The sequence below is a fragment of the Providencia sp. JUb39 genome (genome assembly GCF_012272845.1).
Classification (GTDB): domain Bacteria; phylum Pseudomonadota; class Gammaproteobacteria; order Enterobacterales; family Enterobacteriaceae; genus Providencia; species Providencia lanzhouensis.
Genome location: NZ_JAAWXD020000001.1, coordinates 3,744,099 through 3,801,769 on the forward strand (window position 1 = coordinate 3,744,099; position 57,671 = coordinate 3,801,769).

Below are 57,671 nucleotides of genomic sequence, written 5' to 3' on the forward strand. Positions count from 1 at the left end.
GGGTTTCAGCCAATTTTTCCATTCCGCGATGCACGTAGAACATACGGTAATCCGCATCTACAATGCGTTCGCCATCCACAAACAGGCGGAAGTGCCCCGGTTCATCGGAAGTGATATGCAGCGGACCAATTGGTACGATGCGGCTTTGAGTTTTGCTGTCGTTGATAAACTCGTAGGTTTCTGTGTCGGTGGTTGGCGCAGGGCGCTGACGGTAATCCATGGTGTCTTTGCGCAGCGGATACAGGTCTTCCGGCCAATCATCCGGCAGCACTAAACGACGCTCATCCGGCAAGCCCACGGGGCGTAAGCCGTACATATCACGAATTTCACGTTCTCCCCACACCGCCGCAGGCACCCGCGGCGTAACCGATGGGAACTCTTGAGTGATTGGGCTGACATAGGCTTTCACCGTCACCCAACATTTTTCCCCCTCTTCCATCGACAGTGCGTAATAAACCGCAAACTGCCCATTTAGAGGACGCTCATCGTTCCCCCACAACACCGGCAACCAACCGCCGCAGCCGTAATAGAGGAATTCCACCACTTCTGGCAGCATCTCGGTTTTGACGGTAATGGTGACTTGGTTGGCAGTTTGCCACTCCTCTTCCAGCATGGCATGAGGAAATTTCTCGCGCACTTTTGCCAGATAGCCCGCGCCTTTGCGAACGCCCTGAAGGGTATCTGTATAATTCTGATAGCTCACGTTATTTCTCCTGCGATGAAGGTTCGGAGGTGCTTGCACCCCACGGCCATTGGTAATTTAAGGTGGTAATTTGGTGGTCAACTGTCGCGCTGTCTTTGAGCACGATCGTCGCGGCATTTTCCAGTAAGCGACTGACAGGCTGAGGAATATACGTCCCCATCACCAGCATCAGTACAATCAAAATCGCCATCGGTAATGTGGTTAAAATGCCCAGTTCACCACGCGCTACGCACTCTGGTTGTTCGCCAAATAGGGTTTTGGAGATCATGCGGATCAACCCGCCCAGCACCACCGTAATTAAGATCAGCACCAGCAAGGTTAGCCAGAAATGGTTAGCGACCAGCCCCGCCACCACAATCATAAATTCACTTAAAAAGACGTTGAATGGCGGCATACCGCCCAGTGCTAATGCACCACCCGCAAACACCACCGCGGTAAATGGCATAGTGCGCAGTAACCCTTTCACCACCGTAATATCGCGAGTGCCATATTTCAGTAAAACGTTACCGGAGCCGCAGAACAGCAAGGTTTTACCCAAACTGTGGTTTAAGGTATGCAGCAACGCAGCCAGTACACCCAAAGGTCCACCGATACCTAATGCCACCGCGATCAATCCCATGTTTTCCACACTGGAGTACGCCAGCAAACGTTTCATATCTTTTTGTACCAAGATAAAGAACGCCGCCACCGCCACGGACATTAATCCAAATACCAGCAGTAAGGTTTGCGTAAATTCGCCACCAATTGATGAGGTCACAATGATGTAGTAACGGATGATAATCAGCAGTGCGCAATTCAGTAGCACCGCAGACAGCAGCGCCGACGTTGGGCTTGGTGCTTCACTGTGCGCATCCGGCAACCATGCGTGCATTGGGAACAGACCCGTTTTGGTACCAAAACCGATTAACACAAATACAAAGGCAAGGTGCATCAGGGTTGGATCGAGAAGGTCGGTATATTTCAGGACTTCCGTCCAGAAGATAGCCATTTCAGGATCCGGCATGACGTTCACCGCATTGGCATACACTAAAATGGTACCGAACAGACCGAACGCCACACCCACGCTACAGATAATGATGTATTTCCACGCGGCTTCCAGCGAAGAGCGCTGACCGTAAATGCCCACCAAAAATGCAGAGCTTAAGGTGGTCGCTTCTACCGCTGCCCACATTAAAATCAGGTTATTACTGGTGATCACCAACAGCATTGTGAACAGGAACAAGTGGAAGAAACCGTAATAGTTACATAAGGTTCCAACACTGATTTCCCCTTCATGCACTTCATGGTTCATATAACCGATAGAGTACAAGCCAGTCAGGAAACCGACGATCCCCAAGATAGCGAGGAATAACCCTGCGAGGCTATCAAGGTGGATCCAGTGACCTGCCATCAGCAAGTCACCGACTTTATCTATCGTACCAACCATCCAGAGCGATAACACAAGTAATACCGTGATCCCAATAGCATGGATCAAGGTGACGGGGATTTTTGCCCCGTTACCCATTAAGCGGCAGGCGAACGCCAACAGTGAAATCACCAGCGGAGTTGCCATCAATAAGGTTAATAACATTGTTTGACTCATCTCATCACCCCTTCAGCGCGGTCAGTTGATCCACGTTCAGTGTGTTGAGCGTGCGATAAATTTTACGAGCCAATACCGCCATAATGATCACCGCAAATATGGCGTCTGTGGCGATACCAATTTCCACCAGCTCAGGGGCTTTATACGCCAGTAACGCGAGGGTTAGGTGGGAGCCATTTTCCATGAGGCAGTAACCAAAGGCTTGCTTGAGAATATTGCGTTGAGTCACTATACACAGCAGCCCCAACATAAAATGCCCAAGAGAAACCGCTAATGCAGGTTTTAAATCCGCCGCCAACGGCAATTTAATTGGCTCGACCACAAACCAGCACAGCACCACAATCACCGCTGCTGCTAACATCAACCAAGCTGGGCTAATCACCCCGCCGTTCGCGGTTGGGTCAGACAATTTTCGGAAGGCGTAGCCCATAATCAGCGGAACCAAAACCACTTTGGTGGCAAACGCGGTACCTGCCCACATTGCCAATTCAGGTGCATTTAAGGTGTAAGAAAGCGTGCCGAAAATCGCCACTAACACCAGCGACTGCAACGCATAAAACCAACAAGAGACCACCGGCTTTTTCGCGCCGATCACCAGCAGAGACGTGATCATCATCAGCCCTGCTAAATTATTTACAATCATTGAACCAGTCATACTTTCTCTCCCTTAACCGAGCCAGATGACGGCAATAACACTAGAACAGAAGGACATCACGATCAGTAAGCCGATAACCCACTGCATTGCCCAAGGAACTGCGCTGCCGTTTGCCACTTCTTCGCTAGGTTCACCCGGAACCACTTTGCCGAACCAGTACAGTAACCATGCAAAGCTCGCGACAGATTCAATCAGTACCAACACCATAATTGGCGTTAATACCCAGAACTGTTCCGACAGCGCGAAGCCCGCTGCAAAGATAGGGAATTTACTGAAGAAGCCATTCAATGGTGGAACACCTGCGATGGCGAGTGCCGCCACACAGAAGCCCACACCGAGCAATGGATAGCGTTTTGCTAAACCACGTAAGCGCGGCAGCATACGGGTACCGCAGCTATAACTCAGCGCACCTGCCACTAAGAAGAACAGGCTTTTCGCAAAAGCGTGGTTGAAGATATACGCGATACCGCCATCGAAGGCTTCTTTGGAACCGAAAACGGATAAGGATAAAGCGAGGAAGATATACGCCAGCTGCGTGATGGTTGACCATGCCAGCAGACGTTTCATATCTTTCTGCGGCAGGTACATCATAAAGCCATACACCAACGTAATGACCGCCATCACGACACCCACCCAGCCAATGATTTCTGGCACATGGGTAGAAGACATCAAGCCACGGGCAAAGATATACACACCCACTTTCACCATGGAGGCGGCGTGTAAGTAAGCACTAACTGGGGTTGGGGCTTCCATCGCATCGGGTAGCCAGGCTTGCAGTGGTAACTGGGCTGATTTACCCCATGCTGCAAACAAAATACCGCCGAACACGATCAGGCTTTGAGATTCACTCAAACGGTCAATGGCGCTCAAGGCAAAGGTACCCGTACTGATAAACAGGGTTGCTGCCGCCATGTATAAGCCGAGTGAGCCCACATGGGTAATCAGCAAAGCTTTCATCGCTGAACGCTGGGATTTTTCAGTTTGGTAGTAACCAATGAGCGCCCAAGAACATCCACCGGTAATTTCGAAGAACACTAACTGCCCTAAGATAGTGGAAGAGAGCACAACCCCTGCCATCGCACCGATAAAGATCAGTAAGAAAGCGTAGTAGCGACGAGTGGGTCCATGAGCGTGCTCACGGTTTCCTTCAGTGAGATACCCCGTTGAGTAGAGGCAAATCAAGAAGCCGAGGAACACGACCGCAAACGCAATCAGCGTGCTCACTCCATCAACAGTAAAACCGAACAGCGCGACATCACCCGTCTGAATTAACTCCAGTGTGGTGGCGACCTTACCGCCGTCTAAATAGAGCCAGCCTAGTGCCGCTGTTCCCAAAGAGGCCAGCAACGCCACTAAGGTACTTAGCCACGGTGCTAGACGGGTGGGTAGCACACTGACCAGCAACGCCCCGATGAACGGGATTATCAAGGTTGCTAGTGCAATATTCTCTAACATGCTTCGTCGCTCCTTATAGACCGGTGAGGTAGAAGACGAATCCGAGTGCCGCAACACCGAATCCTAACCAAGTCACATGGTGCGTTAATAAGAAACGACCACGAGCCAGACTGTTTTCGACCAGCGACGCCAGCACGAAAATCACCAGTAATTTCACTAGCAGTAATCCCATCGCTAACAATACGCCGCCAACGGTAAAGACACTGGCATTGCCGAATGGGAAGAAAATCGACAGGAACAGAACCGCAACGACCACTTGTTTCAGACCAATGCCCAGTTTCACCATCGCGAATCCTGAACCGGAGTATTCGGTTAATGGACCTTCTTGCAATTCTTGCTCCGCTTCTGCCACGTCGAATGGGATTTTGCCCATCTCAATAAATGTCGCGAATCCGCAAGCGAGTAGCGCTAATAACGTGGCAGTTGGAGACACCCAGCCTTCACTCATCGTGGCGCTGATGGTGCCAATATTGGTAGAGCCAGCAATCAGAGCCACAACTAGCAAGCCGAGGAATAACGTCGGTTCCACTAGTACGCCAAGTGTCAGTTCACGGCTCGCACCGATACCCGCAAATGGGCTGCCGGTATCGAGACCGGAAAGTGAGAAGAAAAAGCGGAATAACGCGAAGATATACAGCACGATAATGATGTCGGCTGCGCCACTAAACAGTGACGTGTTCGTGACCACTGGCAATGCCATCGCTAGCAGCAACATGCTGCTCAGCAGCACATACGGCATGATGCGAAAGATAATGCCAGAGTCGCGCGGCGCCACAGATTGGCGAGTCATCAATTTGATGATGTCGCGGTAATCTTGCCAAATTCCGGGACCTTGGCGAGAGTGCATTTTGGCGCGAATTTGACGAGAGATCCCCGTGAACAGCGGCGTCAGCAGCAGTAAAACCACGGCTTGAACGACGGCGAAGATCCCTGTCATCAATGTGGGTGTTTCTTGAATCGACATGGTTTCTCTCCTTACGCCGCAATCACAACAAGCAGCACGATCAAGGCCGCGACCACATATAGGCAATAGAGCCTGAAGTCCCCGCCTTGTAGGCATTGCATGCGTTTTGCTATTCGGTTAATCACACGAACCAGCGGGTAGATAATTTTTTCATCCCAGAACGGTTCTACCTTCCCTGCCCCCTCTTTCGTCACTTCTAAGGTTTGCGCTAAACGCGCTGAAGGGTCGAGCTGAGTACGCAGGCGATACAGCGGCGCAAACATAGAACGCAGCGGCTGGGTAAAGCCCCCCGCTGATACCGACATCTCTTTTTCCCACGCATAACCACACGCCCATGCGTCCCCTTTACGGCGCGCGTCGAGCTGTTTGCCTTTAAATACCATGTAGATAATCAGTGGAATGATTGGCAGCGCTAGCAACAGGATCAAGGTCATGGCTGGTGAAATCATCGCTTGAGATGCGCTGTTTGGTACCAGCATCGCCCCTTGCGCCACAGTGATATCGGTGGCGTGTGTCAGGGACATTGCCACGTTGGCTAAGACCGGAGCGATATAGGTCGCGCCTACACCTAAAATCACACAGATAGCGGCTAAAATCAGCATCGCGGCGGTCATTGTCCATGGCACTTCGCGAGCATGAGTGGCTTGCTCACTGCGAGCACCACCGCAAAAACTGACGCCGTACACTTTCACAAAACACATTGCCGCCAATGCCCCGGTGATGGCTAACATCACAATGGCGATTGGACCGCTGATGCGCATAATAAAAGTGCCTTCGTGACTCATGGAGAATAGCGATTGGTAGGTGTACCACTCACTGACAAAGCCGTTGAGTGGTGGCAGCGCGGAAATCGCCATACAGCCGATTAAAAACGCGGTTGCGGTCAGTGGCATTAATTTGGCTAAGCCGCCCATTTTTTCCATATCGCGGGTATGAACACGGTAGATCACGGCGCCCGCACCAAGGAACAGTAAGCCTTTGAATACGGCGTGGTTAAGCAAGTGGTAAATCGCACCGAGCAAACCAATGGTCGCAAGCACTGGCATATTGTTTGCCATGCCGACCATCGCCACACCAACCCCCATCAAGATAATCCCGATATTTTCGACGGTGTGCCATGCGAGTAAGCGTTTGATGTCGTGCTCAGCCAGTGCGTACATAACCCCAAGAACCGAGGAGACTGCACCGAATGCTAGTACCACAATGCCCCACCAGCCTTGAGTGGCACCGAGTAAGTCGATACCTACTTTGATAATCCCGAAGATACCGATTTTTACCATTACACCAGACATTAATGCTGACGCATGAGACGGTGCTGCGGGGTGAGCTTGCGGTAACCAGCTGTGAAGTGGGAGCATCCCTGCTTTGGCGCCAAAGCCAAAAAATCCCAATAAGAAAACAATGGATGCCATCGCTGGTGAAAGTGAAAGCTGGCGGAAGGAATCAAAATCTAAGCTGCCACTTTCACGCCACATTAAGAAGAAGGCGATCATAATTAAAATCGAACCGGCGTGGGCAATAAAGAAGTACAGCAGACCCGCGCGGATGGATTTGTCATCTTGGTCGGCAATCACTAAGAACCAGGAAGCCAGTGACATCATTTCAAACAGGATGATGAAGTAAAAGGCGTTGTCCATCACCACCAAGGCCACCATCGAAGCGATAAACAGGTTCAGGAAGAACCCCATGCTCCACGCGCCGCGACCGCAATATTCCTGAACATAGTTTAAGGAATATAAGGCGCTGACGGTCACCAGCAGCGAAATCACCATCACCATAAAGGCGGCGAGGCTATCGAACCTCACGACAAAATTGGCGAACGGGAATGGGCCTTGGGACAGGTAAGTAAGCACTTCCCCGCTCATTAGCACCGGAATTGAGCTGCATAAGCCCAGCACGCCGCCGATCATGGCAGCAATTCCCGCGACATAAATGGCGAGCTTTTCTTGGCGTTTAAAGAGCAACGAAACAACGCCACCTACCGCGTAGAAAATCACCGACCATAAAAGTAACTGAAGAGGTGTCATTATGGGTTCTCCCGATCAGCAACAAAAATGTCGAACTCTGGCGGCATGGCATCGACAGATGCGCTGCGTCGTTTGGCACTTTCGTTTTCGAGTTGGTGTTCTTCCACCAGATGGAGGGCATCGGTTGGGCAGACTTTGACGCAAGCTGGCCCTTCGTCACTGAAATCACACAGGTCACATTTCACGGCGACATTGCGGATCCCTGCGTTCCACGCCAGGAAAGGGTTCATGGTTGGGAGGCTATCTGGCACATCTAATAGCATCTCTTTTGGGACATATTGTTCAAAGAAATCAGGTGCATCTACTGGTTTGCTGCCTGACGGTGTGATTGCCCCAAATGGGCATACCAAACCACACAGTTTGCAGCCAATGCACAGGCTTTCATTCAACACAATCATGTCATTTTCGTGGGTGATGGCATTGACCGGACACACACGCGCACACGGAGCATCGTCACATTGACGACAGAGCATCGGTGCGGTTAGCTCGCCAACTTTGACCACCTTCAGTCTCGGATATGTTTGTAATCCTTGGGTTTTATGCGTTTCTGAGCACGCCGCCATACAAGTGTTACATCCGATACACAGTTGTGGGTCTGCAATTACAAAGCGATTCATTCGCTTTCCCCTCCAATAAAATCAGTCGGATCTTAAGTTTGTTGCAGACACCTAAGCATTTTTTGTGCCAGAAATAATATTGTTGTTTATCAGTTGGTTGGGGTTTTCCGGGGGGGGGGTTCGACAGTAATGACGATGGAGGAAAGGTTCAACAGGTTCTTATTCAATAAAACAGAGAGGCAAGTATTTAAAGATAAATTTGGGGTTAGCCCGATGCAATGGAGAAAAGTATTCAGTAGCAATGAAAATATTTTATAAATCATAAAAGAATTTAGTTTTCATATAAAAATAATAATCAAGAAATTATTTTTCATATCTTTTTATTAATATTTAAACCTATCAAAAAAACCCATTAAAAAAAGAAATAATATATTTTCATTATCGTTAAAAAATAAAACTGGTAATACCAGAACGGATAAAAACAAATCACTTAATTAAAAAATCACGTAGATAAAACAAATCTTAATTAAGAATTATCTTAACGTAAATCAATGACAAAGAATCATTCTCACTCTTAACATTAGGATTAAAAAACCGTTTTAATTCCACTTTCAAAATTAAAAACCATTTATTTTATTAATTTAGATAAAAGGATCACGAGTGTTAATCCTTGAATAAAACACTTGGAAAATAATAACTAGCTTGATTATAGTTCTCGAAATTATAGTTCTAATACAAAATAAGTATTCTTTATACCTATTATAGTTATTCGAATTATAAATTAGACATACAGTTCCAAACGATAACATTGTCATTAACTTTCTCACTTAATCAGTCCAATTTAGACAACTTTATTAAAGGCTAAAAAATTCACCAATAAAATCAATGCTCATTAATTTAATTATAAGAGCTTAAAAATAATTTAAATATTCCCGTAACTGCATCAGTAGCCTAACAGCTCGCTGGGCATCATTACATTGCTAATAACTTGATTTAATTTATAAAAATTAAACGTCAAGGATGGTTTCACATGAAAAATAAAAAGCGTTATTACACAGCGAATTATCTGCTGCTACTTCTAATGGCCTCAACCAGTAATGCCACTACCATTACATATGGTGAAATCAAAGAGTTTGATGATAAAGATAAAGTTTTTGATCTTAATGATTTATATATAAGAAACGGAAAAATCATTCTTAAATCTGGAACACTAGAAACCAATAGCACAGTGATCACTGATTTTTTTGGGGAATCCGGGAGTGTGACAGTTTCAGGTAGCAATTCTATCTGGAATAACAAAAATACCTTGAACCTTGGTGTTATCAACCTTCATACCCGATACACAAAAACCCCCTCAAAGTCAGGTATTGATATTATTAATGGCGCTCAAGTTTATACCGATAAATTTTCTATGGGTAATTATCGGGGCACCAATCTAGACGAGGAAGGGCAATATACCTTAAATGTCGATGGCAAAGGCTCCATCTTAAAGGTCAATCAAGATTTAATAGCCTCCTCATTTGACAGTAATCGATTCCCAATCGGCGTTGTCACAATCAATATCGATAACGACGGTGTTATCGAAGCTGAAAATGTCGTCATGCATGATATGGACATAAACTATGACGAAGCATCACTAAAAACGGTTTTAAATATCAAAAATAACGGATTATTAAACGTTAAAGAAGACGTTTACTTTGCCAAAAACTTTGGAAATGCCGAGCCAGATACCCCCAGTGAATTGAATATTTTGTCTGGCGGTAAAATTAAAGCTAAAAACTTTCATGCCGGTGTACATAAAGTGTGGAGTGATAATTCCCCTGTCTCCTTATTAATTTCAGGTCAAGACTCATCGATTGATGTCGCTGAAAATTTTACGACAGGAGGAAATTTACGAAGCTTATTAACTGTCGAAGATGGCGCTGAAATAAACGCCAAAAATATCACTTTGGGTACGGGAGATTCCGCAACGGTTGACCCTTACGCCATCAACTCGCCGCATCCAACCGTAATCGTGACTGGTGAACAATCAAAAATCACCGCTCAAAACCACCTTATTTTAGGGGATAATGTCAACCATGAAATCACCATTGCAGACGGTGGCATGGTCTCTGCCGAAGAGATAACCCTTGGTAAAACAAAGCTTCTCCCAAGTATTTTAGGGAAAAGTACCCTCAATCTGCTGGCTGGCGGGAACGTCACCACCCGCAAGATCAACTTAAATAAAGACAGTAATTACTTTAATGCCGTTATTTATCATGGTGATGGTGGTCTAGCGGGTGAATTAAATACCGAGAGTATAGAAGGCTTTACCGGCAAAAATAACTACCAGTTTGATAGCGATAAACTCCCTATGCAGGCTGGATTAGTGTTCAATTATCAAAATAATAATGATTTTGCCCCGAATCTGATTAATACCATCAATGTGGTGAAGAACAATACCAATACCATCACGTTTGCGGGAGATAATAACCTGCATAGTGGGATTGTAGTTATCAACAATGGCGCATTAAAAGCGGGCAATCAAAACGCCTTTGGAAGCCGTGTCGATGTTAAAAACTTCAGCCAGTTTGACCTCAATGGATTTGGCCAAACAATTTCATCACTAGATAACCGTGGAGTCGTTAAGCTTTCTGGGGACAACCAAACACAAACGCATTTGAATATTCTTAATGGTTATAAGGCTGATAATGGTTCTCTCTATTTCAATACTGAACTGGGTGGCGATGATTCAAAAACAGATAAATTAATCATCAATGGTGATAGCACCGGTAATACCACGGTTTATGTTAATAATATTCATGGAAAAGGCGCACAAACTGAAAAAGGCATTGAACTGATTACCGTTGTAGGTCGCTCCCTTGGGGAGTTTAAGCAAAGCGGACGTATTGTTGCGGGCGCTTATGATTACACGCTACTGCGCGGTGGCTATGTTCTAGGTACGAATTATAAAAACTGGTATTTAACCAGTTTTTATGTGGAGCCGCCGGTTGACCCTATTGACCCTGTCGACCCTGTCGACCCTGTCGACCCTGTTGACCCTGTTGACCCTGTTGACCCTGTTGACCCTGTTGACCCTGTTGACCCTGTTGACCCTGTCGACCCCGTTGACCCTGTCGACCCTGTCGACCCTGTTGACCCTGTTGACCCTGTTGACCCCGTTGACCCTGTTGACCCTGTTGACCCTGTTGACCCTGTTGACCCTGTTGACCCTGTTGACCCTGTTGACCCTGTTGACCCTGTTGACCCTGTCGACCCCGTTGACCCTGTCGACCCTGTTGACCCTGTTGACCCTGTTGACCCTGTCGACCCTGTTGACCCTGTTGACCCTGTCGACCCCGTTGACCCTGTCGACCCTGTTGACCCTGTTGACCCTGTCGACCCTGTTGACCCTGTCGACCCCGTTGACCCCGTTGACCCCGTTGACCCGGTGAAACCTGTTGACCCCGTGAAACCTGTCAACCCTGTTAAACCGCCACCTCGACCAGAAGTGGGGACTTACATCAGTAATATGCAAGCTGCCAATACTCTGTTTGATCTGCGACTTCATGACCGTTTGGGGGAGACTCAGTATACAGATGCGTTAACGGGCGAAACCAAAGTGACCTCGATGTGGCTACGCAATGTAGGTGGCTTTAACCGTTCCCAAGTGGCGCAAGGATCGCTAAATACACGGGATAACCGTTACGTTATCCAATTGGGTGGTGATGTTGCCGATTGGTCGACCGATGGGCTTAATCGTTACCATGTGGGTGTGATGGCGGGATACGCTCACCAAAACAGCAAAACCAAAAATCACCGTAATGGCTATGATTCCAAAGGTAATACAAGTGGTTACAGCGTAGGGCTTTACGGTACTTGGTATACGAATGAAGCCGATAAATCTGGGTTATATGTCGATACTTGGGCGCTGTATAACTGGTTTGATCATGAGGTTAATGGTCATCAGCTTGCCACCGAAAAATATAAATCCCGAGGCATGACGGCTTCTGTAGAGTCCGGTTATACCTTCAAAATGGGGGAATACACCACCAATGAGATGGTCAATACTTTCTATCTGCAACCTAAAGCGCAAGTGACGTGGCAAGGTGTGAAAGCGAATGACCATACCGAAGCCAATGGCACCCTCGTCAGTAGCAGCGGAGAGAACAATATTCGTACGCGTCTGGGATTACGGGCTTACCTACATGGCCACAATGCCATTGATGAAGGTAAAGGTCGCAACTTTGAGCCTTTTGTCGAAACTAACTGGATTTATAACAGCAAACAGTATGGCGTGAAGATGAATGGCGAGCAGTTTAATATTGCCGGCACCCGCAATATTGGGGAAGTGAAAATCGGTATTGAAGGCCAGATTAACTCGAACTTGAACCTGTGGGGGAACGTTTCTCAGCAACTCGGCGATTCCGGCTACAGTGATACTCAAGCAATGTTTGGTATTAAGTATATGTATTAGTTTCGTATTTGGGATCGATAAAAAGCGGTTTGCATCAATAAGGTGCAAATCGCTTTGGTTTCTCTTCAGAAGAGTTGCTCAACAGTAATGACGATGGGGAAATTTTAAAAAAATTAAATAACTAACTTACCCCTATTTTTAAGAAGATAAATAGTGACTAAAACGCTATTTCACGATCACTTTTTGATTATTATTGGTTAAATAATATGTTGTTTTTTATGTGTGGGTATGACCATATTATTAATATGGATTTATTTTTTTTAACCTTTATAATTCGCTCCCATCATTTTATGTTGTAGTTCATTACATTGAGTTCTTATGATGCTCAGGTCTGTCTTGAATGATTGAAAAATGAAAACCCACTCTGGATAGGCTGTTTTTTTAACTGCCTAACCTTGGTATTTCTAATCAATTTACAAGGAGACGCTGATGCAAGTCAGTCGACGGTCTTTTTTTAAAATTTGTGCGGGTGGCATGGCTGGAACCTCTGCTGCACTACTCGGTTTTGCCCCTAATGTATCCTTTGCAAGCACTCGCCAATATAAACTATTACGCTCAATAGAAACCCGAAATAACTGCACTTACTGCTCAGTGGGCTGTGGCATCTTGATGTACAGCCTAGGTGACGGCGCCAAGAATGTAGATAAATCCATTTACCATATCGAAGGTGACCCAGACCATCCGGTTAGCCGAGGCTCTCTATGCCCAAAAGGTGCCGGTCTTATCGACTATATTCATAGTGAAAACCGCTTAAAATACCCTGAGTATCGCAAAGCAGGTTCCGATAAATGGGAGCGAATTTCATGGGATGAAGCGATAGATAAAATTGCGCGATTAATGAAAAAAGATCGCGACGATAACTTCGTGACTCACAATGAAAAAGGCCAAGAAGTTAACCGCTGGCTGACAACGGGTATGTTGTGTTCATCTGCGGCGAGTAATGAAACCGGTATCCTCGATAATAAATTTTCGCGGTCACTCGGTATGTTAGCCATCGATTGCCAAGCCAGACTTTGTCACGCACCGACTGTTTCGGCACTTGCCCCTACTTTTGGTCGTGGCGCCATGACCAATAACTGGGTCGACATTAAAAATGCCAACGTAGTTTTAATCATGGGTGGCAATCCCGCGGAAGCGCATCCAGTTGGTTTTAAGTGGGTTATCGAAGCCAAAATTAAAAATAATGCCAAAGTCATTGTGGTTGACCCACGTTTTAACCGTAGTGCCTCCGTCGCAGATTTGTACTCCCCTATTCGTGCAGGTTCTGATACCGCATTTTTATTAGGCGTTATCCGCTATCTCATTGAAAATGATAAAATCCAACATGAGTATGTGAAAGCCTATACCAACGCACCTTTAATCGTTCGTGAAGATTATCAGTTTAACGATGGTCTCTTTAGTGGCTTTGATAAAGATAACCAACAATACGATCGTAGTTCTTGGCACTATGAAACGGATGAAAATGGTCATGCTCTAAAAGATAAATCTCTTCAGCACCCACGCTGTGTCTGGAATTTATTGAAACAGCACGTAGCCCGCTATACGCCAGAAATGGTGACGACGTTATGTGGCACGCCAATTGAAGATTTTATTTATATTTGTGAGCAACTTGCATCAACCTCAGTCAACAACCGCACCGCCACGATTTTGTATGCACTCGGATGGACACACCATACTGGTGGCGCTCAAACTATCCGTACCGCAGGTATGATCCAACTGTTACTGGGTAATGTGGGAATGCCTGGTGGTGGCGTCAATGCGTTACGAGGACACTCAAATATTCAAGGTTATAGCGATTTAGGGTTGTTATCTTTAAATCTTCCGGGCTATATGCCTTTGCCGAATGAAAAACAAACTTCGCTACAAACCTATTTGTCACAAATCACCCCAAGCGCAATTGTGCCAGACCAAGTCAACTACTGGAAAAGGACACCCGACTTTTTTATTAGCTTAATGAAAAGTTTTTGGGGGGATAGTGCGACAGCAAGTAATGAGTGGGGCTATCACTGGCTACCGAAGTGGGATAAAAGCTACGATATTATGGCTCAAACCCAGATGATGATTGATGGGAAAATGAATGGCTATATTGTTCAAGGTTTTAACCCTTTAGCGGCTTTCCCTGATAAAAATAAAAGTAGTGCAGCGCTCGCCAAGCTCAAATATTTAGTCATCATCGACCCACTGGTGACTGAATCTTCTAACTTCTGGCAAAACCATGGCGAAATGAATGATGTCACTACCGCAGATATCCAAACTGAAGTTTTCCGCCTCCCTTCATCTTGCTTTGCTGAAGAAAACGGCTCGATAGCAAACTCTGGTCGTTGGTTACAATGGCACTGGGCGGGTGCCCGCCCACCAGCTCAAGCATGGCATGACGGTAAAATTCTTGGGCATTTATTAATGCGCTTACGCCAACTTTATCGTGAAGAAGGCGGCGTTTGTCCTGAACCGTTGATGAATCTCTCTTGGAACTATATTGACCCTTATGATCCTCAACCCGAAGAGGTCGCTAGAGAAGCGAATGGTCAAGCAATGCAAGATATCTTTGATGATTCCGGCAAATTATTACTGAAGAAAGGTCAACAGATTGATGGTTTTCATCAACTGAAATCTGACGGTTCTACTTCCAGCTTTTGTTGGGTTTATTCCGGTTGCTGGACAGAAAAAGGCAACCAAATGGCAAACCGCGATAACGCTGATCCATCCGGATTAGGTTGTACGCCGGGTTGGGCGTTTGCTTGGCCCCAAAATCGTCGAGTACTTTATAATCGCGCATCCGTTGATCCAAGTGGTAAACCGTGGGATGAAAATCGACAACTGATTAAATGGGATGGCACAAAATGGGGAGGATTTGATGTTCCCGATTTTAGTAACGCGCCACCAGACAGTGGTGTTGGTCCCTTTATTATGCAACCTGAAGGCGTTGGCCGCTTATTTGCCGTGGATAAAATGGCCGATGGCCCATTCCCCGAATTCTATGAACCCTTTGAATCACCAGTAGAACATAATTTATTGCACTCCGCGGTTTCTCGTAACCCCGTTGCTCGGCTGTATAGCTATGATGCTGACCATTTAGGTAACGCCAAAGATTTTCCGTATGTGGCAACAACCTATTCCATCACCGAGCTATTTCGCCACTGGACAAAACATTCTCTGATCAATGCCATCGCGCAGCCAGATCAGTTTATTGAGATTGGCGAACAGCTAGCCTTACAAAAAGGTATTCAACAAGGTGACGAAGTCCGAGTCAGCGCCAAACGCGGTTTTATTAAAGCCAAAGCGGTCGTCACCAAACGCATTCGACCGCTCACGATTAATGGAAAAGTCGTCGAAACCATTGGCATTCCGTGTCACTGGGGCTTTGAGGGGGCAACACAGAAAGGTTTCCTCGCTAACACATTGACGCCATCAGTTGGTGATGCAAATGCATTCACCCCTGAATATAAAGCGTTTTTAGTCAATGTTGAAAAAGCCTAAGGAGAAATTATGTCAATGCAATCTCAAAATATTATCCGTCGCTCTGCGACTAACTCCTTAACGCCTGCGCCTCAAGTTCGTGATTATCAGGAAGAAGTTGCAAAACTCATTGATGTGACAATCTGTATTGGTTGTAAAGCTTGCCAAGTTGCGTGTTCAGAGTGGAACGATATTCGGGACAAAGTCGGTACGAATATCGGTGTTTATGATAACCCTATTGATTTAACAGCAAAATCATGGACTGTTATGCGTTTTTCTGAAGTTGAAGAAAACGGCAAGCTAGAGTGGTTAATTCGTAAAGATGGCTGCATGCACTGTGCAGATCCCGGATGTTTAAAGGCCTGCCCAGCAGAAGGGGCTATTGTGCAATATGCGAATGGAATTGTTGATTTCCAATCTGAACATTGCATTGGCTGTGGTTATTGTATTGCAGGTTGCCCATTTGATGTGCCTCGCATCAATCAGGATGATAACCGCGCCTATAAGTGCACGTTATGCGTTGATCGTGTCGATGTTGGTCAAGAACCTGCTTGTGTAAAAACCTGTCCAACGGGTGCTATCCATTTTGGTAGCAAGCAGGATATGAAAAACCTCGCACAAGAGCGCGTTTCAGAATTGAATACCCGTGGCTATCAACATGCTGGGCTTTATGATCCACAAGGAGTTGGTGGAACTCACGTCATGTATGTTCTTCATCATGCAGATAAACCGAATTTGTATCATGGATTGCCTGAAAATCCTGAAATCAGTGAAACGGTTAAATTCTGGAAAGGAATCTGGAAACCGCTTGCTGCTGTTGGTTTTGCTGCAACGTTTGCGGGGGCGGTTTTCCATTACTTTGGTATTGGACCAAACCACACAACCAAAGAAGATGAAGAAGAAGCGCTTAAAGATATGGAAGCCGCTTCTAAAACGGAACAATCCGAACACAAAGAGGAGCAACCATGATGAAAAAGAACAGTGATGAAATCTTACGCCATACTCCGTCAGAACGTATTAATCACTGGCTAGTGGTCATTGCCTTTGTATTTACGGCATTCAGTGGTTTGGGATTCTTTTTCCCCTCATTGAATTGGTTTATGAATATTTTAGGTACTCCACAATTATCGCGGCTGTTACATCCCTTTGTTGGATGCCTCATGGCGTTCATGTTTATCTTCATGTTTTTCAGGTATTTGAAGCATAACTTTGTGGATAAACAAGATCTTATTTGGGCAAAGAATATTCATAAAGTACTGCGCAATGAAGAAGCTGGCGATATCGGTCATTATAATCTTGGTCAAAAAGGTATTTATTGGGCGCTTAGTCTCTGCCTCATTATCTTAACCGTCAGTGGCATTATTATCTGGCGACCTTATTTTGCCGATTATTTTTCTATTGGCGTGATCCGAATTGCGCTACTGGCTCATTCAATATCAGCGATAGTGTTGATCATTACCGTTATCGTTCATGCTTATGCGGCTTTTTGGGTCAAAGGCTCAATTCGTAGCATGGTGGAAGGCTGGGTAACGCGGGGGTGGGCAAGAAAACATCACCCACGCTGGTATCGTGAAGTCTTAGAACAAGAGAAATCAAAAGAAGATAATAACCCATCGCACTAAGTTAATTTGAGGTCATATCATGGTAGTTATTGTTCTACCATGATATTTCCCCACTTTAGCGTTTAACCAGAGACCTGATTAGCTTTTACAAGATTGTCCCGGTTTTTTCACGATTTCGCCAAAGTCATTCAATGCGCTTGGTTTGGTGATTTTACTCTGCGCATTATTGAGTACCGGTAATTCAGGATCCATTTGCCACGCATTCCAACCACCATCATAGATCTGGCTATTTTCCCATCCCGCCATTTGAGTCATAAACCATGAAACACTGGCTCTCCACCCTGTACCACAATAAAAAGCAACGTGGTCTGATGGCTCAATGCCTTGCGTTTTCCAAAGAGCAAATATCTCTTCTGGGTTACGTAACGTGCCGTCAGGATCATAATAGTCAGACATATCGTTCGCGTTTTTACCGCCAAATCCCCAGATAGCCCCAGCAGGCTCGCCTTTACGTGGAATATAATCATACCCCGTAATTTTCCCCGTATACTCATCCCAAGTACGATTACTGATTAGCTTTAATCCCGCTTGTTGTGCTTGTATCGCTTCCGCAGGCATAGAAATGTTAACCTGAGGATTTGCCGGAATAGAGGTACCAAAATCCGTAATCGGTACAGGTATATTCATCACGGTTTCTGTTGGTAATTCCGCATCAACCCAGACATTTAAGCCGCCATTAAGAAAGCGAACATCTTCCACACCCGCCCATTTTAATGCCCATAATACGCGTAATGCTGCCATCTGGTTTTCAGAATAAACCACCACTGGCGTATCCTTATGAATGCCATTTTTCAATAAATTATGTTCAATCACATTCGGTTCGGATAGGTTCCATACTGGCCCATTTTCAATCCAGTCAGTATTAAAATGGTAGGCACCCTTAATATGAGTAGAATATGATTTTGACTGCTCCGCATCCCCCCAAGAGACTTCAAAAATCACAGGTTTTTGGTCACTGGTATAGCTTTCTGGTTTTTCTCCCTTCAGCGCTGCATTAACCCAACTTGGTGAAACACTCATCCAATAATTGGGATATTTATCCATCGGATAATCTGCATTGGCATATTTAATGAACTCTTTAAATGCGAGTACCTTATAACCTTTAGCCGCAAATTCCGCGGTGACACGCTCTAAATCATCCAAATTGCTATCATAGAAAACCAGTGTTTTTTCTTTGGTAATTCCTTTTTCTTCCACAAAGTGAGTAAATTTATTTTCATCAATAAAGTCCAACCAGCCCGTCGTAAATTGCATAGCGCCTTGTATATGACCACCACGCGCAGCGTCTTTATCTTTAAAACCAAAAAATAGGCTATCTGGTCGGGTATCGATAATAAGATAATCTGGATTATTTAGATTCTTCGATAACTCATCAATGCTAATATCTTTTACTACGGTCTGATCACAGCCCGACAACCAAACTGATAATAATAAAATGGCTAATTTTGCCTTCATTTTTTTTCCTATATTCTGCACTGTGTCGGTCTGATGAAATAACTTGTGAGCCAAACACCCGCCATCACCATAAATGTTGAGATCCACCCCTGCCAAGAGAAATAGGCGGTTGCCACCAGTGAGTTAGTGACGGTGCATCCTCCCGCTAGTGTTGCCCCTATTCCCATCACAACTCCACCCATTAGGCGTTTTACAACCGTTTTCCCGTCAGGGGGCAATGTTAATGCAAACTCACCTCGGAGCTTGGCGCTGATCATGGAGCCTGACAAAATACCAATCACAAATAAGGTTCCCCAATTAAGGTAACGCTGCTGACCAGTGACGAGATATTGAACCACATTCGCAGAAGGCACTGAGATCCCAAAACCAAAATTACGTCCACTTTCCGCACTCAAATACCAAGCAATAATCCCGAGGATCCCAATAAATACCGCTGTTAAGTTAAGGGGCAATTGCTTATATTTTCCTAATGGCGGGGGTGAATAGCGCGGGTGGCGATGCTGATAAATCAGTAAGCCAATCGTGACGATAATTAATATCGCAACCAGATACCACGGAGAGATGTTCAATGTTTTATCGATGGTATCAATCTGTGCTGGGTGGGTTAATAACGGGTCAATCCAATGCTTTAAACTTCCTTTCCAAGCGGATGCCATCGTGACAATAAACGCAAATAATGCGAGCCATGTTCCTGTTAACCCTTCACCAGAGCGGAACCAAGCCCCGCTGCCGCAGCAACCTGCTAATACCATGCCTACACCAAATAAAAAGCCACCGATAATTGTGGCAGTAACAGGTAATGTGCCTTCTGGAATCGTTATCAACCCCATTGATTGCAAAGCAAAAAATCCAATCGCTTGAATAGAGATAGCAATCAATAGTGCCGTAAGAAAACGCGTATTTTTCTGATAAACAATATTTCTGAAGCCAGAAACAAAGCAAAATTGTCCTGACTGGAGTAGCGCACCAAAAAGCAGACCAATAAATAAGCCACTAATCATGAACTAGCCCCTGTGGTAACGTAATAAGCTGCATAGGTATTTCTCAATAGTTATTTTAAGTCAGAAGAATCAATAACGAGCTTGAGAGAGCACTCTTCGCGCGATATTTTAATACTTCACAGATTTTCCTATGATAGCGCTTAATGAATATGGTTGAAGCTTGTTAACTTGTTTTGCATCAATTTTAGAAGGGAAAAGTACAGATCGGTTATATTTCAGCCAACACGATTTCAATCAAGAAATTACGTGCTGCGGCCTCTACTTATAAACCGCAATTTATAAATAGAGTATTCACCTTAATTTAAACCCGATAATACAGTTACAATAACTTTTAAAGGAAAAAAGCTTTTCATATACCCAAAGTCGTTAAGATATTCTGCAAAATTAAACATACACATTATTCCAATGCTCAACCATCACCTGTAAAGTATAAAAGTTAATTGGGCTAGTAATTATTCAAGATTTGTTAATGCTGAATATGCTAAGAATGGAGTAAAGAATATTGTGTATAAATATAATGATCTAAAAATAGGCACAAAAATTAACAATGCAGAGCTCTGTGAAATATTTGGATGTAGCCCCCAAGGCGGTATGCGTCGTGCACACAAAACAAATACTTTAATTATTATCTCAAACCACATCAAATCTATCTACGATGACCGATGGTCCAACAATGTGCTTCATTATACCGGCATGGGTACTAAAGGTGATCAAAGCCTAAGCTTTCAACAAAATAAAACCTTGGCAGAATCAGGAACTAACGGAGTTTCCATTCACCTATTTGAGGTATTTAAAGACCAAGAGTACACCTATATGGGTGAAGTTCTTCTTGACGGTGCTCCATATCAAGAAACACAACCTGATGAACAAGGAAAGCTTAGAAAAGTGTATATCTTCCCGTTGACACTAATTTCAGGCGAACGGCAAGTTCAGCAAAAAGATAGAGACAACATAGATAATATTAGAGCTCACAAAGCAAAAAAATTATCTATCGAGGAGCTTCAAAAATTAGCCGCTGGAAATGGAAAAATAGCGACTTGTTATCAGCAACAATCGACAAATTATGAGAGAAATATTTGGATCGCTGAGTTGGCTAAAAGATTAGCGAAAGGACAATGTCAACTTTGTCTTCAACCCGCTCCGTTTAAAAATACTAAAGGCGAGCCTTATCTGGAAACACATCATATCGTTTGGCTTTCCAAAGGTGGTGATGATACATGTGAAAATACCGTAGCCCTATGCCCTAACTGCCACAAGAAAATGCATATCGTTAATAATGACGAAGATATTGAGACTCTAAAAAACCGAAATAAAGAATTATTAGAAGCCAACAACCAATGATCAGGAAGCATATTGAAGTCGTCGCTGCTGTGCTGAAAAATGAAGATAAGTTTCTAGCCGTGCAAAGGGGCTTCTCGAAGCTAGATTATATTAGCCATAAATGGGAGTTCCCTGGCGGCAAAGTAGAAATAGGTGAAACACTTATTGAAGCAATTACCAGAGAACTAAATGAAGAGTTAAAAATTACAATTACCGACCCAAAGTTTTTATTAACTATCGAACATAGCTACTCTGACTTTGATATTACAATGCATTGCTTTGTCATTGAATTACCAAATAGAACGGTAGAACTTACAGAACATATTGGTTCTCTTTGGCTTTCTAAAGAAAAGTTAAAAACCGTAGATTGGGCATCCGCCGATATTCCTGCTGTAGAAAAACTCTTAGCGACATTTTGAGTGTATTTATTCCGAATAATAAAAAATAGCTTGTTAATTGCCTATTGATAATCAACAATCAAATTTGACTTAAGCTAACCAAAGGAATGGTGATAAACATGGCTATAGGATATTTTTTACGAGTTGGCGATAAAACAACATGTGGCGGTCAAATTTTAACCGGTGACAATACCTTTATATTTCATGGAAGATCCGCTGCACGTCAGGGCGATCTAGTTACCTGTGGAAAGCATTCTGGGACATACAACATACTTGGTGGCGTTAGCAATGTATGGGGTAATGGTAGAATGATGGCAGGAACACTGGATAGCTTTAGCTCCTGTCCATGCAAAGCAAGATTGATCAACTCCATCACTGATTGCTACAGTAAAGAAGATGAGCCAGCCCAAGCAAGATCTTTCGTTGCAACTGAACAAAATCAGCTAATAACAACTCCTAAACCGTCACCAACTGCTCATAATGCTTTTAATAATACTCATAATGTACCAGTGATCACCTCAAATTCACCTATCAACGAAGCATTTATAAAAGATCCAATTAATATCTATGTGATGATAGCTAGGGATGGCTTAGGCCATGCTGGCTTAGTTATTGATGATGGGGAAAATGCATTATTATATGATCCAGGTGGTGGTTATACTGGCTGTTATCTTCGAGGATGTGAAGATGGAGCTCCCACTCATCGAGGTTCATCTGACCAATTCCCCTACCCTATGTGGGAGTGGGATGACTATCTTGCCTATCATTTATACGATGGACCAAAAGTATCAGTGATTCAATTTACAGTTCCAAGAGAACAGGCCAACCGATTACGGGATATCATTGATGATATGGGGGGAGGCAGCCCACTCTATTGTGCTGAGCGAGTATCTGTTGCATTAAAAAGCAGCGGAGGAATTTTTGAGCGACTACCTGAAGCTAATGGTATCAAAACGCCATGGACACTAAAATCAGAACTCATGGATCTTTATTTTCCTGGTAATGCTTGGTGGAAACTAAATGGTGCTTATTAAATATAATCGATTCAATAACTATATAGCGCTTTGTTTAGGCATTCTTGTTTTCTACCTAACAATGGTTAAACAAGTTTTTTTTACGTTTTTTCGACAGGTTGATAGTTTTGTCTTAATCCATCAGAACTTAGAAATGTTAACGTTTGTATTTATTGGCTTAGCAATTTTCATGTCCATTCTTTTGTTCTTCCATAAAACAATTAATAAACATATTACATTTTTACTGCTGCCATATTTACTATCTGTCATGACATGGCTCTATACAAATTACATTCCCAGTGTTAAATTTTATAGAAAACTCAGTAGCTACGGTGAGTTTGAAGCTATTTTTATAGTATCCTACATAATCTATGGTGTGTGGTTAATACCACTAACAGCTTACACTTTTAGTTTCTTACTTCGTAAATTAGAAAAAAAACATGGGCTTCAGTGATATAAGATGCCTACTAAAATATCCTATATCTCATTATCTTTAGGTATTTTATTTTATTACCTTGAAATGGTTCATGAGTTTTTTTTCAGGGTATATCCAAAAGCAATGAATACAGTACCTATATTTCAACATCAAACCTTATTGAGTCTCATTTTTGCTATTTACCTTTTATCTATAGCCCCCTTATTCTTTTTATGCATCAAAAATAAGATAAATAATGGCTATCGTTTTTTATTTTACATAGTTCTACCGTACATACTGTCGGTAATCACTTCGTACATCAATATTTATATAGCTAGTCCAAATCAATTTTCTAGTATAAGTTCAACCACTAGAGTATTTGGTCACATATTTATGACATCTTATGTCATACATGGTGTATTTTTAATTCCTATAGTTGCATATCTAGCTGATTTTTCACTTCGTAAAGTATTGAAATAAATTATTTTTATTAATTTATTAAGATTAAACTACCATTGATTAAAAAATCCATTCAAAGTCGAATTTTATGATGCAGACCTTTATAAGGGAAGAAAGTGCGAAATTAAGATCACTTTATACACGATGGAAAATTAGTTTAAGCCATCCCAGAGGATGGCTTAATATCGGATAAAAATATGTTTAGTATTATTCTTCGTCCATAATAATCATAATATTAAATGGAATGCTAGCCGAGTCGTAAGCTAGCATATCAAACTTATTTTCAACCTTATTTGAATAAAAATATTTTTTATTTTTATTTAATCTTTATTGAATATTAACTCCACTATCCCACAATTTTAAGTGCCTTCTTATCAAATGGAATACAACTCTGTGCTGATTTTTTTAGCTCATCACTAGTCTTTCCATCTTCCTTATTGTCATATATATAGTTAGATAAACTATTTTTATAAGGTATAATTATACTTTTGGGGCACACTAAATTAGTTTCCCCAAATGAATACATAGAAACCCCATCAATCGTGTATTTATTACTATCATTTAAGATTCGTTTATTCCATAAATCTAAATTAAATAGCTTTTCCGGATATGAATTTTCATCCACAAGATATACGTGTGGATTTTCATCCATTACTCCAGAAAATTTCATTGTAGCATTTATAACTAAGGAAGGAATTGATGGAACAAATATTGGGATAATAAAAACAAATAAAATTAAGACAGGAGAAATGGTGATAATAGTTGAAAGCCAACCTTTTTTATTAACTTCGCTAAAATAGACAAAACAAGGAACAACAGAAATAAATATAGTGAGTTCAAAAACAGAAAATAAATATAATACTTGTATCCAAACGCTCTCACCATTTGATTTAACCCCATTTGTTACCATATAAAAAGAAAACGAATACAAAGTCAATGTTAATAAAAAAACAAATGGAATTATCACATATATTTCTATTTCCTTCCATTTGGCCTTAGATGGTTGCTTGAACGATAAATCTTGACTTACTATTTTTTTGACCCCTCTAACATAGAGATACCACCCATAAGAAATCACAAGTAAAATCAAAGATATATTTATATAAAAACTATAGGGACCATCATTAAAAAAAACAGAAAGTATAAAAAACAAGTTAGAAAATGTCGCTATTATAAAGAAAATTTTTGTGTAACTCATTCTAACTTCATTATATTTCAATATATACTCATCATCCTTATTTAAAAACATAATTATATTGATAGATGGTAATAAAAATATAAGCGCCATTGAGAAAAAGGAAATAGTGAGAAAAAATGCAATAATAAAAAGGCTATCCTTAGAAGCCATTGAACTCAAAAATAAGCTTAACCATCCTATTTTATTCAAGTAAAACCAATTAGCTATTAATGCTAAAAAAGACACAAATAGAGATGATTTTAAAATTAACTTAATTATTTTCTTATAAATTCTCATATTAATCCTTATAAAAGTAAATTTTTATATCCGTAAAAACATCCTATTTCCATAATCGTCCTTCATCATTACTGAGGATTTATTATTTTAAACTTAAGTTAAATTTGCAATAATTAAATTAAACTTTCCATTATTTATGCGACTAAATGCACTATTTTTCTGTCAGCACCATAGTGATATATACACGCTTTTCAGCTGCTGCATCGAAAGCACAAAAGATCCTGATATGGGTGAAATGAAATGTACTGAGATAAAGAGAAAAGATAGGGAAAAAACCAACAATTCACGAATTCCAGACATAAAAAAAGACGCTCTAAGCGTCTGATTTTTGGTGCGAAGGCCGGACTCGCTTTTAACAATCAACGCATTGTTTTTAATACTAATAAATTTATAGGTATTTTTTTGTATACTTAAATGTATACTCAGTGGATTAAGGTTTGAAAACTGAGTTACTTAAATCCATTACCGCCTTAAATAAACCATCATCATAATACCACCTTTATTCTGTGTATTGGAAATAATTCAAAAAACAGTTGAGTACAAGAGGGCTTAGCACCGAACAAAAATATGTTTATTATTAATGCGATGCTAGCTGGGTAGCTAGCATCTTCAACCTCTTTTCAATAGTATTTTACTAAAATATGCCTCTTCGATTTAATCGTAGTTTATCAAACACTAGTCTTTTGACATTCCGATATTTTTAAGAGATTTTTTATCAAATGGAATACAGTTTTCCGCTAGTCTCTTTAATTCATTACTAACTTTGTCATCTTCTTTTTTATCAAAAAAATAATTAGATAAACTATTTCCATAAGACATGACTATATTTTTTGGACATACTAAATTAGTTTCTCCAAATGAATACATAGATACACCCTCAATAGTAAATCTATTACTATCTTTTATAGTCCGTTTGTTCCATAAGTCTAATTCAAACAATTCCTCAGGGTATTCCTTTTTATCCACAACATATGTACGCGGGCTTTCATTCTTTATACCTGAAAATTTCATTGTTGCATTTATAATTATAGAAGGAATAGATGGAACAAGCATTGATATAATGAAAATGAATAAAACTAAACAGCCTGAAATAGAAGTAATAATTGAAAACCAACCTTTTTCATTCATACCTCTGAAATAGATAAAACAAGGAATAACAGAGCTAACGATAATAAATTCAAAAATAAAAAATAAATATACTGCTTGTATCCAAGCACTCTCACCATTAGATTTAAGTCCTTTTGTTACCACATAAAAAGACAATGAGTAAAAAGTCAAAATTAACAAAATCATAGATGGAGTTACCACATATATTTCTATTTTTTTCCATCTAGCTTTCGATGATTTTTTGAATGATAAATCTTGACTTACTATTTTTTTAAGACCTCTATAATAAAGAGCCAATCCTGTAAAAATCAAAACAAAAAGTAAAAACAAATTGAGATACAAGCTATAATAGTCATTACTAAAAAATAACGAAACCATAAAAAACAGGTTAGCCACTGTTGCTATTACAAGAAAAATTTTCACATAATTCAATCTAACCTCATTATATTTTAATATATACTCATCATCTTTATTTAAAAACATAATTATATTAATAGATGGCAACATAAATATGAGCACTATTAAAAAGAATGAAATAACAAGGAAAAACGCAACGATAAAAAGATTTTCGATAGATATTATTGAACTTAAAAATAAATCTAACCATCCTATTTTATTCAAGTAGAACCAATTAGCCATCAATGCTAAAAAAGATATAAATGTAGATGATGTTAGAAATAATGTAATTACTTTCTGATAATGCTTCATACTAGCTCCTATAAAAATAAAATCTTGATCCTTTATAAAAATAGCCTACCCCAATGAGCTTGTAGGATAGACTATTTAGTAATAATCTAATATTAATTCACGTCTCTTAAAACTCCAATCAAGATATTCGAAAACACTCATGCATTTTTTCAGTCATCACCCATAGCGCCTTATTCAATTTAATATCCCCATCGATACCATTCACTGAACGAGTGCGAGCCCTCTTGCCTTTAGCGTTCCGACCCGTTAGCCCTCCTTTGATTAAATTCTCCTGTAAACGTTGATATACCGTCCACAGATCATCTTTCTTATCTTCCCAACGACGAGGCTGTAATACTTGTTCTTCGGTAATCGGTTGATATTCTTCACCAAAGCGATACGTCAAAGCCGCTTGTGCCAAGGCTTGCTGTGCTGGTGGCGGTAACAATAGTGACTGCATCTGTTCACGCTTTTCAGCAACAGAATCAAACGTTTCCAGCACTTCATAAGCCCCTTCAATTACTTTGCCTACAACATCGCCTTTATGTGGCACACGCACTTCACCAAAGGTATCGCCGCAAACTAAACCATTTTGGCAGACTGCTCTAAATAGCCCCGGCAACATCTGATAACTGCTTGATCCATCATGACTGTTTAAGAGGATAATTTCAGGAACTTGAATACCTGTGATTTGATCGTGTCGCCTGAGCCTTAACATATGCTTGGTGTGCTCTCGACGGCTGGTATCACGCACACGAGTCTGGCAAGCAAAGAACGGATAAAAACCTTCTTTTTGCAGGCTGTCTAACAAGGTAATGGTTGGAATATAAGTGTATCGCTCACTTCTGGACTCATGTTTTTCCTCAGAGAAAACACTCGGTACAGTGCGAAATAGTTCTTCGATGGTAAGTGGACGGTCACGACGAATGCTATTCGCCGCACCAAAGCGGGAAGCTAAACGAGTCATAATAAATTTCCTTGAAAATAAATAAGATAGGTAAAACTAAAAGAATGAAGTAAGGGAGTAGTTAATCGATAAAATGGAAAATAGCTGAACTTTCAGGATGTTGAATGGCGTAATCACGTAGCTGATAGAAACGCTCGACTAGTACTTCACTTTCCGTTCTAAATGACCACTGGCTATACAACATCAAACAGACAGCGACACCAGCCGCTTCAGGGCTGAGACTCGCTTCATTACCATTATGCATGTTAAATAGCGTCAATGTTTCATGCTCTAAATCAGGGTAAATAAACGCACCGCCATTGGGTAACGTGCAGTATTCCCAATAGCCGCCCGTGTATTCATCACAGAATTGGCCCATGATAGTGAAAATCACCACTTCAAAGGTGACGAAGCCTTTAACGGTGCCAAAGTGGGTTTGCCAAAAATCCGGCCTTTCTGATAGTGCCACTCTATTGGCTTGAATATGTACAAAGTCATCACTAACTAATATTGTTGAGTTCATCATGTATTTCCTTTAAATAAAGACAAATAAGCCTGTCGGGTGACCGACAGGCTTATTAAATGAGCATAAATTTATATTAGAAATATCCGGTGTATTAACCGGCAAATAAAGAAGTGACTTAACGCATATATGCCCATTCATTCGCACACGACATTTTGGAGCCTTTCAACGTGCACTGACTTATTAAGATATTCCCGGGATACGGTCTAGACTTCAGCCCTATGGTTTCATTAGCCAGCAATTTCTGAGTGCTTGTGTCATAGATATCGACACCACATAAATAACTATTTGCGCCTACCTGCCCACAAGATTGAACACTTTTAACTTCCCCTACTCGATAGTAAGTTGTTTCCTCACCACTACACCCTTTATACAAGATACCAATACCAACAATAGCCAATAAAATTATTAGGGCTCTTGAATGATCAATTAATTTGTTGAGTAATTTTGAAAACATTATGTTTACGTTCCATTAATTAAATATAAAGAAAAACAGGTACTAATAATCAATACCTGTCATTGTTCGTTGAAAACTTTCGAAATAAGGTAGCCCTCGAATGAAGTCATCTTCCTGTGATAGTTGGCAGATATCCTGTCTTCGATAACTCATAATCTCCGTAATATGAACAGCTTGAATTTTATCCAGAGGAATAACGACTAACCGCTGAGTGAAACAGGCAATGAGATACCAATGTGCGCCTTGAAGCACTAAGCGATAAGGTGTCAGTTGTAACCACTCGCTATCTGTTTGTTGAATGCGAATATCAACGGTTGACGTAATTGCCGTAATAATTCGATAAAAACATTCTGCGCTGGTGGGATGTACCTCAATTGATGTATGCCAAGCTAAACAAGGATAATGAATGTCACTATGCAGTAAGTGATTAACAGCCTTGCGTGTTAGTCCCGGAAAATAACGAGATAGCCCTACTTTCTGTAAAAAGGTGAAAATATCGGGTGGACGCCAAGCCGTTAAACGTCCTGACAAACGATATCCCTCTTTATCTGAGATAAGGTCAAGATGAGATAATCGCTGATTAAAATCTCGTTGAAGTGTTCTTTCCGACACGCCAAATTCATCAGCGAGAGCTTTTAAGGATAACGTTTCCCCTGCCAATAATCGGCTAATAATCAGTGATAGCCGAACCGCTAAGCGGTCATGACGAGCTTCATTACCCTGCATATCCCTCATCTCCTGTGCCATATAAAACAAGCCTCAGTATAAGAAATGCACCAGACAGGATATGTCGCGATTTAAAATTAAATGAAAAGATTTTCAAGAAATAGAAACATCTAATATATTGATTTAACAATATATTAATTCCATCAATCTAAAACATTTTGGGAACGACACACCCTGTCGAACCACATTGAGCAAGATATAAACAAAACCGTCTATTTAGCGTTGTTTTGCGCTATATCTGTTACGTTAAAATAACCATCGCCACAATGAAGTCACTGCATCCACTAAAACGTCTTTGGCTTTTACTAATACCGTTTTCAATAGTGTTGATAAGGGAAGTTCATGAATAATGGAGTCGATAGTTTCCTTCACACTTCGGTTAAACCCTTGACGCGCAATATATTCAACAGGCTGAGTTCGGTATGTCGTTTGTAGTTGGCTGACTACACTACTGCTAGCATGTGATGGCAACGCTGCAATTAAGATCTCCACAAATTGAGTCAATTGATATGACTCTTTCGCTGACATAGCAATGATGGGATGTACCGGCAAAAAGGTACGCTGAACCCTATCTACTTTCTGCTGTAAGTGCTGATATTGTTTATCTGAAGGACTATGCTGTTCAAGATCCCACTCTCGGCATGGTTCAATTTTGTCGGCTTGATTTAAAACAAAAAGGAACCGTGTTTTATCATAGCCACACTGTTCTGTTAGAAATTGATAAGCCAATTCATCCGATATCCACGCACGTTCATCAGCCCTTAATACCCAGATAATTAAATCGAGTTTCGGTAATAATTGCTGATATTGCGTGTGATAAGCATCGTTGCTCGCGATACTTTCACCGACACCCGGTAAATCAACGAAAGTTAATGTTCGTGTGCCTAGCTGCATTTCAAAGTGTTTAGCTTCATGTGTACCGCTGTGAATATCACTAACAGGCGAAACATTAGTTTGAAATAAAGCATTGCATAAGCTGGATTTACCGACACCGGTTTTCCCCATTAAACCAATCGTCGGGGAATAGTGAATGATGGCATTCAATTTGTTTTCGATTTGAGCATGTAGATGTGAAAGGGATTGAGGCAGTGTTTTAGTTAATACGTTAGAAATGAGGTTTGGTGTTGACATAATAAATTATCTCCTTGATAAATAACAAAGAGATAATGTAGGTTTGAAAATAAATACAATTAACGCGACACTGAGCTCTGAACGCTCTCATTCAGTTCATCCATTCTAATCATACCTTTAGTTTTTATTTTAATATTATCGGTATGGATATAGAGAATAGGCTCTTGTCTGCTTTTTGAAACTAAACTCATGAAATAACTAGTCGGTTTTTCCGTATCTAAAAAATCAATAAAGTACCCACCATATTTCCCTTGAGTTAAACTGAACTTAGGTTTCCCTTCATTATTAAATTTCGTCATGTAATTACTATACCGATAATAATTAATGCTATTGTAATCATAAATTCTAAATGAACTATTTTTTATATCTACAAATATCATATCCCATAAGAATTCAATAAAGATCTTCACATAAGGCTCGTCATTATATTTTATTTCTATAACTTTAATTTCAACCTGATTAACAAGATGGATGATAAAATCAAAAAATTTATAAGTATTTTCATTCCCTTTAGCTCTAAATTTCACTCTTTCGCTTATAAGTTGATGAACTAAATCATGGCGTTTTAACATATTGAGAAAATTAAATTCATCTTTAGCATTAATGAATTCTCCCTTTTTTTCTATTGGTATGCTTAGATAACCATTCCCTCGGCATTTAATAACCTGTCGAACTAAATCAATGTGTAGCTCTTCTTCACAAGTATGACCATGTTTATCATCGTGACGATTTTTGTTCTTATAGTAAATATGCATCAAGTTATTAGATAATTCTTTTGACCCTATTTTAGTAAAATTATCATCCTTCTCATCCTGATAGTCTAAGCTCTCTTCTGGAATTGTATCTTCAAGAATTTTATTAATTGCAGCGGATCGCGATCCTTGCTTATCAAGATAGTTCTGTACTTTTGTCGAGGTAATGTTAACAGTGACACGCTTAGCCATATCGTTACCCTACTTCAAATTCATCAATCGTTTTCTGTGAAAATAGCTACATGGCTACCCTACCTACAATGATACCTTTGCCTGCACACCTATTCTAGCTTCGAATGCAATGGTGTACTTCAATGCTTCATATCCAGATAATTCCCTACAATACAGTGCAGCACTTCATACAAAGAAATGATTTTAAACAAATAAAATAAAACAACAACAGTAATTGGGCAAAAAGAAATCAGTAATGTAGATGCTCTCAGTAATGTCTTTTTATCCTATATCGACATTCTGATGCTTCAATGTCAGAGTTAAAAGAGGCTTGATAATGGCATGGCTCAGTTGGCTAAAGCTACTTTCTAGCGTTGGTATAGTAATATATATACCTATTCATAGATCCCTAACATACATAACGACATCTACCAGATACTCCTACCCATAAGACAACAATTAATCTTCTAGTCATTACCATTCACCAATAAAAAAGTACTTACCCTACGACTTTATGCTGTTACATAACGAGATAGGGCAAGCATGAAATCACATAATGAAACTAAGACAAAGAAGCTTAAAACAATCAATCCAGATATCAGTAGGAAGATAGAACGAACCTTAAAAACAGCCTTAGATAAACATCCTCGATTATTTATTATCAGAATAGATCTTCGGTTCCCACAACACACCGAATGTAAGAAAGATTCTCGCGTGATATCACGGTTCTTTGATTCTCTAAAAGCCCAGCTAAAAGCTTATGAGTTGAAAAAACGTAAGCAGGGTCAACGTGTCTATCCTAACGGGTTAAAAAGCCTATGGGTTAGAGAGATAGGCCCTAAAAATAAGAATCTCCATTATCACTGTGTTCTGCTCTTCAACAAGGATGCCTTCTTCACATTAGGTCGTTTTCAATGTGATGACGAGTGGGGGGAAACAACCAAGAATTTATATTCAAGGATCAATCAGGCATGGCATAGCGCATTAGGAATTGAAATGCTGAATGATGGGATTATTCATGTCTGTAGCTACGATATTAATCCTATCCGATACCTGCATAAAGGCTCTGATAGCTTTGAGAAGGATTATAAAAACTGTGTTGATAAGCTTAGTTACCTTGCTAAGGATTACAGCAAACCCTACAAAGATGGAAACCGAGTCGTAGGTTGTAGCCGATAATTAATCACTGAGGAACGGATGTCATGACACCAAGTGATATCCCTTTCCTTCAATTGATATCGCTTCTGAATTTAATTCAAGCAGGAGCTTTTCTCATGACAAACGCAACGACTACTTCAGCACCCACTTCTCTCCTCACTGACCAATTTATTGATATGAAATTCATTACTCAGTTAACAGGCTTAACCGATAAGTGGTTCTATAAACTCATTCAAGACGGTGAATTCCCTAAACCGATTAAGTTAGGTCGTAGCTCACGCTGGCTCAAGAGCGAAGTGGAACTATGGCTATCTGCACGAATTCAACAATCACGCGCTTAGTTTTCACTGACTCATCCTCTCTTCTTTTCAGTATTCACTACATGACCTAGCCACCTATTAGACGATATTCCGTCTGGTTTCGTGCGCCTGTTAAGAAGAGATAATTTCTTACTAAGGTAACCATGCTATGACAACAACATTACCGGAATTAGAGACGCCTCGCCTGTATATTGCAAATACCCCGAACCTTAAGCCTATCGGTGTCCGAGCAGCGGTTAGTGATCCTTTAGTACAATACACGTGCCTTCATTATGGAGAGAATCTGAGCTTAATAACCGATGACGAAACTTATTGGTTTGAGCATAGTGATAAATCATCAGAGAAACGTTGTATCCACTGCTTGAGTTTTATCAATCAGCAAATCAGAAATGAAATGCAGGGAGGTATTTATCGATGGTTAAAACCTTTAGTGCCTATAACAGACTGGTTTTGTGTGCTTTATCAAAATGAATACAGTGGTTCAAAATACTGTCCTACATGTCAGGATGGTATCTACAGCATTGCTGCGCCAAGTTAAAATTAAGGTTGATTAAAAGGAACATATCGCAAAATAAGGGGCTTGTAATTAAGCCCCATTCATAGGAAACGTTTCGAGGACATTTTGTAGTACACGATAAAGAGTTGTCTATATGATTGACGTGTTCATATGCCCTACTATTAACTGTGCAACGACAGCATGAAGAATGAGTGCCGCTACAATAAATATAGGCTATCAGGCAGACAAGTTTTATGCTTCACTGAAGGAGCAGGATGTGCCAGTATAATGACTCAAATAAACTACAATCTAGTACGTTTAGAGTGGATCACAAGTAAGATAATTAGAGGACCATCATGCCAACTTTTCGTAATGCACTGCTTTCTTTTTTCGCTGTAGGGTTACTCTCTCCAATAGCGATAGCAAGTACCCACACCGTCACTGTCTTCCAATGTGTCAATAAAAATCAAAAGCAAGTTAATATTAGCCTTGTGAATGAGCAGTATATTTATCAGTTCGGCAAACTCAATCAAAAACCTGATATCGTTATCACGAGAAAGCCAGAGCAATTAGAAGGGCGTTATTTAAATCCAAAAGGAGATACGGGTACAGCCCAAATCTATGAAATGGACTTTAGAAATGGCAACTATATTTATACCATTTCCTCTTCTTATTTTGATTCAAAACACGAAGCTCAAGTAGATGTGTACCAAAACGATAAATTGCTCACTACCATCAATTGTTTACCAAATACTATTGTTGATAACCTTAGTGAGCACATTTTTGACTTGCCAAGTGATCATTAAATCATTGTAAAGGGCGTTAAAATTTCAGTAGTGTAATAACTGAATTATTCTATTATCTAGATGCCCTTCAAAATATCTTGATAACAGGAATAAGCTTAGATAATAAATATCGTCCACTTTTCCTGAGTATTGAGCTATCCAAGATGATGTTATTTAAATAGGTCGAGGTATTTCCCCTTTGGTTTACATCAGTTTGTGGCTCTGGTGATGTAAAAATTACGCATATACTGGCTAGTTGGTCGCTGTCACCATGTAAAGGTATATGAACCCTTGTCTGTATTCACAATTAATTCAAGTGGCTTACATTTAGTGTAGGATGAGTTACTTGGACTAGTAAACGTGTAGGACTGATCAAACTTTAGTTTGGCATTCATGTTTTGTCCCCTATCATTGGTTGAAATAACACAATTATCGCGATTCAAAACCAATGACTGCAACGTAATATTGTCATCAAGGCTAGTAATGGTATAACGCCATACAGGAAAAGAAGCTTGTCCGGCGCGAAGTCTATCACCTTTCGCATCGACCTTAATGGGAGAATTAGCGGCAAATGTCATTGTATTACAGAATAGAAAACTACTCACAAGCAATACAGTACGAATATAATTAATCAATTTCATTATAAAATCCTTGTATAGAGATAATAGAAAAATAAAAGAATACCCTTATTTAAAGGATACGATTTCCTCTGGTATTAACTCAGCAATTCATAAGGTTAATTTTTATTTTATTTTATTATTGTTATTTAACATTTCAGGAAGATTTTTAATCAAATAAATAGCGAAATTAAACACACTATTTAAGAGTGATTTAATTAAATTGGGAAATTTAAAAGCAATAGGTAAAGCAATAAAAATGAATAATAAAAATAAAACAATTTGCATGGTAATAATCCTGACTCAAAGAAAAAGAGCCAGTCAAATTTATGGCTCTACTCTATTAATAAAATTGACATCATTACGATTAAGATTCTCGTTGTTTTCTTCTCATCCATTTATTGTAATAATCTGAGCGTTCTTCATCTCGCCCGCCAGTTTCTTCAATCCAATCTTCATATTCCGGACTATCTTCAAAACGCTCTGACATAATGACTTCCTCTATGATGCGTTGCCTTGATTTAATTAAATAGTGATATTTCCTATCGCAAGTAGCATAAAGGAACGAGAGCTAGAATTAAAATCGTTATAAACGATCGAAGTTATAAAATTGATCTGCAAAACCTATCAATATAACGATTAATGAAGCCACTTTAATAGTCACCGGCTATTGAAATAGATAAACCGATCGTTAATATAGATCAACTTACCGAAAGTCATTCATATTAAGAATGTAGCTATGTGATTGTCATTGAGGGTATAAGGCTCATATCTGAGTAGAATATAAGTTAATATCAGAGAGTGAGGATTTGACTGATTGCAGCACTGAACATGCCAATAAATAACGTAGACAATATTTTTTTGAAAGATAAAGGGACTAGCATAACTCTTACTCTATGATTTTATTTGATATAATTCCGTATCAGTGTCCTCAGCTCTTAAGCTACAAGATTTGAACTTACACGATACCTTTATGATAAGATAACGTAACGATATTGTGTTTTTTTAATCATCCAAGGTAGTTAAATGACAACGGCAAATGACGCGCAGCAGTTACGCGAACTTCAAGGTAAACTATGGGATATTGCAGATTCCTTACGGGGTAAAATGCATGCAGATGAGTTTCGTGATTATTGCTTGGGCTTTATTTTCTATAAATATTTATCTGAGCAATTTGCTAACTACGCCGACAGCATCTTAAAACAAGATGGCTTAACGTATAGCTCGCTAGATATTCATTCACCCGATTATGCCGATATTCTAGAAGCCGTTAAAAGTGATGCGATTGAAGCAATTGGTTATTATCTTCCACCGGAATCCCTCTTTCACTCTTTAGCTAAGCGCGTTCAAGCTGACCCGAAAGGCGTTGGACAAGGCTTTATCTTAGAAGACTTGAGTAAGATATTACGCGGGATTGAGCAAAGCACACTCGGTTCTGACTCTGTTGATGATTTTAGTAACCTGTTTGAAGATTTAGATTTAACATCAAGTAAGCTAGGTAATACTGAAGCCGCAAAAAATGAACTTATTGCCAGCATTATTAATAAATTGGATGAGTTAAGTTTTAACTTAACCGACGCCAATACAGATATCCTTGGCGATGCCTATGAATATCTGATTGGTGAATTTGCCAGCGGTGCCGGTAAAAAAGCGGGCGAGTTCTATACACCACAGCCAGTTTCTACGTTACTTGCTAAAATTGTCACCGCTCATAAGCTAAAATTAAAAAATGTTTATGATCCAACGTGCGGTTCAGGCTCTTTACTGCTACGAGTGAAGCGAGAAGCTAAATCCGTCGGTAAAATCTACGGACAAGAATTAAACCGCACAACCTATAACTTGGCACGAATGAACATGATATTGCACGGTGTGCATTACGCTGATTTCGAAATAGTGCAAGAAAATACCCTCACTCAACCTCAGCACCTTGATAAACGTTTTGATGCCATTGTTGCCAATCCACCATTTTCTGCACATTGGCCTGCTGATGGTCTGATGCTGAGTGATCCACGTTTTAGCCAATACGGCAAGTTAGCCCCAAAAACGAAAGCTGATATGGCATTTGTTCAGCACATGTATTACCACTTAGCGGAAGATGGAACGATGGCAGTAGTATTGCCACATGGGGTTTTATTTCGCGGTGCCGCTGAAGGTCATATTCGAAAATATATGATTGAGAAACTCAATTGTATTGATGGCGTTATCGGGCTTCCTGCCAACTTGTTCTACGGTACGAGTATTCCTACCTGCATTTTAGTTTTGAAAAAATGTCGTAAAGATGATGAACATATCCTCTTTATTGATGCTAGCCAAGAGTTTGATAAAGTTAAAACACAGAATCTTTTATCAACAGAACATATTAATAAAATTATTGATTGCTATACCGATAGAACAGTAATTGAGAAATTTAGCTATTTAGCGCCTTTAAAAGAGATAAAAGATAACGATTATAATTTGAATATTCCACGTTATGTGGATACTTTTGAAGCTGAAGACGATATTGATATTAATGCTATTGCTAAAGAGATCATTACTCTTGAATCAGAAATGATCAGTGTAGATAAGGAAATAGCTAAATTTTGTAACGAGTTAAAAATCATATCTCCATTTACTTCATTAAAAGACGTTCAATCATGATCCAAAATACGCCCAAATTAAGATTTAATGAATATAGCGATAACTGGATTGAATGCCCGTTAAGTGATTTAGCTAATTTAGCACGAGGAAAATTTTCAGTTAGACCTCGTAATGACCCTAGATATTTCGGGGGGAATATCCCTTTTATTCAAACAAGTGATATAGTCAAAAGTAGTATTTATGTTGAGCAATATTCACAAACCTTAAATGAATTAGGTTTAAAAGTTAGTAAAGTTTTTCCGGTCGGAACAATTATGATTACTATTGCCGCAAATATAGGTGATGTCGCAATACTAAAATATCAGATGGCATGCCCAGATAGCCTTGTTGGTATCGAGGCTAAAGAGTTTGTTGCAAATAACATCTGGTTAATGTACTCACTACTCCTCAAAAAAGATGAACTAGAGTCTTTAGCTACGCAAAATGCACAAAAAAATATTAATTTACAGATTCTAAATTCATTAAATATTTTTATCCCAGCCTATCAAGAACAAAAAAAAATGGCTCAGTTTCTACTATCAGTAGATAAAAAAATTATGCTACAAAGCCGAAAAATCGAGCTATTACAGCAGTATAAAAAAGGAATGATCCAAAAGCTGTTTAGCCAAAAAATTCGATTTAAAGATGATAAGGGTAATAATTTTCCAAAATGGAATAAGTCCTATATAGGAAATATATTAACAATTGGTAGTGGTCGTGATTATAAACACCTTAATACTGGAAACATTCCTGTTTTTGGTACTGGTGGTTTAATGACTATGGTAGATAACTTCTTACATGATGGTGAGACTGTATGCATTGGTAGAAAAGGAACTATTGATAAACCATTTTATAATAAAGGAAAAATCTGGACTGTTGATACCCTTTTTTATACCCATTCATTCAAAGAAGCGCTACCTATGTTTGTCTATCAGTTATTTTTAACGATTAACTGGAAAGAATACAATGAAGCCTCCGGTGTACCTAGCCTTTCAAAAAAAACAATAGAAAAAATTGAAATTCTTCTACCTTGTGAAAATGAACAACAAAAAATTGCTGATTTTCTATCCTCTATCGACGATAAAATAACAATTGAAAATAATAACCTCGAAAAATTAAAACAATGGAAACAAGGTTTATTACAGAAAATGTTTGTTTAGTGATGACTGTTAAGTAAAATTCACTATCTTTACCCTATTGATATCAATTGAATAAAAAGAAAGGAAACCCTCATATGCAAAAAACACAGAGTGAATTTGAGTTAGAACAAGATTTAATTCAACATTTAACCACTGATTTGCATTATAACTGGGTTGATGTACACGATGAAGCGTCAATGAAAAACAACCTTCGTCAACAAATTGAAATACATAATAAACTTCAACATTTACCATTAACAGACGGTGAATTTGAACGTGTTTATCTGCATCTCACCGCAGGAAATACTGTTTTTGAACGTGCTAAAGTGCTACGTGACTATTACACCTTATCGCGAGATGATGGCACTCAAAAATGGATACGCTTTATTAATCAAGAAGATTGGTGCTGTAATGAGTTTCAAGTCACCAACCAAGTTCGACAATATAATGCCGAACAGCAAACCCGTAAAACACGTTTTGATGTCACAATCCTAATTAATGGATTGCCTCTAGTTCAAATCGAATTAAAACGTCGCGGGTTAGAATTAAAAGAAGCCTTTCATCAAATTGACCGTTATCACCGTGATGCCTTCTGGGTTGGTAGTGGGCTTTATCTCTTTACCCAAATCTTTATTATTAGTAATGGCGTTAATACAAAATACTACGCTAATAATAAAACGTTAGATTTTGAGCAAACCTTTTTCTGGGCGGATAAAGACAATAATCTTATTACTCATTTGCACGCCTTTACCGATGAATTTTTAAAGCCTTGCCATATCGCTAAAATGATCACCCATTACACTATCCTGAATGAAACGGGTAAGTGCCTTATGGTCATGCGCCCTTACCAACTCTATGCCTGTGAAGCGATTATTGAACGAGTAAAAGAATCATCTCATAATGGATATATTTGGCATACGACTGGCTCGGGTAAAACACTGACTTCGTTTAAAGCCAGTCAGGTCATTATGGGGATGGAAGAGGTCGATAAAGTTATTTTCGTTGTTGACCGCCGTGATTTGGACTATCAAACTGCAAAAGAATTTAACGCCTTTCAAAAAGATAGCGTCGATACCACGGATAATACGCGCTCTTTAGTAAAACAACTTATCAATACTGATACTAAGTTAGTCTTAACAACCATTCAAAAACTCAATACCGCCATTACCAAAGAAAACCATATTGCCAAACTTGAGCACTTACAAGATAAACGTATCGTTTTTATTTTTGATGAGTGCCACCGTAGCCAATTTGGTGAAACGCATCGCAACATTAAAAAATTCTTTCGCAATTCACAATTATTTGGTTTTACAGGGACACCTATATTTGCGGAAAATGTCAATCTGACGATGGGAATTGAGCAAACGACAGAAATATTGTTTGATGATTGTCTTCATAAATATGTCATTGTTGATGCAATTCGAGATGAAAATGTATTGCGTTTTTCAGTGGAATATTTAGGGGAGAATAGAAAGGTTAACCCAAGTGATAGTGATGCTATTCTTACCCAACCCATAGAGAGTAAAGAAGTCTTAGAAAGCGAAACTCGGTTATCACAAGTGACTGATTATATTTTAGCCTGCCACGATGCTAAAACGGGACATCGTGAGTTTACGGCTATTTTTTGTGTTGGCAGTGTTGAGTTACTCATCCGTTATTACCAACTGTTTAAAATAAAACAAGCTGAACTACTGCGCCAAAATCCACATTATCGGCCATTAAAAATCGCCACTATCTTTACCTATGCCCCTAATGAGCCTATTGATAAAGAAAGTGCCAGTGATATGCTGGATGAAGAAGATATTGTACTGCCTAACACTAAAATACCTTCATCCAGCCGTGATTATTTAGATTCATTTATTCTTGATTATAATCAACTTTTTAGTACAAATAAAAGCGCAAAAGACAGTGATAGTTTTCGAGACTATTATGTTGATATTGCCGAGCGTGTGAAAAACCGTGAAATTGATATTTTGCTTGTCGTGAATATGTTCCTAACAGGTTTTGATAGTAAACCGCTCAATACATTATATGTTGATAAGAACTTACGTTACCACGGACTAATTCAGGCCTTCTCTCGCACTAACCGCATATTAAATAAGAAAAAAAGCCAAGGTAATATTGTTTGTTTTAGAAACCTCAAACAGAATACCGATGATGCCATTCGTTTATTTTCAAATAAGAATGCGAAAAGCATCGTACTTGTTCAGCCTTATAATGAATACCTCACGGATTATCGTGAAAAATTACAAATCTTACTGGATATTGCTGAAAATCCAGCTGCGGTTGACTTACTTCAAACCGATGAAGAGAAAGAAGCCTTTGTTAAAGCCTATCGTGATGTATTACGCCTACGCAATATCATGAATACGTTTGTAGAGCATGACGATGATAATTTAGTCGTCCCCGCTCAAATGTTGGAAGATTTCAAAAGTAAATATCTTGATATTTATGACAGCGTACGCCGAAACCAGCAAGAAGGAACAGACTCACCGTCACCCCTTACTGAAATTGATTTTGAATTGAGCCTTATTCATCGTGATGATATTAATGTTGGTTATATTTTACGGTTGTTAGGTGAAATGCGCGATATGCCTGAAGATAAAAAAGCAGAGCGCAAAAAACAAGTCCTCGATATTGTTAGTGGTGATACGCGTTTACGCAGTAAGCAAGCATTGATCCAACAATTTATTGAAAATGATTTATCACGTTTAAAACAAGATGATGATATTCAGCAAATTTTCCAAGCTTATTTAGATACAGAAAAACAAAAAGCCATTGATGAAATGTGTGAACGTGAGTCACTCAAACCGAATGTTATTCGTCGTATGATAGAAAAATATCTCTTTGAAGGTCGCTTTCCTCGTACAGAGGAAATGTCTGAAGCATTAATCAATCAACCTAAGATATTACAACGTAAAAAAATCTTTGAGCATGTTAATCAGAAATTGAAAACCTTTTTCGATACGTTTATTGATGGCTTAGAAGGACTTTAATGGTGAGTATAAATAAAACACGTTCACTTTATGACAAAACGCTGGCCTTTCTCAAACAAAATCAAGGTAAACAATATACTGCGCGTGATATTGCTGAGAATTTAGTAAAACAAGATCCTGATTGGGCGATGGATAAAGTGAATAAAAGCCAAGCATTATCGACCTTAGATGATGCAGTGAAACAATATGCAGCTGAAATAGGTGCGCAAACGCCAAAATGGTTAACGCCAAAAAAGAACAAAACTGTCAAAATAAAAACCACAATCGAGCGTCCACGAAAATATTTCTATAGCGATATGACCGATGATGAGGAAATCGCGCTAAGCGAAATCGTAGATGCGACAGCTAGTCCCAATGATTGGAGTGAGCATGACCTTTATCCTTTGCTTAATGAATGGCTAGAGAGCAACATGAATGTCTATTCATTACGGATTAATGAAAAGAAAAGCCAAAATACACAAGGTAAAAACGGCAATAAATGGTTGCATCCTGACTTAGTTGGCTTAGAAGATAAAGGCCAGCATTGGCAAGCAAAATTAAAAGCATGCGTGAATGAATACAGTGAACCCAGAACACGCTTATGGTCTTTTGAAGTCAAAAAAAGAATTAATATGAGTAATGTCAGAGAAGTGTTCTTTCAGACAATATCTAACTCATCATGGGCGAATTTAGGCTATTTAGTCGCAGCAGAAGTGACCGGAGAAGATACGCTTAAAGAGCTCAGAATGCTTTGTGCGGCCCACAGTATTGGCGTGATCTTACTCGATAAAGACGATATCGCGAATACTCAAATCTTAATTCAAGCTACCGAAAAAGAAAATGTGGATTGGGAGCTGTGTAATCGTCTTATCTCAATCAATCGTGATTTTGAGCATTATATTGAGTTAGTCAGCGAATTTTATAAATTAGGTGAAGTAAAAAAAGCAGACTGGAAGTGGAGTAACAAAGATCTTATGTGATCTATGAATAACTCTGGCAAAATACCAGAGTTAGGTTTCTCTTTTTCATAACACTTTGGTTTAGAGCTGATCACAGGATCTCTCTAACTTTAATGCAATTTTTAGCCTCTCAGGTTAAATTTGGATTTGTTCTATAATTATATCATTTCAAATCTTAGCTAAGATTTTTTATAGAATAAACAATATGATATTTACTATGATAATTTATTTAGACCAGTAAATTCTCACTTTCCAAACCCAAATGCCCCCACATGCCCTTCCCTATTCGCATCCAGATAATCCGCCCACCACTGCACCATCAGTCGCCGTTCCTCAATATGCTCTGCTTTATGAATATAAGCAGCTCTAACTGAGTTACGTTCTTGGTGGCTCATCTGCCTTTCTACCGCATCCTTCGACCATAGCCCTGACTCAATCAACGAACTACAGGCCATTGTTCTGAAACCATGTCCACACACTTCTGTCTTAGTGTCATAACCCATTACACGTAATGCGTTATTAACCGTGTTTTCACTCATAGGTTTTCTAGGGTTATGATCGCCAATAAAAATCAGCTCATGGTTGCCGCTGAATTGATAGATCTGTTTTAAGATCTCAATAGCTTGTCGGCTTAAAGGGACTAAATGAGGAGTACGCATTTTTGATCCGCGATGTGAGTGTTTAACTCCTTCTATCGCTTCGCGTTCAGCGGGGATCGTCCACATGGCATTTTCAAAATCAATTTCATCCCAACGAGCAAAGCGCAGTTCACTAGAACGTATAAAAACTAACAAGGTAAGTTTGACTGCAAGTTTAGTTAAAGGTCTTCCCTTATAATCATCGATGCGTTGTAAGAATTCAGGTAAGCGTTTAAGCTCTAATGCGGCTCTATGGACTCGTTTACCTGTCGCAACTGCGCCAGCCATATCTTGTGCTGGGTTATAGTAGATTAAACCGCTTTGTACGGCATAACGCATAATGCCAGTCACGCGCTGTTGTAAACGTGCTGCTACCTCAAGACGTCCAGACATCTCTACGGCTTTAATCGGTTCGAGGAGATCACGAGTTTTCAGTTCAGCAATATTACGTTTACCAATAGCCGCAAAGATATTGTCTTCAAGACTTTTTAGTACTCGATGGCTATGTCCTTCGGACCACTTTTTATTGGTCGCGTGCCAATCGCGAGCTACCTTCTCAAAAGTATTAAATTCCTTTTGTTGTTCTTCCTTTAATTCTTTCTTGAGTCCACGAGGATCGATACCTAAAGCAACTTGCTTTCTAGCGGCATCCCTTCTTTCTCTTGCATCCGCTAAAGAAATTTCAGGGTATACGCCAAAAGCCATCAAATGTTGTTTACCGCCAAAGCGAAAACGAAAACGCCAATATTTAGAACCATTGGGGTGAATATAAAGAAACAAGCCATCACTATCTGTCAGTGTATAAGCTTTCTCGTCAGGTTTAGCTGCACGAACTTTTGTATCGGTTAATGCCATATTCTTTATCCTCTACACCCCAGAGTGAGTATATAAACGAGATATCTCAGATTACTGTTGATGATTTCGAGCTGCATAGCCAACTATGTGCCTACGTCGCCACAGGCTGTGCCTGCATTGCACTATCATCGGTAATTCGAGGCACAATGAGTATACATTCATTATCGAAGCGGTATATATACTCAGATGTATACTCACTCGGAGGTTGATGTGGGTTGAGTTAAGTTGACATGCATTGACTGAAAACGCGGGGAAAGCCTTGCAAACACTGGATTTCAGATACAAAAAAAGACGTCGGTTGACGTCTCTTGATGTTCTTATGGTGCCGAAGGCCGGACTCGAACCGGCACACCCGAAGGCGGTTGATTTTGAATCAACTGCGTCTACCAATTCCGCCACTCCGGCACGAAGTGATGTGTTTCTTGGAAAACGGTGCCATTATACTTGCCTTATGCCGACTGGCAACATTTATCTTGAACAATCAGATTGTTCGATTAAAAAAAAAGCACCTGAAAAAATCTTTCCATAAAAAGCCCAATATCCCCTGTTATGTTCAACAACATTTGAATATCTATGCTAATTTTCCTAAGACTATTTTCATTGTCTTACCCCTAGAGTGACTGGCGACAAAGCATAATTTTTGTTAGTTTATCCGCACTCTTATGTAAAATTATAAAGGCATATTTTATGGGCTTTGTTGGATGGATAGCCACTGGTCTGGTTATTGGCATCTTAATTGGTGTAGTCATGAAAATTTTCTCAAAGAAAAAATAAATATTGGCTGAAAAGTCTTTTATAAACAATCATATCGGCTGGCTTCAAACATGAAGAAAACGTTTCTTAAAATTTTGTCGGTATCCGCACTGTCTGCAGCATTGATGGCCTGTTCCTCAACGACAGAAAAAACCGCGCAAAGCTCACCAAGTGGCATGCTTGCAGGTAACTCCGAGTGGCAAATATTCGAAGGCGATAGAAGAACTTACGAGCGTGTCACCAAAATCGTCGATATGTATGCCAATCGAATTTATAACGAAAGCGATGCCCGAGGCATGGCGATTATCGTCATTGATAACAACCAAACTCTCGCTCGCTATTATGGTGAAACCGCACCGGGTAATGGACAAAAACCGGGACCTAACTCCCTGATCCGCATCGCTTCTGTTAGTAAATTAATGACCAGTGAAATCTTAATTAAGCTGGAGCAAGATAAAAAATTAGCGATCACCGACCCGCTACAGCAATACAGCTACAACGGTGTTACCGTGCCTGATAACAACAGTGGGCAACCTATCCGGCTGTATCATTTAGCAAGCCATACCAGTGGTTTACCTCGTGAACAACCAGGTGGAAAATGGGGTCGCCCTGTCTTTATTTGGCCAACCCAAGAGAACCGTTGGACATGGCTGAAAACCGGTAAACTCGATTTTACACCGGGTACTGAAGCCGCTTATTCCAACCTCGCCTATGATTTACTCGCTGATGCGATGATCAAAGCGACGGGGCAGTCATACCCGCAATTGTTCAGCAAATACGTGACATCCTCGGCGAAAATGACGGATACCACCTATACCCCAAGCAAAGGTCAATGCGCCCGATTAATGGAAGGCACCAAGCCAAGCCCTTGCCATAACACCCTTGCAGCAGCAGGAAGCGGTGGTGTGTATTCTACTCCGGCAGATATGCAAAAGTGGATGCAGCAATTTTTATCCACGGATAATAACCTACGTAAAGCGACCGCAGCCCGCGAGCAAGGCATTTTCTTCCCCCGTGAAAAGCTGTTAGATGCCAAAGGAATGGACGTTGCAGGTTATGCTGATGGACTGGGTCTTGGATGGGTGTATATGAAGCCTAAAAACGGTATTCCGGGGATCTACCAGAAAACCGGCGGCGGCGGCGGATTTAATACCTATATGGCGATGATCCCACAGCAAAATATTGCGGTATTCGTGGTGATGACCCGTAAAGATGGTAGTAAGTTCAGTAAGTTGACCGCAGGTGTGAATGATATGGTTGCTTCATTATCATCTAACCATGCGTATGGAAAAAATTGAAAGGGTACCGCCGACGCAATTAATGCACTGGCGAGTTATGCCCCTACCTTAAAAAGCGGATTTGTGCGCGTACTTACGTTTATCGTGACAACTGCCTGAGCCCTTCAGGCAGTTTTTTATTCGTTGTTATTTTTGTTAGACGACTGCTTTTTTTGATAGACGTCTGCTTTTTATGCAATATTTTAGTATGACCTTTCGCTACTCTTAGCCTGACTACTCATTATTGGTAAAGGAACTAAGATGAAAATTATCCCACTTTCCGCTCATAACATATTACGCCCCAGCTCCGTAAAATCAGGAACGAACACTGTTTCTGAATTAGTAAAGCAACTCAGAAATGTATTTAATCATCAAGAACTCTTTCCACAGCCTAAAAAACCAGACTATGTCGAAATAGATCTTTCCAGACTGAAGAATGAAAAAGCGGATAATCCGAACATTGAAGCAACGGCTGAGTATAAAAAGTTACTCGCAGATACCATAAACGAAGCAAAGCAATCATTCATTCAAGCAACCAGGCAAGCAACCTGGAAAAATGCTTACATGATTGAAAAATCATACAGTGCAAATGGCGGTGCTTTCTCTTATGCACAACAGATTGCCAACAAAAGTGGAAAAAATGTGATTGGCATTATCGGTGAATACACTTCTCAGACGAAACAGAAAAAGATCCAGCAAGTGTTGTTTAAGCCTCAAGGAAAAATTCAATCGATATTGAGTAATTTCGGTAATTTTATCTTCAGCAAAAAATGAGTATGTTATTGAAGTGGAGAGTTGCCATCAGCAATAAAAAAGGCTGTAAAATCATTCGATTCGACAGCCTTTTTTCAATTTAAAGGGAATGGACTATTTTCGTTTAACTAACAAGAAGATACTCACGCCCAAGAACAAGACACTCGGCAGCGCTGCCGCAAGTACTGGCGGAATGGAATAGACCAAACTCCAGTTACCAAAGCCTTGGTTTAAGATGTAGAACAAGAAGCCGCCCACAATCCCTGAAATCACACGCACACCCATTGGAACCGTACGCAGAGGTCCGAAGATAAAGGAAACCGCCATCAACATCATGACTGCTGCAGAAAGCGGCGCTAGGATTTTTTGCCACATACTCAGCTGATAAACCGAAGCAACTTGCCCGCTCTCTTTCAAATAGGTGATGTACTGATACAAGCCGCGAATTGAAAGAGAATCCGCATTCAGGGAAACAATGCCTAATTTCTCTGGGGTTAAATTGGTTTTCCAATCATAAGTTAAACGCTGTGAACCCGTAATTTTTTGCTGGCTACCCAAGATAGATTCTTGAACCTGGGATAACACCCACAGCTTTTTATCCGCATCATAAGTTCCGCGTGCGGCAAACATCACAGACTGTAATTTGCGATGGTCATCGAAGCGATAAACAGAAACATCTTGGATGGTGCTCGCATCTTTAATACGTTGGATATAGATAAAGTCATGGGCATCTTTCGCCCACATGCCTGAATCCGTAACCACCAAAGAGCTACCAACAATTTTTTCTGCACGATAGTTACGCGCCCACTGCTCGCCTGCAGGTGCAATCCACTCCCCCATGACCATCGTAACGATAACCAATGGAATCGCTGTTTTCATCACAGACATCGCAATTTGCAAACGGGTAAAGCCCGACGCTTGCATCACCACCAGTTCACTGCGGGAAGCTAACGCGCCTAATCCCAGCAATGCACCTAATAATGCCGCCATTGGGAAGAAAACATCGATATCTTTGGGAACGGTTAATAAGGTGAAAACCCCTGCGCTCATCGCCGTGTAATCACCGTCACCCACTTTGCGAAGCTGCTCGACAAACTTGATGATCCCTGAAAGGGAAACCAACAAAAACAGCGTCATTAAAATCGAATTGAGGATGGTTCGACCGATATACCTATCTAAAACACCAAACATCAGGCAACCCCTCTGGTCAACTTAGCACGCACTTTGCGCATTGGTACGGTATCCCATAAATTCAGTATCACTGCTAATAGCAAGTAACCGAAGTTAACCGCCCACATCGCATATTTAGGGTCGACATCCCCCTTGTCTGCACTATTACGTAACGTACTTTGTAATAAGAAGAAAATCAGATACAGCAGCATCGCAGGGATCATACTGAGCACACGCCCTTGACGCGGGTTCACTTCACTCAGAGGAACCACCATCAACGCCATCACGACCACGGAGAACACAATGGTTAGGCGCCAGTGGAATTCAGCATTGACCTCAGGATTGCTCTCATTCCACAGCTGCATCATGGTTTTTTGTTCCACTTTATCCGTACTGACATCCGTGGCTTTATGGTCAACAACGGCTTGGTAATTCACAAAGTCGGTGATGCGGAAATCTCTCAGCATTGCCGTGCCTTCGTAGCGAGTACCTTGGTCTAACACCACCATCTGGCGACCATATTCGTCTTCTTTCATATAACCGCTATCCGCAACCACAACGGAAGGACGCTGCTCATTGGCTGTACGCAACTGAGCTAAGAAAACATTTTTAAAATCATTGCCTTTGACTTCGCCGATGTACAACACAAAGTTGCCATCTTTGGTGGTTTTAAACTGCCCTTCCACCATCGCCGCTAAACCGGGGTTGGCTTTTGCATCCGCCAAAACTTGCTCTTGATACTGAGATGACCAAGGCAACATCCAAGTAATATTGGCAACGGCGACTAAGGCAGTTAATGCAGCAAGTACCAGTGCCGCTTTCACAAGCACACTTTTACCTAGGCCGCAGGCATGCATCACAGTAATTTCGCTTTCTGTGTACAATTTGCTGTAAGTCATCAATAGCCCAAGAAATAGGCTCAAAGGTAAGATAAGTTGCGCCATTTCCGGCACACCCAATCCTAATAACGGAAGAACTAAATTCGAAGGAATATTCCCCTGAACAGCGGCACCTAAGATGTCGATGGACTTTTGACTAAAAAAGATAAGCAGCAGGACAAAAAGTATCGCCAGCTGGCTTTTCAGGGTTTCCCGAACCAAATATCGAATAATGATCACGCTTATTACGCCTGTGAAAACTTGTCTTTTGGGATGAAAATGGCTAAGTTCGTTCTATGACAGCCATTTACTAAAATATACTCTGGTTTATTGTTTGGCTAGAATGATATAAAAGCATTATCTATACTAAGTGCTATATCGGAATATGCTTAATATAAGCGAAACTAGGTATTTGCTCAATTTAACACAAAGAGTTCATTCTCTATAAGCCAGATCATGCGAAAGGCTAATTTTAACTGGAGCATCGACCTTTGTCTTTAAGATTCAGGAGAACGCATGGAGTTTAGTGTAAAAAGTGGTAGCCCGGAAAAACAACGTAGCGCTTGCATCGTTGTCGGAGTCTTTGAACCACGCCGTCTGTCCCCTATCGCTGAACAGCTGGACAAAATTAGTGACGGATATATCAGCGCCCTGCTGCGCCGCGGTGAGCTTGAAGGTAAAGTAGGTCAATCCTTGCTGCTGCATCATGTGCCTAACGTTCTATCTGAGCGTATTTTACTGATCGGTTGCGGTAAAGAACGTGAACTCGATGAGCGTCAATTTAAACAAATCATTCAGAAAACTATTAGTACTCTGAATGAAACTGGCTCAATGGAAGCCGTTTGTTTCTTGACTGAGTTACATGTAAAAGGTCGCAACAACTACTGGAAAGTTCGCCAAGCCGTTGAGACAGCGAAAGAATCCCTGTATGTCTTCGACCAGCTGAAAAGCAACAAAACCGAGCACCGCCGTCCACTGCGTAAACTGGTCTTCAATGTACCAACACGCCGTGAACTGACTAGCGGTGAGCGTGCTATCGCCCACGGTTTAGCTATCGCCTCAGGCGTTAAAGCGGCTAAAGATTTGGGTAACATGCCACCAAATATCTGTAACGCTGGCTATTTAGCGTCACAAGCTCGCCAACTGGCAGACATTTCTGACAGCAAGCTGACCACTCGCGTGATCGGCGAAGAGCAAATGAAAGAGCTGGGCATGAACGCGTACTTAGCCGTGGGTCAAGGTTCCCAAAACGAATCTCTGATGTCCATCATGGAGTACAAAGGCAACCCAGATCCAGAGTGCAAACCAATTGTACTGGTCGGTAAAGGTTTAACCTTCGACTCAGGCGGTATTTCCATCAAGCCTGCTGATGGCATGGATGAGATGAAATACGACATGTGCGGTGCCGCGACCGTTTACGGTGTCATGCGCTTTATCACTGATCTGCAACTGCCAATTAACGTCGTCGGCGTACTGGCTGGCTGTGAAAACATGCCGGGTGGACACGCATATCGTCCTGGTGATGTCCTAACCACTATGTCTGGTCAAACTGTCGAAGTGTTAAACACGGATGCGGAAGGTCGTTTAGTCCTGTGTGATACCCTGACTTACGTTGAGCGTTTCGATCCAGAACTGGTTATCGATATCGCCACATTAACAGGCGCATGTGTGATTGCTTTAGGTAGCCACTACACTGGTTTAATGTCCAACCACAACCCACTGGCTCACGAGCTGTTAAATGCTTCAGAGCAAGCTGGCGACCGTGCTTGGCGTTTACCGTTAGCTGACGAATACTATGAGCAAATCAGCTCTAACTTTGCTGATTTAGCGAACACGGGTGGTCGCCCGGGTGGTGCTATTACCGCAGGCTGCTTCTTAGCACGCTTTACAGGTAAATATAACTGGGCGCACTTGGATATCGCAGGTACTGCATGGCGTTCAGGAAAAGCTAAAGGAGCAACCGGTCGTCCGGTTTCTATGTTAGCTCAGTTCTTACTGAACCGCGCTGGCTTAAATGGTGACGAGTAATTTCAATTACGATTAAACATCGCCATTGATTAAGTTGTTATTATAATATCCCGATGAGCAGGTTCTGCGATTCGGGATATTGTTTTTAAGCAACAAGCAGTTAGGTCACACTCACCACACCATTTTGAGGCTGTGGTAAAAACGAGTATAATTCAGCGCAGATTTAATCTTGCTGCGACCTTGGGAGCATATATAAATATGTGACCGAGGCGAAAGAACGTAGCCAACACCCCTACAAATTGAAGTATGACAGTTTACGGTTATACCCTAGATAATTCAGTTTGTAGGTAGGCGGCAAGTGATTGAGACCTTGGGAGCATACATAAGTATGTGACCGAGGCGAGAGAGCGCAGCCAACACCCCTACAAATTGAAGTATGACAGTTTACGGTTATACCCTAGATAATTCAGTTTGTAGGTAGGCGGCAAGTGATTGAGACCTTGGGAGCATACATAAGTATGTGACCGAGGCGAGAGAGCGCAGCCAACACCCCTACAAATTGAAGTATGACGGGTACAGACGGGTATATGAAAAAAGGTACATTCTACCAACTCCAACAGCCCTCCCCACAAGCGGAATATGAAGCCCACGAATGGCTCGCTTGTGAACTTGCTGCAGAGGCGTGGCGCAACGGAAAACGCGTTCTAATTGCCTGCGAGGATCAGCTGCAAGCTGAAAAAATGGATGAGGCGCTTTGGCAACGGGATCCTCACCAGTTTGTACCTCACAATTTGGCGGGGGAAGGTCCTCGTTATGGTTCGCCGATCGAAATTTGCTGGCCAAATAAACGCGGCAATACACCTCGCGATATCCTGATTAATTTACAAAGCCAATTCGCAGATTTTGCAACGGCTTTCCATGAAGTGATAGACTTCGTGCCTATCGATGAAACTTTAAAACAGTTGGCGCGTGACCGGTATAAAACTTACCGGAGCGTCGGCTTCAATTTGACCATGGCGACGCCGCCAACTTACTGAACACAAAGATAAAAATGGAAAAGAAACCAGACAACGCAATGATCGAGCCATCCCTCGATAAAACTTATAACCCAGCGGAAATCGAACAGTCCCTGTATACCCACTGGGAAAAAAGCGGTTACTTCCGCCCGAACGGTGATACCTCAAAAGACAGTTTCTGCGTCGTGATCCCACCACCGAACGTTACGGGTAGCCTGCACATGGGTCACGCCTTCCAACAAACCATTATGGATACCATGATCCGTTATCAGCGTATGCAAGGGAAAAACACCCTATGGCAGACGGGTACTGACCACGCGGGTATCGCAACTCAAATGGTGGTTGAGCGTAAAATTGCGGCTGAAGAAGGTAAAAACCGCCATGACTACGGTCGTGATGCGTTCATCGACAAAATCTGGGAATGGAAAGCAGAATCTGGCGGCACTATCTCTCAACAAATGCGCCGTTTAGGCGACTCTGTTGACTGGGATCGCGAACGCTTCACCATGGACGAAGGCTTATCTAAAGCCGTTAAAGAAGCTTTCGTTCGTATGTACAAAGAAAACTTAATCTATCGTGGTAAGCGTCTGGTTAACTGGGATCCGAAACTGCACACCGCAATTTCTGACCTGGAAGTTGAAAACCGCGAAGTTAAAGGTTCTATGTGGCACCTGCGTTATCCGCTGGCTGACGGCGCGAAAACCGCTGAAGGGAAAGACTATTTAGTGGTTGCGACCACACGTCCAGAAACCATGCTGGGTGATACTGGTGTGGCTGTTAACCCTGAAGATCCGCGTTATAAAGATTTAATTGGCAAAGAAATCATTCTGCCAATCGTCAATCGCCGCATTCCAATCGTGGGTGATGAACACGCCGATATGGAAAAAGGCACCGGCTGCGTGAAAATCACCCCAGCTCATGACTTCAACGACTATGAAGTCGGTAAACGTCACCAACTGACCATGATCAACATGATGGACTTAGATGGTAACGTTCGTCATGAAGCGGAAGTGTTCGACACTAACGGCAATCCATGCACCGATTACAGCAGCGAAATTCCAGAAGCCTACCGTGGCATGGAGCGTTTCGCAGCTCGTAAAGCTATCGTCGCTGAATTTGAACAATTAGGTTTACTGGTCGAAGTCAAACCTCACGATTTAACCGTACCTTACGGTGACCGTGGTGGCGTGGTTATCGAGCCAATGCTGACTGACCAATGGTACGTGCGCACCGCGCCTTTAGCGAAAGACGCTATCAAAGCCGTTGAAGATGGTCGTATCCAATTCGTTCCGCGCCAATACGAAAACATGTATTTCTCTTGGATGCGTGATATCCAGGACTGGTGTATTTCTCGTCAATTATGGTGGGGTCACCGTATTCCAGCTTGGTATGACGACAAAGGCAATGTTTACGTGGGTCGTGATGAAGATGAAGTTCGCCGCGAAAACAACTTAGGTGCCGATGTGGCACTGCGTCAAGATGACGACGTATTAGATACATGGTTCTCTTCCGGTCTGTGGACATTCTCAACCTTAGGCTGGCCAGAAAATACCGATGCGCTGAAAACTTTCCATCCAACGGATGTATTAGTCAGCGGTTTCGATATTATTTTCTTCTGGATTGCCCGTATGATCATGATGACCATGCATTTCATCAAAGATGAAAATGGCGAGCCACAAGTTCCATTTAAAACCGTGTATATGACAGGTCTGATCCGCGATGAAGAAGGTCAGAAAATGTCTAAATCCAAAGGGAACGTTATCGACCCACTGGATATGATCGACGGTATTTCATTGGAAGCCTTACTGGAAAAACGTACTGGCAACATGATGCAGCCACAACTGGCTGAGAAAATTGCTAAACGTACTCGTAAAGAGTATCCAGACGGTATTGAAGCACACGGTACTGATGCCCTGCGCTTTACTTTAGCGGCGCTGGCATCAACGGGTCGCGATATCAACTGGGATATGAAACGTCTGTCCGGTTACCGTAACTTCTGTAATAAATTATGGAATGCGAGTCGCTTTGTGCTGATGAATACCGAAGGTCAAGATTGCGGTCAAAACGGCGGCGAAATGAGCTTCTCATTGGCTGATCGCTGGATCATGGCGCAGTTCAACCAAACCGTAAAAGCTTACCGTGAAGCGTTAGATACTCACCGTTACGATATCGCAGCGGGTATTCTGTATGATTTCACATGGAATGAATTCTGTGACTGGTACCTAGAGCTGTCTAAACCTGCGGTTCATAAAGGTAATGAAGCCCAAGTTCGTGCAGCGCGTTTCACCCTGATTGAAGTACTGGAAGGTTTACTGCGTCTGGCTCACCCAATCATTCCATTTATCACCGAAACCATCTGGCAACGCGTGAAAGTGGTGAAAGGTATTGAAGCTGACACCATCATGCTGCAAGCATTCCCAGAGTTCGATGCGGCGAAAGTGGATGAGTTGGCACTGAGCGATTTAGAGTGGATTAAAGAAACCATCGTAGCTGTACGTAATATTCGTGCAGAAATGAACATTGCGCCAGGTAAACCATTAGATGTCATGCTGCGTAGCACCTCTGCGGATGTTGCCCGCCGTGTGACTGAGAACGAAAACTTCCTTCGTTCAATGGCGCGTTTAGCAAGCATTCGCGTGCTGGCTGAAGGCGAAGAAGCCCCAGTTTCTGTGACTAAATTAGTGGCAGGCGCTGAAGTGCTGATCCCAATGGCAGGTCTGGTCGATAAAGACGCTGAGCTGGCTCGTTTAGATAAAGAGCTAGAAAAAGTGGTGAAAGAAATTGATACCATCGAAAGCAAGCTGGCAAACGAAGGCTTTGTGAGCCGTGCTCCTGCTGCCGTGGTTGAGAAAGAGCGTGCGCGTTTAGCGGAAAATATCGAAGCGAAAGCGAAGATTGAAGCGCAAAAAGTGACCATCGCCTCTTTATAATCGTTAAGCTTTAAATCTCTAGCCCTGACTTGTCGCTGATGAGTTAGGGCTTTTTTGTATCCCGGTGTTGAAAAGCTTTATCACATGCTCAATATCATAATTATTGCACCAGTAAATAGTGCAATTAAAAATATAAATAATACAAATAAAAAGAGATATTCTTATGACAACAAGCACAACCTCAACTGTTCAAGTTCGTTTAATTCAACCTCAAGATAACCCAGGGATCGCCGCTGTTATTCGTGAAGTTTCCGCTGAACATGGGCTCACCGCAGATAAAGGTTTCGCCGTTGCGGATCCTATTTTAGATACACTGTATGAAGTGTATAGCAAACCACGCAGCGCATATTGGGTGGTGGAGATGGACGGTAAAGTGGTTGGCGGTGGAGGCATTTCACAAGTCGCTGGTGGTGATGAACATACCGCTGAATTACAAAAAATGTATCTCTCTTCTGTGCTGCGCGGAAAGGGTTTAGCCAAGCAAATCGTTTTAATGTCTTTAGAATTTGCTAAGCAGCAAGGCTATACCCGCTGTTACTTAGAAACCACCAAAGAGCTACAAGCCGCCATTAAGCTGTATGAAAAACTGGGCTTCGATTTTATCGACGAGCCATTAGGCAATACTGGCCATAGCGACTGCGAAATTCGCATGCTAAAAGCGCTATAGCCTCGCTACCCAATAAAAGGATACCGTAGCCAATGATCTCACAGTATGAAGATGCCCTTTATGAAGATCCCAAGCTCGCTCGCTTCTATGATTTAGACAACAGCTTGCAGCGGGCAGACTATGCGGCATATCTTCAGTTAGCCTCCTCTGCGTTTCATATTTTGGATTTAGGCTGCGGTACAGGTACGTTACTCACCGCCATTTCGGAGCAATATCCACATACCACTTTGGTCGGTGTCGATCCTGCTCAAGCGATGTTGGATATTGCTCAACAAAAAACAAGTCGCGTTCGTTGGCTGAACAGTACTGCCGAAAAGCTCAATCTGGACATGAAATTTGATTTGATCATTTTATCCGGTCACGCTTTTCAAGTTTTTTTGACTCAAGAACAACGGATTGCCGCATTGCAAACCATGCAGCGACATCTCACTGCCGATGGCACGATTGTATTTGATAGCCGCAACCCGGCGGTTGAAGAATGGCGAGAGTGGACACCTGAATTATCTCGTGAATCACTCACCACCCAAGAGTTTGGCGAAGTCACTCTTTGGAATGATGTTGCCGAACAAAATGGTATTGTTCGCTATCAAACATTCTACCAACAAGGTGAGAGTGGCTCGATATTCCGCGCTGAATCGGATATTGCCTTTCCGACACTCAGCGACATTACTCAGGCCATTGAATCTTGCGATTTAAAGATTCGTCATCTCTACGGCGACTGGCAGCTCAATGCTTTTCAAGAGAACTCCCCTGAGATGATATTTACGCTTGAGCACACAGACCCTTTATTGGTGAAATCATGATGATGAACTCAATGGTCAATAACGAGCCGTTCGTCATTGAACCTTTGGAGGAAGCAAACATTGATAGTGCTAACACGCTATTTTATGAAGCCTTTTCTTCTAAATTTAAAACCATTAGCGATATGCCAGAAGCCCAGCGTCAGGGGGTGTTATCTCTATTTTGGCAACGCGGTCTGAGTGACCCCTATGATAGGCACTTTCAGGTTAAATTAAATGGCAAGCTAGTCGCCGTTTATGGTATAACTTACGGCGTAAAACGCATTCAAGAACAAGTACCTACCCCCGTGCCATTAATACAGATTCTGCGTAAAGCTGGTTTTTTCCGCTTTATGAAAATTCGACGCATTTTCCAGTTATTTGTACACAAACCAAGAGCAGACACAGCCTATCTTTCTTACTTATGTGTCGATAACAAGTTGCGAGGTATGGGAATTGGTAATCGCGTGTTAGATCACATTGAAACCCAAGCAGCCGCAGATCCCAAGCTCACCCGAATTTCTTTGTATGTATCTGATTTGAATACCAAGGCAAGAGAGCTTTATTTGCGCCGTGGCTATATCGATGAAAAGTATGAAACCTCTCGCACGACATTACGCTATATGGATATTTACGGCTGGCACTATATGGTGAAAGAGTTAGCATCTTGATATAAAAACAAAAAAGCACTGACGATATTCTCAATCAGTGCTTTCTTATCTTTCAATTCAGCGATATTACCCGCTATTGAAATTTGAAAAATCAATTAGTGAACGCGATTTTCGGACTCATCATCCCCTTCGTCGTCACCGTCTTCATCATCATATTCTGCGTCTGGATCTTCAAAATAGGTGCCCCAACCATCGTAGTTCACACCGATTTTTTCTGCTAATTTCATTAACTGCTCAACTTGCGCGTCGATCAATTCTGCATTTAACGCACTTTCGCTGATCACATCGCAACACATCAAGGTTTCACCGGTTTCAATTTCCAGTTCTTCCGCATCAGTCACTTCATAACCCAGTTTGAATGCTTCAACAGCCGCTTTTTCTAACAATTCAAAATTGTCCGCAGAGAAGTGATGCTCAATCGCGTACAGCGCATCAGGATCACTTCCATCTTCCAGTAACTCTTCAATGATCAGGCGAGTTTCTTCGTACTGCGCATCAAATTCAGCTTTATCTACCATCTCCACACCCCTTGTTCCGTGGTATTAGTCTCCGGCTCATTCTCCCATAGGGTCGAGGGTGAAACCATACCTAATAAAATAATTTCTTTTGCATGAGGGGTTGATTTTGAATTTTTATGAATATAAATTGAATATTAATTCAATTATAAAAGGCTGTGATTTATGAACCCCCTACATGGAAAGCATTTTTTAAGACTATTGGATTTTACCTCTAACGATAT

Annotated in this window: 46 protein-coding genes and 1 tRNA gene (2 of these 47 cut by a window edge); 24 read left to right on the plus strand and 23 right to left on the minus strand. The window is 41.2% G+C overall.

Annotated elements, in window-relative coordinates; translation table 11 throughout:
• The 7 genes in view from HFU86_RS17350 to HFU86_RS17380 are tightly spaced (at most 13 nt apart) and all read right to left on the minus strand, a layout consistent with a single transcriptional unit that may run on beyond the window.
• Positions 1-703, minus strand: the start of a protein-coding gene (locus HFU86_RS17350; RefSeq protein ID WP_187129733.1) for an NADH-quinone oxidoreductase subunit C. Its footprint begins 1,031 nt before the window's first position; 703 of the gene's 1,734 nt are visible here — the first part of the coding sequence; its start codon is at positions 701-703; its stop codon lies beyond the left edge, outside the window.
• Position 704: 1 nt separating this feature from the next.
• Positions 705-2,285 (minus strand): hydrogenase 4 subunit F, encoded by a 1,581-nt coding sequence (locus tag HFU86_RS17355; RefSeq protein ID WP_154599974.1) that lies wholly within the window; start codon positions 2,283-2,285, stop codon positions 705-707.
• 4 nt (positions 2,286-2,289) lie between these two features.
• Positions 2,290-2,940: a hydrogenase 4 membrane subunit gene (gene hyfE, locus HFU86_RS17360; protein WP_006658444.1), complete on the minus strand. Its 651-nt coding sequence runs from the start codon at positions 2,938-2,940 to the stop codon at positions 2,290-2,292.
• Between the two features lie 12 nt (positions 2,941-2,952).
• Positions 2,953-4,395: a hydrogenase 4 subunit D gene (locus HFU86_RS17365; protein WP_036949173.1), complete on the minus strand. Its 1,443-nt coding sequence runs from the start codon at positions 4,393-4,395 to the stop codon at positions 2,953-2,955.
• 13 nt (positions 4,396-4,408) lie between these two features.
• Entirely contained in the window at positions 4,409-5,359 is a 951-nt protein-coding gene (locus HFU86_RS17370) for a respiratory chain complex I subunit 1 family protein (protein WP_132496418.1), read from the minus strand.
• 11 nt (positions 5,360-5,370) lie between these two features.
• Complete coding sequence (gene hyfB, locus HFU86_RS17375) at positions 5,371-7,386, minus strand: hydrogenase 4 subunit B (RefSeq protein ID WP_187129734.1); 2,016 nt, start codon at positions 7,384-7,386, stop codon at positions 5,371-5,373.
• Positions 7,386-8,003: a 4Fe-4S dicluster domain-containing protein gene (locus HFU86_RS17380; protein ID WP_187129735.1), complete on the minus strand. Its 618-nt coding sequence runs from the start codon at positions 8,001-8,003 to the stop codon at positions 7,386-7,388. Before HFU86_RS17380 ends, hyfB begins: the two co-directional genes overlap by 1 nt.
• 970 nt (positions 8,004-8,973) lie before the next feature.
• Between HFU86_RS17380 and HFU86_RS17385 the strand changes: the two genes are divergently transcribed.
• The 4 genes from HFU86_RS17385 (at position 8,974) to fdoI (ending at position 17,477) form a co-directional block, all read left to right on the plus strand.
• Positions 8,974-12,399, plus strand: a complete 3,426-nt coding sequence (locus tag HFU86_RS17385; protein ID WP_255426004.1) for an autotransporter outer membrane beta-barrel domain-containing protein — start codon at positions 8,974-8,976, stop codon at positions 12,397-12,399.
• Between the two features lie 429 nt (positions 12,400-12,828).
• Positions 12,829-15,876 carry a formate dehydrogenase-N subunit alpha gene (gene fdnG, locus HFU86_RS17390; RefSeq protein WP_187129736.1) on the plus strand — a complete coding sequence of 1,016 codons (3,048 nt, stop codon included), beginning with the start codon at positions 12,829-12,831 and terminating at the stop codon, positions 15,874-15,876.
• A 9-nt stretch (positions 15,877-15,885) separates the two neighbouring features.
• Positions 15,886-16,824, plus strand: a complete 939-nt coding sequence (gene fdxH, locus HFU86_RS17395; protein ID WP_036949168.1) for a formate dehydrogenase subunit beta — start codon at positions 15,886-15,888, stop codon at positions 16,822-16,824.
• Positions 16,821-17,477, plus strand: a complete 657-nt coding sequence (fdoI, locus tag HFU86_RS17400; protein ID WP_036949167.1) for a formate dehydrogenase cytochrome b556 subunit — start codon at positions 16,821-16,823, stop codon at positions 17,475-17,477. The genes fdxH and fdoI overlap by 4 nt, the downstream gene beginning before the upstream one ends.
• Before the next feature lie 78 nt (positions 17,478-17,555).
• On the opposite strand, the gene HFU86_RS17405 is transcribed toward fdoI, so the two are convergent.
• Positions 17,556-18,932: a rhodanese-like domain-containing protein gene (locus HFU86_RS17405; RefSeq protein WP_187129737.1), complete on the minus strand. Its 1,377-nt coding sequence runs from the start codon at positions 18,930-18,932 to the stop codon at positions 17,556-17,558.
• An 8-nt stretch (positions 18,933-18,940) separates the two neighbouring features.
• A complete protein-coding gene (locus HFU86_RS17410; RefSeq protein ID WP_187129738.1) occupies positions 18,941-19,933 on the minus strand; it encodes a YeeE/YedE family protein in 993 nt (330 codons plus the stop codon).
• A 504-nt stretch (positions 19,934-20,437) separates the two neighbouring features.
• Between HFU86_RS17410 and HFU86_RS20005 the strand changes: the two genes are divergently transcribed.
• From HFU86_RS20005 to HFU86_RS20225, 3 genes are all read left to right on the plus strand, one after another.
• Positions 20,438-21,274, plus strand: coding sequence for an HNH endonuclease (locus tag HFU86_RS20005; RefSeq protein WP_222717626.1), 837 nt, complete (start codon positions 20,438-20,440; stop codon positions 21,272-21,274).
• Positions 21,271-21,672, plus strand: coding sequence for a (deoxy)nucleoside triphosphate pyrophosphohydrolase (locus tag HFU86_RS17420; protein ID WP_132496411.1), 402 nt, complete (start codon positions 21,271-21,273; stop codon positions 21,670-21,672). Before HFU86_RS20005 ends, HFU86_RS17420 begins: the two co-directional genes overlap by 4 nt.
• 98 nt (positions 21,673-21,770) lie before the next feature.
• The gene (locus tag HFU86_RS20225; RefSeq protein WP_321146860.1) at positions 21,771-22,685 is read left to right on the plus strand and encodes a PAAR domain-containing protein; all 915 of its coding nucleotides are present in this window, start codon (positions 21,771-21,773) and stop codon (positions 22,683-22,685) included.
• A gap of 1,199 nt (positions 22,686-23,884) precedes the next feature.
• On the opposite strand, the gene HFU86_RS17435 is transcribed toward HFU86_RS20225, so the two are convergent.
• The 7 genes from HFU86_RS17435 to HFU86_RS17465 form a co-directional block, all read right to left on the minus strand.
• On the minus strand, positions 23,885-25,012 hold the full coding sequence (locus tag HFU86_RS17435) for a hypothetical protein (RefSeq protein WP_132496410.1): 1,128 nt from the start codon (positions 25,010-25,012) through the stop codon (positions 23,885-23,887).
• Positions 25,013-25,687: 675 nt separating this feature from the next.
• Positions 25,688-26,827, minus strand: coding sequence for a hypothetical protein (locus HFU86_RS17440; protein ID WP_187129739.1), 1,140 nt, complete (start codon positions 26,825-26,827; stop codon positions 25,688-25,690).
• A 118-nt stretch (positions 26,828-26,945) separates the two neighbouring features.
• Positions 26,946-27,773 (minus strand): DUF932 domain-containing protein, encoded by an 828-nt coding sequence (locus HFU86_RS17445; RefSeq protein ID WP_187129740.1) that lies wholly within the window; start codon positions 27,771-27,773, stop codon positions 26,946-26,948.
• 61 nt (positions 27,774-27,834) lie between these two features.
• Entirely contained in the window at positions 27,835-28,275 is a 441-nt protein-coding gene (locus HFU86_RS17450; RefSeq protein WP_442959173.1) for an antirestriction protein, read from the minus strand.
• A gap of 499 nt (positions 28,276-28,774) precedes the next feature.
• Positions 28,775-29,479, minus strand: coding sequence for a helix-turn-helix transcriptional regulator (locus HFU86_RS17455; protein ID WP_112308073.1), 705 nt, complete (start codon positions 29,477-29,479; stop codon positions 28,775-28,777).
• A gap of 225 nt (positions 29,480-29,704) precedes the next feature.
• Complete coding sequence (locus tag HFU86_RS17460; protein WP_187129741.1) at positions 29,705-30,589, minus strand: GTPase family protein; 885 nt, start codon at positions 30,587-30,589, stop codon at positions 29,705-29,707.
• A 59-nt stretch (positions 30,590-30,648) separates the two neighbouring features.
• On the minus strand, positions 30,649-31,533 hold the full coding sequence (locus HFU86_RS17465; protein ID WP_187129742.1) for a hypothetical protein: 885 nt from the start codon (positions 31,531-31,533) through the stop codon (positions 30,649-30,651).
• A gap of 522 nt (positions 31,534-32,055) precedes the next feature.
• Here HFU86_RS17465 and HFU86_RS17470 point away from each other — a divergent pair.
• From HFU86_RS17470 to HFU86_RS17485, 4 genes are all read left to right on the plus strand, one after another.
• Positions 32,056-32,691, plus strand: a complete 636-nt coding sequence (locus HFU86_RS17470) for an inovirus Gp2 family protein (protein WP_187129743.1) — start codon at positions 32,056-32,058, stop codon at positions 32,689-32,691.
• Positions 32,692-32,786: 95 nt separating this feature from the next.
• A complete protein-coding gene (locus HFU86_RS17475) occupies positions 32,787-33,011 on the plus strand; it encodes a helix-turn-helix transcriptional regulator (protein ID WP_187129744.1) in 225 nt (74 codons plus the stop codon).
• Positions 33,012-33,138: 127 nt separating this feature from the next.
• Positions 33,139-33,528: a putative zinc ribbon protein gene (locus tag HFU86_RS17480; protein ID WP_187129745.1), complete on the plus strand. Its 390-nt coding sequence runs from the start codon at positions 33,139-33,141 to the stop codon at positions 33,526-33,528.
• Positions 33,529-33,842: 314 nt separating this feature from the next.
• Positions 33,843-34,292, plus strand: coding sequence for a hypothetical protein (locus HFU86_RS17485; RefSeq protein ID WP_187129746.1), 450 nt, complete (start codon positions 33,843-33,845; stop codon positions 34,290-34,292).
• Positions 34,293-34,537: 245 nt separating this feature from the next.
• Here HFU86_RS17485 and HFU86_RS17490 read toward each other — a convergent pair whose 3' ends face one another.
• The gene (locus tag HFU86_RS17490; protein WP_187129747.1) at positions 34,538-34,912 is read right to left on the minus strand and encodes a hypothetical protein; all 375 of its coding nucleotides are present in this window, start codon (positions 34,910-34,912) and stop codon (positions 34,538-34,540) included.
• A 343-nt stretch (positions 34,913-35,255) separates the two neighbouring features.
• Positions 35,256-35,378 carry a hypothetical protein gene (locus HFU86_RS19835; protein ID WP_255426005.1) on the minus strand — a complete coding sequence of 41 codons (123 nt, stop codon included), beginning with the start codon at positions 35,376-35,378 and terminating at the stop codon, positions 35,256-35,258.
• 536 nt (positions 35,379-35,914) lie between these two features.
• Between HFU86_RS19835 and HFU86_RS17495 the strand changes: the two genes are divergently transcribed.
• The 4 genes from HFU86_RS17495 to HFU86_RS17510 all read left to right on the plus strand — a co-directional run bounded on the left by HFU86_RS17495 (position 35,915) and on the right by HFU86_RS17510 (position 42,598).
• Entirely contained in the window at positions 35,915-37,525 is a 1,611-nt protein-coding gene (locus tag HFU86_RS17495) for a type I restriction-modification system subunit M (RefSeq protein ID WP_187129748.1), read from the plus strand.
• Positions 37,522-38,664 carry a restriction endonuclease subunit S gene (locus HFU86_RS17500; RefSeq protein ID WP_187129749.1) on the plus strand — a complete coding sequence of 381 codons (1,143 nt, stop codon included), beginning with the start codon at positions 37,522-37,524 and terminating at the stop codon, positions 38,662-38,664. The genes HFU86_RS17495 and HFU86_RS17500 overlap by 4 nt, the downstream gene beginning before the upstream one ends.
• 74 nt (positions 38,665-38,738) lie before the next feature.
• On the plus strand, positions 38,739-41,639 hold the full coding sequence (locus HFU86_RS17505) for a type I restriction endonuclease subunit R (RefSeq protein ID WP_187129750.1): 2,901 nt from the start codon (positions 38,739-38,741) through the stop codon (positions 41,637-41,639).
• Complete coding sequence (locus tag HFU86_RS17510; RefSeq protein ID WP_187129751.1) at positions 41,639-42,598, plus strand: HrgA protein; 960 nt, start codon at positions 41,639-41,641, stop codon at positions 42,596-42,598. The genes HFU86_RS17505 and HFU86_RS17510 overlap by 1 nt, the downstream gene beginning before the upstream one ends.
• A gap of 224 nt (positions 42,599-42,822) precedes the next feature.
• On the opposite strand, the gene HFU86_RS17515 is transcribed toward HFU86_RS17510, so the two are convergent.
• Both HFU86_RS17515 and HFU86_RS17520 read right to left on the minus strand, forming a co-directional pair.
• Positions 42,823-44,070 (minus strand): tyrosine-type recombinase/integrase, encoded by a 1,248-nt coding sequence (locus HFU86_RS17515; protein WP_187129752.1) that lies wholly within the window; start codon positions 44,068-44,070, stop codon positions 42,823-42,825.
• Between the two features lie 320 nt (positions 44,071-44,390).
• Positions 44,391-44,475, minus strand: a tRNA-Leu gene (locus tag HFU86_RS17520).
• Positions 44,476-44,894: 419 nt separating this feature from the next.
• On the opposite strand from HFU86_RS17520, the gene ampH reads away from it, so the two are divergent.
• Positions 44,895-46,121 (plus strand): D-alanyl-D-alanine-carboxypeptidase/endopeptidase AmpH, encoded by a 1,227-nt coding sequence (ampH, locus tag HFU86_RS17525; RefSeq protein ID WP_132496393.1) that lies wholly within the window; start codon positions 44,895-44,897, stop codon positions 46,119-46,121.
• Positions 46,122-46,361: 240 nt separating this feature from the next.
• Positions 46,362-46,874 (plus strand): hypothetical protein, encoded by a 513-nt coding sequence (locus HFU86_RS17530; protein ID WP_187129753.1) that lies wholly within the window; start codon positions 46,362-46,364, stop codon positions 46,872-46,874.
• 93 nt (positions 46,875-46,967) lie between these two features.
• Here the strand turns inward: HFU86_RS17530 and lptG are convergent, their stop codons facing one another.
• Together lptG and lptF are read right to left on the minus strand one after the other, a co-directional pair.
• Positions 46,968-48,044 carry an LPS export ABC transporter permease LptG gene (gene lptG, locus HFU86_RS17535; RefSeq protein WP_187129754.1) on the minus strand — a complete coding sequence of 359 codons (1,077 nt, stop codon included), beginning with the start codon at positions 48,042-48,044 and terminating at the stop codon, positions 46,968-46,970.
• Entirely contained in the window at positions 48,044-49,141 is a 1,098-nt protein-coding gene (gene lptF, locus HFU86_RS17540; protein ID WP_108478846.1) for an LPS export ABC transporter permease LptF, read from the minus strand. Before lptF ends, lptG begins: the two co-directional genes overlap by 1 nt.
• A gap of 276 nt (positions 49,142-49,417) precedes the next feature.
• Here lptF and pepA point away from each other — a divergent pair, with 276 nt between their 5' ends.
• The 6 genes from pepA to HFU86_RS17570 all read left to right on the plus strand — a co-directional run bounded on the left by pepA (position 49,418) and on the right by HFU86_RS17570 (position 56,932).
• Positions 49,418-50,929 (plus strand): leucyl aminopeptidase, encoded by a 1,512-nt coding sequence (gene pepA, locus HFU86_RS17545; protein WP_036949149.1) that lies wholly within the window; start codon positions 49,418-49,420, stop codon positions 50,927-50,929.
• 527 nt (positions 50,930-51,456) lie between these two features.
• Complete coding sequence (locus HFU86_RS17550; protein WP_132496390.1) at positions 51,457-51,906, plus strand: DNA polymerase III subunit chi; 450 nt, start codon at positions 51,457-51,459, stop codon at positions 51,904-51,906.
• A gap of 38 nt (positions 51,907-51,944) precedes the next feature.
• Complete coding sequence (locus HFU86_RS17555; RefSeq protein ID WP_187129888.1) at positions 51,945-54,815, plus strand: valine--tRNA ligase; 2,871 nt, start codon at positions 51,945-51,947, stop codon at positions 54,813-54,815.
• A gap of 163 nt (positions 54,816-54,978) precedes the next feature.
• Positions 54,979-55,482: a GNAT family N-acetyltransferase gene (locus tag HFU86_RS17560; RefSeq protein ID WP_132496388.1), complete on the plus strand. Its 504-nt coding sequence runs from the start codon at positions 54,979-54,981 to the stop codon at positions 55,480-55,482.
• Positions 55,483-55,514: 32 nt separating this feature from the next.
• Entirely contained in the window at positions 55,515-56,285 is a 771-nt protein-coding gene (locus HFU86_RS17565; RefSeq protein ID WP_132496387.1) for a class I SAM-dependent methyltransferase, read from the plus strand.
• Positions 56,282-56,932, plus strand: a complete 651-nt coding sequence (locus HFU86_RS17570) for a GNAT family N-acetyltransferase (RefSeq protein ID WP_187129755.1) — start codon at positions 56,282-56,284, stop codon at positions 56,930-56,932. The genes HFU86_RS17565 and HFU86_RS17570 overlap by 4 nt, the downstream gene beginning before the upstream one ends.
• A gap of 95 nt (positions 56,933-57,027) precedes the next feature.
• On the opposite strand, the gene rraB is transcribed toward HFU86_RS17570, so the two are convergent.
• Positions 57,028-57,450, minus strand: coding sequence for a ribonuclease E inhibitor RraB (gene rraB / locus HFU86_RS17575; RefSeq protein ID WP_036949139.1), 423 nt, complete (start codon positions 57,448-57,450; stop codon positions 57,028-57,030).
• Between the two features lie 162 nt (positions 57,451-57,612).
• Between rraB and argF the strand changes: the two genes are divergently transcribed.
• Positions 57,613-57,671, plus strand: the 5' portion of a protein-coding gene (gene argF, locus HFU86_RS17580) for an ornithine carbamoyltransferase (RefSeq protein WP_187129756.1). Its footprint extends 967 nt past the window's final position; 59 of the gene's 1,026 nt are visible here — the first part of the coding sequence; the start codon lies at positions 57,613-57,615; the stop codon falls past the right edge of the window.

Coding starts and splice junctions, on each gene's coding strand:
- HFU86_RS17355 (WP_154599974.1), bottom strand. CDS start 2,285: ATGAGTCAAACAATGTTATTAACCTTATTGATGGCAACTCCGCTGGTG.
- hyfE (WP_006658444.1), bottom strand. CDS start 2,940: ATGACTGGTTCAATGATTGTAAATAATTTAGCAGGGCTGATGATGATC.
- HFU86_RS17365 (WP_036949173.1), bottom strand. CDS start 4,395: ATGTTAGAGAATATTGCACTAGCAACCTTGATAATCCCGTTCATCGGG.
- HFU86_RS17370 (WP_132496418.1), bottom strand. CDS start 5,359: ATGTCGATTCAAGAAACACCCACATTGATGACAGGGATCTTCGCCGTC.
- hyfB (WP_187129734.1), bottom strand. CDS start 7,386: ATGACACCTCTTCAGTTACTTTTATGGTCGGTGATTTTCTACGCGGTA.
- HFU86_RS17380 (WP_187129735.1), bottom strand. CDS start 8,003: ATGAATCGCTTTGTAATTGCAGACCCACAACTGTGTATCGGATGTAAC.
- HFU86_RS17385 (WP_255426004.1), top strand. CDS start 8,974: ATGAAAAATAAAAAGCGTTATTACACAGCGAATTATCTGCTGCTACTT.
- fdnG (WP_187129736.1), top strand. CDS start 12,829: ATGCAAGTCAGTCGACGGTCTTTTTTTAAAATTTGTGCGGGTGGCATG.
- fdxH (WP_036949168.1), top strand. CDS start 15,886: ATGTCAATGCAATCTCAAAATATTATCCGTCGCTCTGCGACTAACTCC.
- fdoI (WP_036949167.1), top strand. CDS start 16,821: ATGATGAAAAAGAACAGTGATGAAATCTTACGCCATACTCCGTCAGAA.
- HFU86_RS17405 (WP_187129737.1), bottom strand. CDS start 18,932: ATGAAGGCAAAATTAGCCATTTTATTATTATCAGTTTGGTTGTCGGGC.
- HFU86_RS17410 (WP_187129738.1), bottom strand. CDS start 19,933: ATGATTAGTGGCTTATTTATTGGTCTGCTTTTTGGTGCGCTACTCCAG.
- HFU86_RS17420 (WP_132496411.1), top strand. CDS start 21,271: ATGATCAGGAAGCATATTGAAGTCGTCGCTGCTGTGCTGAAAAATGAA.
- HFU86_RS20225 (WP_321146860.1), top strand. CDS start 21,771: ATGGCTATAGGATATTTTTTACGAGTTGGCGATAAAACAACATGTGGC.
- HFU86_RS17435 (WP_132496410.1), bottom strand. CDS start 25,012: ATGAGAATTTATAAGAAAATAATTAAGTTAATTTTAAAATCATCTCTA.
- HFU86_RS17440 (WP_187129739.1), bottom strand. CDS start 26,827: ATGAAGCATTATCAGAAAGTAATTACATTATTTCTAACATCATCTACA.
- HFU86_RS17445 (WP_187129740.1), bottom strand. CDS start 27,773: ATGACTCGTTTAGCTTCCCGCTTTGGTGCGGCGAATAGCATTCGTCGT.
- HFU86_RS17450 (WP_442959173.1), bottom strand. CDS start 28,275: ATGAACTCAACAATATTAGTTAGTGATGACTTTGTACATATTCAAGCC.
- HFU86_RS17455 (WP_112308073.1), bottom strand. CDS start 29,479: ATGGCACAGGAGATGAGGGATATGCAGGGTAATGAAGCTCGTCATGAC.
- HFU86_RS17460 (WP_187129741.1), bottom strand. CDS start 30,589: ATGTCAACACCAAACCTCATTTCTAACGTATTAACTAAAACACTGCCT.
- HFU86_RS17465 (WP_187129742.1), bottom strand. CDS start 31,533: ATGGCTAAGCGTGTCACTGTTAACATTACCTCGACAAAAGTACAGAAC.
- HFU86_RS17470 (WP_187129743.1), top strand. CDS start 32,056: ATGAAATCACATAATGAAACTAAGACAAAGAAGCTTAAAACAATCAAT.
- HFU86_RS17475 (WP_187129744.1), top strand. CDS start 32,787: ATGACAAACGCAACGACTACTTCAGCACCCACTTCTCTCCTCACTGAC.
- HFU86_RS17480 (WP_187129745.1), top strand. CDS start 33,139: ATGACAACAACATTACCGGAATTAGAGACGCCTCGCCTGTATATTGCA.
- HFU86_RS17485 (WP_187129746.1), top strand. CDS start 33,843: ATGCCAACTTTTCGTAATGCACTGCTTTCTTTTTTCGCTGTAGGGTTA.
- HFU86_RS17490 (WP_187129747.1), bottom strand. CDS start 34,912: ATGAAATTGATTAATTATATTCGTACTGTATTGCTTGTGAGTAGTTTT.
- HFU86_RS19835 (WP_255426005.1), bottom strand. CDS start 35,378: ATGTCAGAGCGTTTTGAAGATAGTCCGGAATATGAAGATTGGATTGAA.
- HFU86_RS17495 (WP_187129748.1), top strand. CDS start 35,915: ATGACAACGGCAAATGACGCGCAGCAGTTACGCGAACTTCAAGGTAAA.
- HFU86_RS17500 (WP_187129749.1), top strand. CDS start 37,522: ATGATCCAAAATACGCCCAAATTAAGATTTAATGAATATAGCGATAAC.
- HFU86_RS17505 (WP_187129750.1), top strand. CDS start 38,739: ATGCAAAAAACACAGAGTGAATTTGAGTTAGAACAAGATTTAATTCAA.
- HFU86_RS17510 (WP_187129751.1), top strand. CDS start 41,639: ATGGTGAGTATAAATAAAACACGTTCACTTTATGACAAAACGCTGGCC.
- HFU86_RS17515 (WP_187129752.1), bottom strand. CDS start 44,070: ATGGCATTAACCGATACAAAAGTTCGTGCAGCTAAACCTGACGAGAAA.
- ampH (WP_132496393.1), top strand. CDS start 44,895: ATGAAGAAAACGTTTCTTAAAATTTTGTCGGTATCCGCACTGTCTGCA.
- HFU86_RS17530 (WP_187129753.1), top strand. CDS start 46,362: ATGAAAATTATCCCACTTTCCGCTCATAACATATTACGCCCCAGCTCC.
- lptG (WP_187129754.1), bottom strand. CDS start 48,044: ATGTTTGGTGTTTTAGATAGGTATATCGGTCGAACCATCCTCAATTCG.
- pepA (WP_036949149.1), top strand. CDS start 49,418: ATGGAGTTTAGTGTAAAAAGTGGTAGCCCGGAAAAACAACGTAGCGCT.
- HFU86_RS17550 (WP_132496390.1), top strand. CDS start 51,457: ATGAAAAAAGGTACATTCTACCAACTCCAACAGCCCTCCCCACAAGCG.
- HFU86_RS17555 (WP_187129888.1), top strand. CDS start 51,945: ATGATCGAGCCATCCCTCGATAAAACTTATAACCCAGCGGAAATCGAA.
- HFU86_RS17560 (WP_132496388.1), top strand. CDS start 54,979: ATGACAACAAGCACAACCTCAACTGTTCAAGTTCGTTTAATTCAACCT.
- HFU86_RS17565 (WP_132496387.1), top strand. CDS start 55,515: ATGATCTCACAGTATGAAGATGCCCTTTATGAAGATCCCAAGCTCGCT.
- HFU86_RS17570 (WP_187129755.1), top strand. CDS start 56,282: ATGATGATGAACTCAATGGTCAATAACGAGCCGTTCGTCATTGAACCT.
- rraB (WP_036949139.1), bottom strand. CDS start 57,450: ATGGTAGATAAAGCTGAATTTGATGCGCAGTACGAAGAAACTCGCCTG.